This is a genomic window from Haloplanus sp. GDY1 (genome assembly GCF_023703775.1).
Classification (GTDB): Archaea; Halobacteriota; Halobacteria; order Halobacteriales; family Haloferacaceae; genus Haloplanus; species Haloplanus halophilus.
The window spans coordinates 1,704,898-1,758,697 of the sequence record NZ_CP098514.1 but is presented as its reverse complement, the minus strand read 5'-3'; the positions used below and the strand labels follow the sequence as shown (position 1 = coordinate 1,758,697).

The window sequence follows — 53,800 nt, the reverse complement described above, 5'->3', positions numbered from 1 at the left end:
GTGTCGACGACGGTCCCCGCGACGGGCGAGAGCCCGCGGTTCGACTCGGGGTAGCAGTCGATCGCACATCCGCGGTCGTGGGCGGCGTACGGGGAGTTGAACAGGGAGAACCGCCGGAAGTGCGACAGCGTCGCGGCCGGGACCGTGACCATACCGGGGGGTTCGTGCGGGTCGGCTTATAGACCCCGGCGTCGGGCGTCAGATGTCGACGGCCGGGGCGACGCCGAACGTGCGCCCCGAGCGCTCCTCGGGAACCAGCCGATAGAGGTCGAACTCGAGCGCGTCGGGGTCGGCGTCCAGGCTCACGTCGACCGTCGGGATGTCGGCGTTGGCCGCGATGGCCCGCATCGCGACGTCCGCGTCCTCGTCCCCAACCGGCTGGAGTCGGCCGCGGACGATCACGCTCCGCGCCGGCCGTTCGGTGAAGACGGTGAGCGTCGCGATATCGGTCGTCTCGACGAACGCCATCTTGTCGCTGTCCGCGCCGTACACGAACTGGAAGTAGACGTGTTCCCCGTCGTAGCCGAAGGCTTCGGGGACGGCGTACGTCTCCGCCCCGTCCGTCAGCGACAGCACGCCCGCTCCGGCCGCCCGGAGCGCGTCGTCGACTTCGGCTCGACTCATCGCGTCGGCGGTCATGTCCCGAACGGCGTTCGGCAACGGATATATAATTTACATTACTGGACGGCGGGAGAAGCCCCCGAAAGCTAAGTGAGCGATCGGTCACGCGGCGGGATTATGTACCTGCACTTCCAGGATTCCGCATGCGCGTCCTCAGGGGTCGGGCGGCGACGGTCGACGCCGACCGCGAGCGAACCGGCGCGATGCTGACCCGGACGGGGGAGACGGGCGAGCCCGCGGTGCGGGTGTGGACGCCCCACAGGCAGGTCGCCTTCGGCCGCCGCGACGCCGTCGAGCCGGGGTACGACCGCGCCCGCGCCGCCGCCCGAGAGCGGGGATTCGAGCCGGTCGAGCGCCGCGTCGGCGGCCGCGCCGCCGCCTACACCGGGTCGACCCTCGCCTTCGCCCACGCGGTTCCCGTCGACGACGCCCGCACCGGCCTGCACGACCGCTACGAGGCGGCGACCGAGCGGGTCCGGCGGGCGCTTGCCGACTTCGGCATCGACGCGACGCCCGGCGAACCGGCGGCGTCGTTCTGTCCCGGCACCCACTCGCTGCAGGCGGCCGGCAAGGTGGCGGGCATCGCCCAGCGGGTGCGGGCGGACGCGGCGCTCGTCGCCGGCTGCGTCGTCGTCGCCGACCGCGACGAACTGGCGTCGGTCCTCGCGGCGGTGTACGACGCCCTCGACCAGCCGTTCGATCCGGGGAGCGTCGGGAGCGTCGCGGCCGCGGGCGGGCCGGCCGACGCCGGACAGGTCCGGGACGCGGTCGAACGGGCACTCGTCGGCGACGACCCGACGACCGTCGAGCGCGTCGGGGCGGCGTGAGCGGGACACTTACGGCGGCCGGGTGACAGGTGGGGGGTATGCTCGTCAGGAACGCACGGCTGGCCGACGGCCGCGTCCGCGACGTTCGGATCGAGGGGGAGCGGATCGCCGCCGTCGGGGCCGGTCTCGACGCCGAGTCCGAGGGGGAGGTCGTCGACGCCCGGGAGCGACTCCTCCTCCCCGGCGCCGTCGACGCCCACGTCCACTTCCGGGAGCCCGGCGCACCACACAAGGAGACGTGGCGCACCGGGTCCCGAAGCGCCGCCGCGGGCGGCGTCACGACCGTCGTCGACCAGCCGAACACCGACCCGCCGACGACCACCGGCGCCGCGTACGATCGGAAGGAGCTGTGTGCCGGCGACTCGCTCGTCGACTACGGCATCAACGGCGGCGTCACGGCTGACTGGGACCCCGAGACGCTGTTCGACCGCCCCCTGTTCGCCCTCGGCGAGGTCTTCCTCGCCGACTCCACCGGCGACATGGGCATCAACGGCGACCTGTTCGAGGACGCGGTCCACCGCGCCACCGAGGCCGGCGTCCCCGTGACCGTCCACGCGGAGGACGCGACGCTGTTCGACGAGGCGGCCCGTGACGCCGCCGGCGACGGGGTTGGGGTCGACGCCGACGCCGACGCGTGGAGCGCTTACCGGACCGCCGAGGCCGAAATCGCGGCCGTCGAGCGCGCCGTCGAGATCGGCGCCGACGCCGGCGCGCGCCTCCACGTCGCCCACACCAGCACGCCGGAGGCGGTCGACCTCGTCGCCGACGCGCCGGAGCGGGTGACCTGCGAGGTGACCCCGCACCACTGCCTGCTCTCGCGGGCGGATCTGGACGACCTCGGCACCTACGGGCGGATGAACCCCCCGCTCCGGAGCGAGAAGCGGCGGGCCGCCCTCTACGACCGGGTGGTCGACGGCCGGGTCGACCTGCTGGCCACGGACCACGCGCCCCACACCCGCGCGGAGAAGGAGGCGCCGCTGCTGGACGCGCCGAGCGGCGTCCCCGGCGTCGAGACGATGGTGCCGCTCCTGCTGGCCGAGACGCTGGACGGCCCGCTCTCCGTCGAGCGGGTCCGCGACCTGACGGCGGCGGCGCCGGCGTCGACGTTCGGACTGGCGCGGAAGGGGCGGATCGAGCCGGGGATGGACGCCGATCTGGCGCTGTACGACCTCGGCGGGACGCGACCGATCGCGGGCGAGCGACTCCACTCGAAGTGCGGGTGGACGCCGTTCGAGGGGGAGCCGGGCGTCTTCCCCGAGTGGACGCTGGTGTGCGGCCGCCGCGTCTACGACGCCGCGACGGGCACCGCCGGGACGGCGGCGGGCGGGAACGTTCGCTAATCCAGGTCGTCCCGCAGCTCCTCGCTGGACTCCCGGACCTCGCGCATCACCTCGGAGATGCGATCCTCGGCGTCGAGTTCCTCGGCGACCGAGAGGTCGACGCCCTCCACCTCCAGCAGGAACTTCGCGATCTCGGTCACCTCGTACATCATCTCGTCGAGTTCTTCGGCGGTGAAGAAGCCGGACATGGCGCCGTAGAGGAAGGTCGCGCCGGCCTTCTGGACCTTGTCCTCGAACGACGATCGGGCCTGGTTGACCGCCTGTGGCGTGTAGGTGTCGGTCATGAAGGGGACGAGGTCGGGCAGGTTCTCGCCGATCTTCGTCATCTCGACCCCGGTCTCGGTGCGGAAGTCGACACAGAGGCGGGCGATGGCCCACTCGCGGGCCGTGATGTACGTCCGGTCGCGGAGGAAGGAGTTGACGCGGTCGTACTGGGCGCCGTCCATCTTCTTGAAGCGCTCGTACTTGCGCACGTCGTCGGGGACCGAGTCGTCGGCCGACGACGACCCGGCGGCGCCGTCCGCGTCGCCGGACGCCCCCCGGTCGTTCGCGGGGTCGCGCTCCACGCCCTCGCCGGCCGTCGGCGCGTCGTCGCTCATGCGCCGGGGTTCCGCGCGCCGACGCAAAAGGGTTCCGTCGCCGTCTGCCGGCCGTCTGACGGCGGGGCGCGTACCTTTTTCACTCGCCGTGCCGAGGGAGCGCACATGAAGCTACTGCTGGGCATCGGCGGGAGCGACGACTCGCTGCGTGCGCTGGAGCGCACCGTCGCCCGCGTCGCCGAGACGGGCGACGACCTGACGGTCGCCATCCTCCGAAACCCGGCGACTGAGGCGGATCCGGAGGGGATCGAACGCCGCGCGCGGGACGTCCTCGACGACGCGGGCGTGGCGGCGTCGATCCGCCATCTCGACGGGGATCCGGGGAGCCGGCTGGTCGAACTGGCGGAGGGGGAGGGGTTCGATCGGATCGTCCTCGGCGGCGGCGAGACCAGTCCGATGGGGAAGATCAAACTGGGCAGCATCGCGGAGTTCGTCCTGCTGAACTCCCACGTCTCGGTGACGCTGGTCCGATGACCGACGACAACGAGGTGGCGGGTCCGTTCCCCGAACCGCCGCGGACGTTCGAGGACCGCGAGGGGCGATCGATCACCGTCCGGGACTACGACCCCGACGACCGGCCGGCGCTGACGGCGATGTACGAGGCGTTCGACCCCGCGGACCGCGCACAGGGCATCCCGCCGACGAGCGAGGAGCGCATCGCGAACTGGCTGGACACCATCACTGGCGACGGGACGGTGAACGTCGTCGCGGCCCACGGCGACGACGTCGTCGGCCACGCGACGCTCGTCCCCGACGACCCCGAGGGGACCGCCGAACTCGCCATCTTCGTCCTGCAGGCCTACCAGCACGCGGGCATCGGCACCCGGCTCCTGGAGACGCTCCTCGGCGCCGGCGCGGCGGCCGGCTTCGACCGCGTGTGGCTCTCCGTCGAGCGCTGGAACGACCCCGCCATCAGCCTCTACGAGAAGGTGGGCTTCCGCGCCAGCGACACCGAGAGCTTCGAACACGAGATGACGCTGCGCCTGGCCTAGACGGAGAGGACCGGCTGGCTGGCGTAGAGCAGGACGTACTCGGCGGCCTTCGCCAGCACCTCGTCGCTGTCGCCCGAGACGGGGTGACGGGGGACGACCACGAAGTCGGCGCCCAGTTCCTCCGCGGTGTCGAGGACGACGCTCCCGGGATGCTGGGTGAGGCGGGCCGTCGAGAAGCCGGCGGCCATCGAGGTAGACAGCGGGACGCCCGCGTCGTCGACGACGTCGATCACCGCCTCCAGGAACGCCTGGCTGTCGGCCGCCAGTGCCGCGTCGTCGACGGTGCCCGCGTCGAACGCGCGCGACACTTCGTCGTCGACGACGTACAGCGCGTGGACCGTCGCGTCGTACTCCTCGGCGATGGCCGCGGCGTACTCGACGGCCACGAGCGACTCCTCGCTCCCGTCCACGGGCACGAGGACGAGCGACGGCGAGAGCGGATCGGTCATGGACGGGCGTGCGCGGGCCACGGGCAAAAACGCTCCCCCCTGTCCGACGGGACACCGGGTTTATGTCCCGACCGACCGAAGCCGTCGCCATGTTCGACACCATCGTCATCGCGACGGACGGGTCGGAGAGCGTCCGCCGGGCCGTCAGCGTCGCCCTCGACCTGGCCGAGCGGTTCGACGCGACGGTCCACGCGCTGTACGTCGTCGACGAGGGGGAAGTCGAGAGCTCCCCCGAACGGGTGCGCGAGGAGATGCGCGCCGCCCTCGACGACTCCGGCGAGGAGGCCCTCTCGGCGGTGGCGGAAGCCGCGGACCGGCCGGTGACGACCGCCGTCCGCGAGGGGCGGCCGGCGACCGAGATTCGGGAGTACGCGACCGACCGCGGCGCCGACGTGGTGGCGATGGGGACCCGCGGCCGCCACGGCGAGAACCGATTCCTCATCGGCAGCGTCGCCGAGCGGGTGGTGCGGACCTGCCCGGTGCCCGTGTTGACGGTGCGACAGCTGGACGACCGGGAGCGCGACGACGCCGACGGCGTCGGCGACGCGGCCGCGAGCGCCTGAAACTACTGTAACTGGTCACCGGCCCGTCTCGGTACTGACGTACGAGACACCGTACGAGAGCGACGCGACCGGCGGAACCGCGGGATACTTCGGGCCGGCCCCCATCCGGCCGGTATGGACGACGCCCTGATCGACGACGACGGACGCTCCCTCTCGCGGAAGTCGCGGCTGCCCGGTGCGGGCTTTTTCTACCCGGACTCGCTCGACGAGGAGTACGCCGACCGGCGCGCCCGGGAGGCCATCGAGGGCGCCGAGGCGGTCGTGGTCGCCGACGGCGACGCCGACGGCCTCGCCTGCGTCGCCCTCCTCCGGGAACTGTACGACGCCGCCCTCGACGTGGCGCCGTTCGAGGAGTCGCTCGCGGCGCGAACCGATCCGAACCTGGCGGACGACGCGGACGAGGACGCGGACGGGGAGCCCGAGGACTCCCCCGTCGGCCTCGTCACCGCGAGCCCTCACTCCCTGCCCGAGGCCCTCGAACGCGTCGCGGAGTACGCCGACCCCGGCGTCGACGTCTACGTCTGTGACCTCTGCCCGGACGACGAATCGATCGTCGAGACGGTCGAGTCGGTCGTCGACCGCGCCGAACTGGTCCGCTGGTTCGACCACCACCAGTGGGACGACGCGGTGGCCGCGGCCGTCCGCGAGGCGGGGGTCGACCTGGTCGTCGGCGAGAGCGACGAGGAGTGTACGGCGGACGTGACGCGTCGCTCCCTCGCGTACGACTTCCCCGACCACCTCGTCGACCTCGCGGCGGTCACCCGGGATCACGACCTCTGGATCAAGGAGGACCCCCGGAGCGACGACCTGGCGGACTACGCCCACTGGGCGAGTCCCGAGGAGTACGTGACCGTCGTGGGTCGGTACGGACCCGCCCTGCCGGAGCCGGTCGTCGACTACCTGGAGCACCGGCGCGTCGAGAAAGAGCAGTTGATCGAGGCGGCAGTCGACCGGGCCGAACTGCGCTCGGTGGGACCGTGGACCGTCGGCGTCACCTACGGCCGGTGTTCGCAGAACGAGGTGGCCGAACGGCTGCGCGAACGGGGCGCGGACGCCGCCGTGATCGTCAAGCCCGCGGGCAGCGCCAGCATCCGCGGCAGCGAGGGGTTCGAGCGGTGTCACGAGGTGGCCGGACAGGTGAACGGCGGCGGCCATCCCCGGGCCGCGGGCTGCAAGCCCGACGTCTACGACGACATGCTGGATTACGCCCACCACTGGACGACGGAGGGCTACGCGGCCCGGCAGGTGATCCTCGCGGCGTTCGAGCGACTGGCCGAGGAGGCGGACGCGGCGGCCGACGCCGAGGCGTGACCTACGCGTCGGCGTCGCCGACGACCCAGCGATCCGAGAAGGCGGTGCCGGCCGGACAGGCGGCGTAGGCGTGGATCACGTCGCCCTCGGCGTAGATGCCGCCGACCTCCTCGTTTTGCGCCTCGGCGAACGCCAGGACGAACGCGGCGCCCTCGCCGCAGTCGGGACAGACCCCCCCGGTCAGGCCGGGATCGATGTCGCCCTCGGCGTCCATCGCCTCCTTCGCGAAGGCCATGGCGTCCATGCCGGTGCCGGCGGAGAACAGCCGTCGCCCCTTCTCGCCCGGGACGACGAGGACGACGCCGCCGTCGACGGGCGCGCCGTGGTCCGCGAGGGCGCCCTCGTCGTCGAGGTAGTCGTCGGTCAGAAAGAGGGCGACGTGGTCGAGACGCTCGCCCGCGAGGAAGGCGTCGAGTTCGGGGTCGCTCATACCGCCCCCAGACCGCCGAGGCCTAAAGAAGGGTCGCTTCGGGACGCGAGACGGGGGGACGGGGTTTTTGGTCCGGCGAGCCGTCGTCCCGGTCGTGTCCGGACGAGGACTCACGCGGACGGCCTACGCCCTGTTCGGCGCCGGCCTCCTGGCCGAGGGGGTCGTCGCCTCGCGCGCGTCGGAACCGGCCTTCGCCGCGCTGTTGATCGCGTGCGGGCTCGGCGTCCTCGTCGGGTGCCTGCTCGACGCCGTCCGGCCGGAGGCGACCGTCCTCGGGATGCGGGTCGGCGTCGGCGAGCAACCGGCGTGGGCCGTGCTGTCGCTCGCGCTGGGCGGCTGTCTGCTGCTCGCGGGGGCGGCGCTCCGGATCTAGCGGTCGTCGAGCCCCTCGGCGATCGAGGAGAGCGAGGAGTCGGGCCGTCGGGTGACCGAGTACACCGCCCGCCGGCCGGGGACGCGAACGCCGTAGAGGTAGCCCGGCGTCACCTCGTCGACGTCGACGCTCCGGCCGACCTCGAGGTCGACCCCGCGGACCCACTCGACGAGGCGGTTCGTCCCCTCGCCGTCGGTTCGCGCGAGTCGGCGGTTGTCGTAGGCGCCGCGGATCACGGCGCCCTTCGCGTCGGACTCGATCCGGGCGTGGTACTCGTCGCCGTCGAGGACGAGACGGATCAGGTCGCCCGCGTCCGGCGCGACGTCCTCGGGGAGGCGCAGACAGGGCCGACGGGTGCCGCCGCTCCGGGCGAGTTCGGCGCGGTACGTCGTCACCGCATCCCCGTCGCTGGCGACGCGGTCGGACACGTTACTCGTCGGTCTCGTCGTCCTCGTCGGCGTCGAAGCCGGCGTCGCCGTCGACGACCTTCGCGTTGACCTGGACGACGGCCTCGCTGATCTCCCGGCCGCGGACGGTCACGCGCTTTCGCTCGCCGTCGCGCGACGGGGCGAAGCCGACGCCGCCTTCCAGCAGGACCTCCTTCAGCGCCGGGCCAGCAACGTCCGAACGCAGGGGACGGCCGGCGTCGTCGGACCCGCCGGTCAGTTCGAGCGTGGTGCCGTCGAGGCCGACGGCGCCGCCGTCGACCTCGTCGCCGAGTTCGCGCCCGAGAAACCGGTTCGCGTCCTGTCCGTCGACCTCGAACTGCTCCGTTCGGCCCGTGTCCGGGTCCGAAACGACGACCTTGAAGTCTGCCATGCCCGGATTCAGACGGTCGCCGATAAAAAGCACGTCGAAACCGAGCGTCGCCGGTCAGCCGGTGGCACGTGACGCTGCACCGCCGCTCGCCCCGCTGATTATTAAGATAGCTCTAATACATTATCAATATTTTTGTCTCAAACCCCTATTTTTGGCAGGAGGATTAATAGGGAATCGGCGGCTAGGGCCGCCCGATGAGCGACGAGTGTGACGCCGACGGGGGTGGCGGCGACCGCGGACCGGCGACGACGGCCGGCGACGATCCGGCGGGCGACGCGACCCTGCGTCTGTCGGTGCCGGCGATGGACTGCGCCTCGTGTGCGGGCAAGGTCGAGCGGAGCGTCCGGACGCTCCCGGGCGTGCGGTCGGTCGACGCCCGTCCGGCGTCCGGGACGCTGGTCGTCGGCTACGGCCCGGAGACGACGGTCGAGGCGATCCGGGAGCGCGTCGAGGCGGCGGGCTACGCCGTCGCGGAGGCGGAGACGGAGACGTTCGCGGTGCCCTCGATGGACTGTGCGTCGTGTGCGGGCACGGTCGAGTCGGCGCTGTCGGCGCTCGACGGCGTCGTCGAGTACGACACCCGGCCGGCGTCGGGCCGGGTCGAGGTGACCTACGACCCCGGCCGGGCGAGTCGGGGGGACGTGGTGGCGGCGATCGAGAACGCGGGCTACGAGGTGGCCGACGGCGAGGCCGAGGGCGACTCCGTCTGGCGGAGTCGGCGGGCGCTGAAGACCGGCGTCGGCGCCGTGGCCCTCCTCCTCGGCGTCGCCTTCGAGTACGCCCTCACAGGCGCGAACGCGACCCTGGCGACGGCGCTCGGGCGGACGATCACCGTCGACTGGGTGTGCTACGTCCTCGCCGCGGCGGTGGCGGGTCAGGCCATCCTGCGGAACGGGTGGTACTCGGCGCGCACCCGCAGCCTCGACATCGACTTCCTGATGAGCGCGGGGGTGGTGGGCGCCATCGCGGTCGACCTGCCCTTCGAGGCGGCGACGCTCGCGGTGCTGTTCTCGGTGTCGGAACTCCTCGAGCGCTACTCGATGGACCGCGCCCGGTCGTCGATGTCGGAGTTGATGGACCTCTCGCCCGACACGGCGACGGTGCGACGCGGGGGGACGGACGCCGCCGGGGGCGAGGAGGAGACGGTCCCCGTCGACGAGGTGGCCGTCGGCGACGTGGTGGTGGTCCGCCCCGGCGATCGGGTGCCCGTCGACGGCGTCGTCCGCGAGGGGTCGAGCGCCGTCGACGAGTCGCCGATCACGGGCGAGAGCGTCCCCGTCGACGTCGCGGCGGGCGACGAGGTGTACGCCGGCAGCATCGTCGAGGAGGGGTATCTGGAGGTCGAGGCGACGGCGCCGGCCGGCGAGTCCACGCTGGCGACGGTCATCGAACTCGTCGAGGACGCCGAACGCGACAAGTCCGAGCGGGAGCGGTTCGTCGACCGGTTCGCGTCCTACTACACGCCGGCGGTGGTGGCGCTGGCGGTCGCGACGACGCTCGGCCCGCCCCTCCTCGTCGGCGCCCCCTTCGAGACGTGGTTCACGCGCGGCCTGACGCTCCTGGTCGTCGCCTGCCCCTGTGCGTTCGTCATCAGCACGCCCGTGAGCGTCGTCTCGGGCATCACGAGCGCCGCGCGCAACGGCGTCCTCATCAAGGGCGGCGACCGACTGGAGGCGATGGGCGAGGTGGACACCGTCGCCCTCGACAAGACGGGGACGATCACGACGGGCGAACTCGGCGTCACGGACGTGGTGACGCTGAACGGCACGAGCGAGGCGGACGTCCTCCGGTGTGCGGCGTCGCTGGAGCGGCGGAGCGAACACCCCATCGCGACGGCCATCGTCGACCACGCCGACGAGCGGGGGGTGACGGATCGAGCGGTCGACGACTTCGCGTCCATCACCGGCGAGGGCGTCCGCGCGGACCTCGACGGCGTCACCCACTACGCGGGCAAGCCGGCGCTGTTCGAGGACCTCGGGTTCGACCTCGAACACGCCCACGTCGAGACCGACGGCGGGATGGCCGTCGGCGAGGACGTCGACCCCGAGCCCTGCGACCACGGGACCTACCTCGACCTGGTGAACGACGTGGTGCCCCGCCTGCAGGCCGAGGGCAAGACCGTCGTCCTCGTGGGGACCGACGAGCGACTGGAGGGGATCGTCGCCGTCGCTGACACCGTCCGCCCGGAGGCCGCGCGGACCGTCGACCGCCTGCACGACCTGGGGATCCAGCGGGTCGTCATGCTGACCGGCGACAACGAGCGGACGGCCCGCGCCATCGCCGACCAGGTGGGGATCGACGAGGTGCGCGCGGACCTCCTGCCCGACGAGAAGGTGGCGGCGATCCGCGAGTTCGCCGCGGACTCCGAGGCGGCGGCCGCCGAAGCCGACGTGCGCCTCCCCTGGAACCGGACGACCGGCGGCGTGGCGATGGTGGGCGACGGCGTCAACGACGCCCCGGCGCTCGCGGCCGCGACGGTGGGGGTCGCCATGGGCGCCGCGGGCACCGACACCGCCATCGAGACGGCCGACGTGGCGCTGATGGGCGACGACCTGAAGCGCCTCCCCTACCTCGTCGCCCTCTCCCGGAAGGCCAACGGCGTCATCAGGACGAACATCTGGTCGTCGCTGGGCGTGAAACTCGTCCTCGCCGCCGGCGCGCCCCTCGGCCTCGTGAGCGTCATCCACGCCGTCGTCGTCGGCGACATGGGGATGAGCCTCGCGGTGACGGGCAACGCGATGCGGCTGGCGAACGTCGACCCCGAGGAGTGACACCCGTCGGGCCGCCGGCGAGTCGACGACACCACTTTTTTAGTATCGGAACTGCTGAGCGGCGGACATGTCGGAGACGCAATCGGGGGACAGCAGCGTGGTATATCTTGATAGGCTTCTATCATCGCCGAGCGGGGGCGCGCCCCGATGACCGGTGGGAGGCGGACGCGCCTGACGGCGGTGGCGATGGCCCTCCTGCTCGTCGTCGGCGCCATCGGGGCGTTCGGGGGGACCGCCGCCGCCAGTTCCGGCGGCAACCCGGCGCCGACGGCCGATCCCGGAACGCTCAGCGTCTCGCTGACCGACGGCGACGGCACCGCGAACGCGACGTATCGGGTCAACGCCACCTCGGGGACGATCAACGCCTCCTACGCCGGGAGCAAGCCCGACGTCAACGTCTCGTACACCGACAGCGCGACGGCCATTCAGTTCGCGCTGGACAACGCGACGGCGACGTACGACACCGTCGTCCTCGGCGGCGGGACGTTCGACGGGAGCGTCGACATCGGATCGAGGACGGGTCTCACACTCGACGGCGGGTACAGTCGGCTCGACGGGGATGCCGGCAGGGGAGACACCGTCGACGTGACGAGCGACGGGGCGACGGTCACCGACCTGACCGTCGTCGACTCCCCGGGTACCGGAATCGACAGCCTGAACGCCGACGACGTGACGCTCCGCAACGTCGAGTCGCTCGACAGCGCGAGCAACGGGGTCGACTTCGCCAACGGAACGATACGGAACGTGACGATCCGGGGCGGGAACGTCGGTCTCTCGCAGGGGACATCGAACGGCTCGACCATCGCCGACGTGACGATCCGGCAAGCCCAGTACACCGGCCTCGAGATCAACAGCGCGAACCACACGATCCGGGACGTGACGGTGAACGACACCACGAGCGGCGAGGGGATCCTCGAAGCCGGCCGGAACAACACCTACGAGAACGTCACGGTCACGAACAGCAGCACCGAAGGGTTCGAGGTCGGGGAGTCGGAGGTGTCCAGTACGGACGCGACGCTGCGGAACGTGACCGTGGAAGACAACGCGGCGGACGGGATCATCGCCGACGAGGGTGACGGCGTCCTGCTGTCGAACGTCACCGCCGTCGACAACGGCGAACACGGCGTCCGGCTGGAAATCCCGGAGACGGTCCGGCACCTCACCGCCACCGACAACGACGGGGACGGCATCAAGGTCACGGCCGACGCCGACGGCGCGACGATCACCGACGTCACCGCGAAGCGGAACGGCGACGGGCTAGAGATCAGGGCGGCCAACACGACCGTTCGGGACGCGGTCGTCACGAACAACGACGACTACGGAGTGAGCGCGACGGGGTACGTGAACAACACGTTCGACAACGTGACGATCACCCGGCACGGTCGCACCGGGATCAGACTCGGCGAAGGGGGGACGCTGGTCGACAGCATCGTCCGGGACAACGCGAAGGACACCTTCGTCGGTTCGGGAATCTTCGTGAAAGGAAAGAACGCCACCGTCCGGAACGTGACGGTTCGGGGCAACGGTCTCGACGTCGAGGCGGCGAACGTCGTCGTCCGGAATCTCACCCAGAAGGGAAGTAGCGGTACCGGTTTGGCGGTCGACGCCAGCAACGTGACCGTCGACGACGTGAGCGTCCGGAACAACCTCGACTACGGCCTGCACGACCAGAGTGGGGACAACGCCCTCTCGAACGTCACCGCCGCCGACAACGGTGACTCGGGAATCTTCGTCTCGAAGGGAACGGTCCTGACGGACAGCCGTGCGTCGAACAACGGCGACGGCTCCGAGTCCGGCGTCAGGGTGGACGAACGGAACATCACGCTCCGGAACGTGACGGCGACGGGGAGCCCCGAGGGATTCAACGTGCGGAACCCGAACGCGACCCTCACCGACGTCGTCGCCCGGAACAACAGTCAGATCGGATTCAGGGTCAAGGATCGAAACGCCACCCTGACCGACGTCGTCGCCCGGGACAACGCCGACGGGATCAGGATCGTCAACGACGGGTTCGACGCGACCCTGCGGAACGCCACGGTCGCGAACAACTCGGACGACGGCGTGTACCTCGAGGACCGAAGCGCCAGGGGGCTCCTGATCGCCAACGCGACGGTACGGGACAACGGGGACGCCGGCATCGACATCAGCCCGCAGACCGGGTCGCGGATCGTCGACACGACGCTGACCGCGAACGGCGGGTCGGAGCTGAACGTGCAGCCGACCACCGACGACTTCGAGGTGTCGCCGGCGCCGCTCGACGCCTCGAACGTCACCGTGGGAGCGACGACGTTCGATGCCATCGAGGCGAAAAACGTCTCGTTCGAGGGGACGGCTACGCCCCCGTCCCCGGGTGACGGGTGGAAGCGGGCCAGGACTGTCGGGAAACTGACTCGGTTGGACGCCGGCGCGTTCGCCAACGTGACCGTCGAGTACGCCGCCACCGACACGCTCGGACTGCGGGAGTCGAGTCTCGCGCTGGCCCGTTACGACGCGGGGTCCGGGTCGTACGAGACGGCCACGAGCACGCTCGATTCGACGGACGATACCGTCGGGGCCAACCTCACGACCTTCGGGCCGGTGGCGATCCTCGGCGACCCCGAGAGCGGCGAGGGCGGGACGACCGTCGACGGCACCTCGACCGGCACGCTCGACGTCGGCGGGACGGACGTCGTCGACGCGAGCATCGACTACGCGGCGAGTCGAAGCGGCACGGCGACGGTCAGCGACCTGTCGTCGAAGCCGTCGAGCGTACCGAACGCGACGGACGCCGGCGGCGTGGACGTGAACCGCGTGGCGTCGTACGTCGAGATCACGGCCCCCGAGCCGACTGGCGGCGCGAACGCGACGGTCGAACTCGTCGTCGACCGGGAGTCGGTCGTCGACCCGAACGACACGCGGGTGTGGCGGTACGCGGGCGACGGGGGCGGCTACCGGCCGCTCGCGACGCAGGTTCGGAGCGTGACCGGGAGCAGCGTGCGGCTGACCTTCGAGACGCCGGGGTTCTCCGTCTTCGTGATCGGTGACGCCCCCGCCGCCGCCGGCGACGACGGCGACGACGGGGGCGGCGGCGGGGGTGGCGTCGGGAGCACCATCCTCGCCGGCGAGCGCTCCGTGAGCCAGACGCTGTACGGGGGTACCGCACGCCGGGTGACCGTGGCGTTCGACCGGCCGACGACCGGAACCGTGGCGGTCGAGCCGGTGGGCGGCCTCCCCGACGTGGCCCCCGAACCGGACGGGCGGACCCTCGCGGCCGTCGACGTGACCGTCCCGGACGAGGCGGCGAGCCGTCCCGCGACCGTCGAGATAGCCGTCCCGAGCGCCGCGGTCGAGGACGCGAACGTCGATCCGGCGGCGCTCCGCGTCGTCGCGTTCGACCGCGGCGACGACGGCCTCCGGCGACTCGACACGGACGTGGTCAGCGCCGACGGCGGGACGGTCGTCCTCGCGGCCGAGACGCCCGGGTTCTCCACGTTCGCGGTGATCGCCCCGGCGGATCGAACGGCCCGAACGACGGCGGGGCCGACGGCGACGCCGGGGACGGCGACGCCCCGACGGTCACCGGACGCGACCGGTACGGCCACGCCGAGCGCGCCGGGAACCGACGCGTCGGGGGCGACGCCGACCCCCGAACCGACCGAGGGGAGCGGCGCCGGCTTCGGATCGCTGGTCGCCGTCGTCGCCCTGCTGGCCGTGGCGACGCGGCGGACCTGACGCCGGAGTCGGCGACGGAGCCTCCCGTCCCGAGGGGAAACGGTTTTTGACCGCCCGTCTCCGAGTGAGTGGTATGGCGGCCCGAACGCTGGTTCTCGTCGGCCTGTTGCTCCTCGCGGGGTGTACGACGCCGTTCGATCCGGCGGCCGCGCCGACCGACACGCCGGTTCCGGCGGCCTCCGACCCGACGGCGACGCCGGGCGCGACGGCCACGGCGACGGCACCGGCGGCGACGGCCACCCCGAGCGCGAACCCCTGGGGGAGCGATCCCATCGTCGTCGCCGTCCGCAACGGGGGCGAACCCGGCCGGGACGTCGACTCGCTGGTTCGCGAGGCGACGGCCTTCTGGGAGGCGAACGACGGGGCGTATCTCGGCTTCGAGGTGCGGTACGAGGTACGCCCCGACGCCGAGGACCCGGACCTCGTAGTCGCGTTCACCGACACCCTCCCCGACTGCGGCGGCGTGGCGGACGCGGTGGGGTGTGCCCCGAAACTCACCGACGCCCGGATGGTCGACCGCCCGGAGACGGTGTGGGTGAAGACCGGTCTCTCCGACGACTCGACGACGCTCGTGACGAAACACGAACTCGGGCACACGCTCGGCCTCGACCACGACGACGCCCCCCGGGACGTGATGCGGGCGCGGTCGGTCATCTACACCGAACCCCAGCCGAACGCGACCGAACGGGCCTTCCCGTGGGCCGACGGCGAGTTCACCGTCCGCGTCGACGCCGAGAACGCCTCCGACCCGGCGGGCGTCGACCGACAGGTCGGCCACGCGCTGTCGTACTACGAGGCGGGCGCCCCGGGGATGCCCGACGACCTCTCCTTCGAGCGGACGGGCGCCGCGGACGCGGAGATCAGGGTTCGCTTCGGCGAGACGGCGACCTGCCGGGCGTCGAGCGGGTCCTGCGTCAGCACGTACGGCACCGATCCCGACGGCGACGGCGCCATCGAGACGTACACGCGGGTCGAGATCACCCTCGTCGGCCTCGACACCGACGCGGTGGGGTGGCACGTCGGCTACTGGCTGGCCCACGCCTTCGGCGCGGAGGCCGACGGGGAGAAGCCCCCGCCCTTCCGGGACGCGAGCTACCGGGAGCGCCGGAGCGCGTGGTGGGAGTAGCGTGGACCCCGAGCGCCTCGACGCCGAACTCGCCGCCGCGTTCGACGCCGACGCGGGGGAGCGCCGGGCGGTGGTCCGCTGTGCCCGCGACCTGGCCGACTCCGGACGGCTGGCCGCCGACCGGGGGTCGCCGCTCACCGTCGAGACGGTCCGCGCGGAACTCGCCGACGCGCCCGAGGGGTCGTCGCTCGCCGAGCGGTGGAACTGGTGGCTCGGCGCGCTCGAACTCGCCTACGGCGGCGGCTACGACGCGTTCCGGGTGCGGCGCTACGAGGGCTGACAGGCGTCGAGGAAGGCGTCGACCGCCCCGCTCTCGGCGTGGACGTGACAGTACGTCCCGAGCGTGCGGTGGACGGTGAGGCCGTCGCGACCGCCCTCGATCCCCGTGCCGCGCTCGACGTCGAAGGCGAAGCGGGCGTCGGCGTCGACGTCGGCCGACGAGTAGTGGAACTCGTGGCCTCTGAGTCGGTCGCCCGCCGAGGCGGTGAGCGTCCCCCGTCGCGCCCTGAGTTCGACGTGATCAAGCGCCCGGTGGCGGTCGTGCATCCGCACGTCCGCGGGGAGGACGCCGGCCATCGCGTGCGTCTCGCCCGCGGCCGTCGTCAGCGACCGCGAGAGCGCCATCAGCCCGCCGCACTCGCCGAGGACGGGGAGCCCCTCGCTCGCCCGGTCCGCGAGCGCCGCGAGCGCCGGACTCGCGGCCAGGTCGGCGGCGTGGAGTTCGGGATAGCCGCCGGGGAGGTAGACGCCGTCACAGGCCGGCAGGTCGTCGCCCGCGGCCGGCGCGAACGCCGTCACCGTCGCCCGCTCCCGGAGGCGGTCGAGCGTCGCCGGGTAGCAAAACCGGAAGGCGTCGCCGCGGGCGACGGCGACGCGCGCGCCGGTCGGGTCCCCGGCGTCGACCGGGTCGGGACGGGGCGGCGCGCGGGCGAGGGCACGGAGCCGGTCGGTTCGCACCGCCTCCGCGGCGGTATCGAGGGCGTCGCCGTCCAGCGGCGCCTCGTCACCCATGTGGAGGCCGAGGTGGCGGTCCGGGATCGTCAGGTCCTCCGCGGGCGGGATCCGGCCGAGGTAGTCGAGGCCCTCGGGCAGGGCACTCCGGATCCCGTCGGCGTGGCGCCCGCCGTGGGCCCGCTGGGCGAGGACGCCCACCACGTCGACGTCGCGGTCCGCGGCGGCGGCGTAGCGTTCGAACCCCAGCGCCGTCGCGGCGACGCTCTCCATCCCCGCCGACGCGTCGACGACGAGGACGACCGGCAGGTCGAGCGCCTCGGCGACGGCGGCGGTGCTGGAGACGTCGCCGTCGTACAGCCCCATCATCCCCTCGACGACGCAGACGTCGCCCTCGCCCCGGTGGTAGTTGCGGCGGACGCCCTCGACGCCCTCGAGCCACACGTCGAGCGTGCGGGAGGGGCGGCCGGCGACGGCCGCGTGGTGGCTCGGATCGACGAAGTCGGGGCCGGCCTTGGCGGGCTGGACGGTCAGGCCCTCGGCGGCGAGCGCCCGGAGCGTCGCGAGGGTGGCGACGGTCTTGCCGACGCCCGAGCGCGTGCCCGCGAGGACGACCCCCTTCACGCCCGCGCTCCCCCGGCGGTCGACCGCGGTCGGACGCGACTGGTGAGCGACATACGGGGCCGTCGACGCGGACGCATCTACGTCTTGCGGTGGGGGCCACCGTCCCTCGAACCCCCTCAGGTGCGGTGACGGCGAGACGGGCGGCACCCGACCGCCGGACGCGAATCAAATCTGAGAACGCCCGTCCAACGTTTATATGCGATGCCGCGACACCTCGCCCCATGCCGACAGGGTCGCGCTCCGGCCGTCCGTCCGGCGATTCCGCCCGCTCGGTGGGGGGAGTCGCGTGAGCCGGGAGCGACGCTCTGCCGGCGCCGACGCGTCCGCGCCGGCGCCGGACGGGGGCGAGGCGACGGCAGCGACGGCCACGCCGCCGGCGTCGGCCCGGCCGACCGGCTACGCCTCCACCCTCGACCGCGTCCTCTATGCCCTCTTCGCGCGACACGCCGACGACCGACGGCACGTCCGGGACCGCAAGCGCTACCGGGGAACCGACCTCCGACTCAGCTTCGACGTGTATCTCGCCCGGGTGTACGGGCTGTCCTGGGCCGCCGCGCTCGCGGCGACCCTCCCGACGCTCGTGGTCGGCGTCGCGTTCGGCGACGCCCTGCCGACCGCGGTGTCGGCGGCCGTCGACGACGCGCTGCCGCTCGCTCGCGTGAGCCTCCCGGTTCCGCCCGTGACGGCCCTCGCGGTCGCCGTCGGCCTCGTCGCCGGCGGCCTCGCCAAGGCCGCGACCGTCCGCCTCGGCGGGTGGTATCTCCGCTGGCTGGCGAGCGCGCGCCGGAACGACATCGAGCGCACCCTCCCCGGCGCCGTCCGGTACCTGCACGTCCTCTCCTCCGGCGGCGACGGCCACCGCGCGATGCTCCGGAAGGTGGCAGCCACCGACCCCTACGGCGAGACGGCGGTGTCGATCCGCAAGGTGCTGAACACCGCCTCCTTGACCGGCAGCCTCCACGAGGGGCTCCGACGGATCGCCCGCGATACGCCGTCCCGGGAGCTGCTCGCCCCCTTCCTCCTGAAGTTCAGCGAACACGCCCAGCAGGGCGAGGCCGAACTCGCGAACTACCTCCGGATGGAGAGCCGGATGCTCGCCCACCGGCAGGACCGCGCCCGCCAGCGCGCCGCCGGCCTGCTCGAACTCCTCTCGGAGGTGTTCATGGTGTTGCTCGTCCTCCCGACGCTTCTGGTCATCGTCCTCACCGTCCTCGCCATCATCTCGCCCGGGCTCTCCGAGCCCTTCTCGACCCCGCTCGGGACGACCACGCCCCGGGCCGTCGTCGTCTACACCAGCGCCGCGTTCGTCCTCGTCCTCGGCGTCGGCGCGAGCATCGTCGTCGGCGGGCTCCGACCGCCGGGCCAGACCGTCCACTACCGCCGTCCGTCCGGCGTCCTCGCGACGCTCGCGTCCGCTCCCCTGAACCCCGCGAGCGCCGCCGTCGTCGCCGCCGTTCCGGCCCTCGGCGCCCTCGCGGCCCTCCACACCGTGGGCTACCCGCCCGCCGACGTCGTCCTGCTCGGGTACGCCGCGTACGCCCTCCCGGTCGGCGTCGTCGGCGTCAGGCGCGCCCGCCTCGACGACGCCAAGGATCGCGAGATCAAGGACTTCGTCCACGCCGTCTCCGGCCACGTCAACCTCGGCCGACCGTTCCCAGAGGCGGTCGAACTCGTCGCCCGGGACGTCGACTTCGGCCCGCTGGATCCCGACGTGGCCGACCTGGCGCTCAACCTGAGTTTCACCTCGCCGGAGACGGGGCTCGACGAGAACGTCCGCACCGCGGCGCTCGATCGGTTCGTCGACGGCGTCGGCACGCCGCTGGCCGAACAGACCGTCGGGCTCGTCACGGGCGCTCTCGACGCCGGCAGCGACGCGGGGACCGTCTTCGATACGCTCCAGACCGAGATCGGTCGCCTCTATCACGAGAAGCGGGAACTCCGTGCCAACCTGCTCGCGTACGTCGCCGTCGGGTGGACGACGGCCCTGCTCGTCGTCGGCATCGCCGTCGCCGTCGGCATCCACGTCTTCGACGGCTTCGAACAGCTCGCCTCCGTTCGCGGGGCCGGCGGCTACGTCATCGAGGGCTCGGCCATCGACCTCGAACGGGAGCGCTACCGCCTCTACGTCGTCACGCAGGCGACGATGCTCGCCTCGGGCTGGTTCGCGGGCACCGCCAGCCGCGGGCGCTACGAGGCGTTGCTTCACTCCGGCGCCCTCGTCACCGTCTGTCATCTCGTCTTCGCCGGGGTGGGGATGATATGACCGACCGCGCCCAGTCGGCCACCATCGGCGTGGCCGTCCTCCTGGCGATCACCGTGGTGAGCGTCGCGGCGCTGACCGTCACCGTCGGCTCCGTCGTCGACGAGAGCGCGAGCGCCGCCGAGGCACGGAGCGTCGCGACGGCGATGGACGACGCCCTCGACCCCGAGCGGAGCGGCCCACACGAAACCCGCCTCACCCTCCAGGAGGGACGACTCCGAACGGTCGACCGGTCGGTCCGACTCCTCGACGGACTCGACCCCGCGACCGAGTACGCCGTCGGCGGCCTGGTCTACGCCGCCGGCGACCGACGGGTCCGGTACGTCGCCGGTGCGACCGTCCTCGACACCGGGACCGGCGTCCGCGTCCACGCCCCGCCGCCGGTGTCGCTCCGCGACCGGACGCTGTTCGTCTCTCTCCCCCGCCTCGGTGCCGGCGACGTCGCCGTCGACGGGACGGGGACGGTGGCGCTGCGGACGGACGTCACCCACAGTCGCCGGCACCTGTCGGGGAGCGGCTTCGGCCTCGCGGTCGAGACCCGGACGCCCGGGGTCTGGGAGCGATACTTCGAGGACATGGGCGCGACAACGATCCGGCGCTCGTACGACGACGACGGCGTGCCGAGCGTCGTCGTGCGCTTCCCCGACGTTCGCGAGGTGTACGTCTTCGTCCACGACCTGGATCTGGAGGTGGGTCGGTGACGGACCGCGGCTTCGCGCCCGTCGTCGGCAAAGGACTGGAGGCCGTGATCGTCGTCCTCTATATCACCTCGCTGGTGACCGTCCTCCACGGCGGCGTCCTCCCCGAGTACCGCACCGCGACGGCGGCCGAGGTGAGCGACCGGACGCTCGCCTCGACCGCCGCGCACATCGAGGCGTCGATCCCCCCGCCAAGCAGCGGGGTCGACGTGACCCGAACCGTCGACCTGCCGGGTGCCATCGACCGCGCGGCCTACCGACTCCGGGTCGAGAACCGCTCGCTCGTCCTCGATCACCCCGACCCCGCCCTCTCCGGGCGCCTCCGCCTCGCGGTACCCCCGCGGGTCGTCGCCGTCGAGGGCTCCTGGCGGAGCGACGACCGGGCCGTCCTCCGGATCCGCGGCGACGACGGCCGACTCCGGGTGATCCTCGCGTGAGGGGGCAGACCAACCTGCTCGCCCTCGCCGTCGCCCTCGTCCTGCTGACGGGGGCGACGGTCGTCGGCGTGAGCCTCGCCGACTCGGCGCTCGCCGGCGCCGACCGGGACCCCGTCGAGCGCCACGCCGCGGCCGCGGTCGCCGACCGCCTGACCGCCGCCGACTCGCCGATCACGGTGCGGGCGAACGCGCTCAACGACTCGCGCGTCGAGACCCTGAACGCGAGCCGACTGGCCGAACTCGCGCCCCCCGCGACCGAGGGGGACGTGCGGGTCGCGCTCGGCGGTCGGACCCTCGTCTCCCGCGGGTCGCCGGGCGGCGGCTGGACGGTTCGACGCTCGGTCGTCGTCGTCGATCGATCGGGGGTCGTCGTGACGCCGGCCAACCTCACCCGGCGGTCGACCGTCCGGATCCCGCGGGGCGTCGGCCGCGCGAACGTCACGCTCGATCCCGGCCCGAACACCACCGTCCGGTCCGTCAGCGCGGACGGTCGCGTCGTCCTGTACGACGGGGCGGGGCTGAACACCACGGCGACCGTCCGGCTCTCGCGGTACGAGCCGACCACGCTCCGCGTCGGCACCGGAGCGAACGCCACCGGACGGATCGAGGTGACCTACCGGCGCCCCGTCGTCGACGAGCGGATCCTCACGGTGACCGTCGATGCCTAGGGCACAGCTCTCGCTGTCGGTCGTCGAGGCCGCCATCGGGGTCGTCCTCGTCGTCGGTATCGCCGCCGGATTCACCGTCGGCGTGGCCGACCACCCCTCGGCGGAGCCGCGACTCGACGCCCTGGCCCGTGACACCGCGACGGTCCTCGGTTCGGAGCCGACCCCGAACGGCAGGGACTCGCGGCTCGTCGCGCTCGCCCGCTCGCCCGAGTCGTTCGAGCGCGCGCGTCCCGACACCAGGGAGCGCATCGTGGATCTCCTGCCCGCGGACGTCGCCTTCCGGGTCCACACGCCCCACGGGACGCTCGGCTACCCCCGACCGCCGCGGGCGACCGCCGAATCGACGACGGTGCCGACGCGCCACGGCTCCGTCACCGTCTGGGTGTGGTACGGATGACCCGCCGGCGCGGTCAGCTCGTCCTGCTCGCGGCCACCGTCGTCGTCACCGCGCTCGTCCCGATGCTTCTGGCGTACGCCCAACTCGGCTACGCGGGCGACGTGGCCGCCACCGCCGACGAGCGGACGACGCTGACCGAGAGCAAGCGCGTCCTCGAACGGTCGGTGGCCGAGACGACCGGTGCGGTGTCGAACGGGACCGCGGCCGACGAACACCGACTGGCGGTCGAGGTCGCCACCGACCGACTCGATCCGGCCGTCGCCGCCGTCGAATCCGCCGGGACGGAGCGGGGCGTGGCCGTCGAGGTGACCCGCAACGCCAGCGCGGCGCGTCGATGGGCCGCCGAGCACTGCCCGCGCGGCCCCCACCGCGCGTTCGGCGCCTGTCTCACCACGGACGGAGTCGTCACCCAGACCCGCGCGAACACCACCGCCCTCGTCGCCGTCGCCGTCGACGTGCGCGTCGGCGGCCCCGACGGCGCGGCGCGCGCGACGTTCGTCGTCCGGGGCGTCCGCGGGGCCGTGGCCGACCGCCGACCGGCCCCTGCGTCCCCCTCGGATCGGTGAAGTGGAAACCGAACGTCCGAAAATACGAGCGATTCGACCACGATACGAACGCCGAACCGACGTATAGCGACGAATCTATTAGGAATATTATCACTAGTAACGTGTATGTCCACCAAGGTTTTATGCCGTCGATCGGTATCGTGTCGCACGGATGATCCGAACGACCGTCGACGCCGTCGGCCTCCGCGAACCGCCCACGATTTCGCCCGGGACGTCCGCGTCCGCGGCGGCGGCGTACCTCCGTCGAGCGACGGTGTCGGCCCTCCCGGTCCTCGCGGACGGGGACGTCGTCGGCGTCGTCACCGACTCCGATCTGGTGGCGATGGTCGCGGAGACGGCCGACCGGCCGGCCGTTCGGGCGATCATGTCGGCGCCGGTGACGACGATTTCGCCGGACTCGACGGTGTGTGAGGCCGCCGAGCGCATGCGGACCGCGGGCGTGAAGCACCTGCCGGTCGTGACCGACGAGGGCTACCGGGGCGTCGTGTCGGCGGCCGACCTGGCTCCCTACCTCCCCCGCTACAGCCTCGACATCGAGTGGCAGGACGACCCGCTCTCCGTCGGCACCGACGGTGGTCGGAAGTTTCCGGCCGGCGACTGACGGCGGCGCCGTCGCGACGATGCTATTGTGCTCCAGCACTTCCCGTCACGCATGGAGTTCAGCCTACCGGTCGCGCTCGGTGCAGTCCTCGGAATCGTCGTCCTCGGCGTCGCCGGCCTCGTCGGTGGCGGCATGATGGGAACTGGGACGGTACTGACGATGGTCGCGCCGTCGATGCTCGTGTTCGGCCTGCTCGCGTTCGGCATCGGCGTGAAACACGGTGAGTTCCGGGCGGCGTAGGCGGGGCCGCTTCGGGCCGGCTCGTCCCGAACCCGCCGGTCGGGCAGTCGTCGCCGCGACCGACCCGTTTCGACCGCTCCCGCGGGGGCCGCGGACGTCGCCTCGGCACGCCGGGCGGTGAGCGGAGCCGAAATTCACATCGGAGAGGGCGGAGAACCGGGGCACATGAACCCCTACGTGTTGCTCGCCGCTGCGATCCTCTCCGAGGTTCTCGGAACGACCGCCCTGAAGCTCTCCCAGGGATTCTCGCGCCCGATCCCGAGTCTGGGCGTTCTCGTCGGGTACGCGGCTGCCTTCTACTGTCTCTCGCTGGCGCTAGAGGAGCTCCCGGTCGGCGTCGTCTACGGAACGTGGGCCGCGGTCGGCATCGTCGCCATCGCGGCCATCGGCGTCGTGGCGTTCGACGAGCAGGTCGACGCCGCGGGGGCCGTCGGTATCGCCCTCGTCGTCGCCGGCGTCTACTGTCTCAACGTCGTCTCCGACATGTCCGCCCACTGATCGGGCGGGGCCGACGCGCTATCGGGTCCGTGGTCGGTCGGTCCGTCGCCCGGGTGAGGGACCGGCGCCGTGGTCGCGGGGCCGGCGGGCGAGCGACGGGCGGTCAGTCCAGCGGGAGTCAGGGATCCGGGCTCACGGCCGCCGCGTCCGGGTCCGCCGCGGGGAGCGCGACGGTGACGACGGCCCCGCCCTCGGCGTGGTTGGCGACCGTCACGTCGCCGTCGAAGGAGTCGACGATCCAGCGGACCAGCCAGAGCCCGATGCCGTCGCTGTGCTGGAGCGCCGTCTCGGTCGCGCCGGTGTGGACCGCGAGTTCGGTCTCCGAGAAGCCCGGGCCGTCGTCGCGGACCCGCAGTTCGACGACCCCCGTCCGCCCCTCGGCGGACCGGACGCTCACGGCCAGCCACGGGTGGCCGTCGGCTTCCGACTCCTCCTCCGTGGCCCCGTGTTCCACGGCGTTCCGAAGCAGGTTGTCCACGACCGACGCCAGCAGGTCGTTGGCCCACACGTACGTCCCGGGTCGTACGTTTGTCTCGACGGTCACGCGATCCTCGGTCCGCCGGAGGTCGTCGACCCGCTCCTCGACGAGTCGGCCGAGGTCGATCGGCTCCGTCTCGGTCATCGATTCGAGCTCTTCGAGGCGGTGTGCGGCGTCGCTCAGGCGCTCGACGTGGTCGATCTGTTCGTGGATCACCTCGATCGGCTCCTCGGCGTCGACGTCGAGCCGGTCGACGTGTCCGCGGAGGAGGTTGATGCTGGTGCGGATGTCGTGACGGAACAGCCGCAGGAAGACCGTGTTGCGCTGGTTCAGCGCCCGGGTGCGCTCGTGCTCGGCACGGAGTTCGAACAGCGAGCCGACGAGCACGCCGACGACGCCGCCGGCCGCGACGTTGACCATGACGACGCTCCGCCAGTCGATGCCGTGGAGCAACGACGGATACCACAGGGGCAGGAGGAGGGCGATCCCGGTCGGGACGCCCAGTCCCAGCGTCGACCAGGCGGCCACGCGCCACACCCGCTCGTCGTCGAGTTGGCTGTTGGCCAGCCCGATGCCCGTCAGGCTGAACCCGGCGGCGACCATCAACCCCATGGTGAGCCCGAGAAGCGACGTCGACGTGTGTTCGACCACGCCCGACGGCATCGCCACGCCGATGCCGAGCGTGCCGGAGAGGACGATGCCGACGCCGATGAGGTAGCTCACCCCCAGTTCCCCCTTCGAAACCATGCTACCGGCTCATGTCTCACCGATCGTATAAATGAGGTGACCCGGTTATCAGCCCTGATTCCGGCGGACGGACGCGGTAGCGGCGTGTCAGGCGTCGAGCGCCGCCCACAGTCCGGGGAGGTCGTCCAGTCGCTCCCAGCCGGCCGCGGGGTCGACGTCCGGGTCGACGACCCGTATCTCGGTGAAGTAGTCGTCGAGGACCGCCGCCCGCTCCTGGGCCAGCGGCGGCGAGCAGTAGTCCTCCTCGACCCACGCCGCCTCGCCGGTCGCCGGGTCGTACCGTGCCCGCTCCAGCGCCGCCGTCAGCGCGCTCCCGAAGGGGCGCATCGTCGCTATCTCGCCGTCGTCGAGCCGTCGGCGGAGTTCGGGGAGGCGGTCCCGGTCCGGGGTCGCGCGGACGAATCGGTGGGCCATGTGCCCGCTACGCGGCCGGGACGGATAACTCGCGCCCCGGTCGGTCCGCGACGAACGGCGTCGGCTGGCCCCCGCGGCGCCCCTGCCGATCCCTCGGGTGCCGGGACCGCCTGCGTCGCCGTCCAGTCCGCCACGCACCGGCAGTGACGCGGCGCCCCCGTCGGCGACACGGTTTTGCCGACACGTTCCCTTCCCAACACGAGATGCCCAGTTCACGACTCGTTCCCGTCCTCGTCGCCGCGCTGGTGCTCCTGAGCGGCTGTTCGGGAGTCCTCTCGGGTGAGGACACGCCGACGGCGACCCCCACCGACCAGCCCGATCCCACGCCGACGCCCGTCCCCGAGCCGACGGCGACCGCCGAGGCGTCCTACACCCAGACGCCCCACACGGGCTGTCAGCCCGGTGCCATCGAGAAGAACGGCACCTGCCAGGCGGTCACGAGCGGCGGCAACGCCGACGTCTTCGACGCCGAGAACCTCTCGGCCATCACGAGCACCCGGACGACCATCGACGGCACGCCGGGCTACCTCGCCCGACCCGCCGACGACGGCACCTACCCCGCCGTCGTCGTGATCCACGAGTGGTGGGGGCTCAACGGGAACGTCGAGCACATGGCCGACGTCCTCGCCGGCCACGGCTACGTCGTCTTCGCGGTGGATCTCTACGGCGGCGAGGTGGCGACGAACGCCTCCCGGGCGGCCGAACTCTCCGGGCAGGTGCGCGAGAACCCCGACGTCGCCGTCTCGAAGATGAGCCGGGCCGTCTCGGGGCTTCGCGACCGCCCCGACACCACCGATCGGGTCGCCAGCCTCGGCTGGTGTTTCGGCGGCGGGCAGAGCCTCCAGTTGAGCCTGAGCGACGCCGATCTGAACGCGACGGTCATCTACTACGGCACGCTGACGACGAACGCGTCGACGCTGCGGCGCATCGACGGCCCCGTCCTCGGGATCTTCGGCTCCGAGGACCGGGTGGTCGGGATCGAGACCGTCCGCGAGTTCGACCGGACGCTGGGCGACCTGGGGGTCGAACGCGAGATCCACGTCTACGAGGGGGCGGGCCACGCCTTCGCCAACCCGAGCGGCGAGAGCTTCCGCCCGAACGACACGCGAGACGCGTGGAACAGGACGCTGCGCTTCCTCGACGAGAACCTGCGGGAAGACGAGTCCGCGGCGTCGCGGGAGCGGTAGGCTCCGCCGCGTCGCCGTCTCACTCCGCCACGAGCGCCGACAGCATCGACGTCACGCGGTCGCGCTCGTCGGCGTTGACGGTGTGGCCCATCCCCTCGTAGAGCCGCGTCGTCACGTCGCCGTCCAAGCGCTCGAAGACGGCGGCCGTCTCGTGGACGCGCTCCGCGGGGATGTGGGGGTCGACGTCGCTACAGCCGAGAAAGACCGGCGTCCCGTCGAGGTCGCCCGCGTAGTCCGCGGGGTCGATCCGCTCGCCGATGAGGCCGCCGCTGAGTGCCGCTAGCCCGCCGTACCGCCGGGGGTTGCGGGCGACGAACTCGCTGGCGAGGCAGGCCCCCTGCGAGAATCCCAGCAGGAGGACCCGCTCGGTCGGGACTCCCGCGTCGGCGGCCTCCTCGACGGCGGACGCGACGGCCGCCAGCCCCGACGAGCGTCCGGGCTCGTTCGACGCCACGGGCGCGGTGAACGGGTTCGGATACCAGGTGTTGCCGGCGGCCTGCGGGGCGAGGTAGGCGACGCCCTCGACGCCGAACGCCTCGCCCATCCCGAGGATGCTCCGTGCCGACGCCCCCCGGCCGTGGACGAGGACGGCGGCGGCCGTCGCCTCCGCCAGGGGCGTTCCGGCCGTCAGGAGCGGCTGGCTCCCGTGTGGCTCCATCGTCAGGTCGCCCCCGTGTCGATCGCGTCCGGTCGGTCTGGTAGTTCGCTCCGCATTGGCTCGCCGGACGTATGGTCGGCGCGGATATAGGCGTTCCCCGTCGCCGACGTCACCGGGTTGTGTCGGTGTCACCGGGACTGCGCCGCCGGTCGCCGGACTGAAACCCGTCCGGCCGGAACGGACCGTATGACCGACGACTACGCCGACCGCCTGCGCGAGAAGCGCGCCGAGAAGGACCGGGCGTTCGCGGAGGACCGGACGTCGCCCCTCCCGCCCGAGGAGCGCGACGACTTCGACGGCCTCGACTACTTCGACCCCGCCCCCGACTACCGCGTCGAGGCGACGGTGACGGTCCACGACGACCCCGAGCCAGTCGACATGGAGACGAGCGACGACCGCACCGTCCGCTACCTGCGGGTCGCCACCCTGACGTTCGACCTGGACGGCGACACCCACACCCTGCACGCCTACCGGCAGGAGAGCGCCGCCGGCGACGAGCTGTTCGTCCCCTTCCGGGACAAGACGACCGGTCAGCAGACGTACCGCGGTGGCCGCTACATGGAACTCGCCCCCGACCGGGACCTGACCGACGGCGATCGGGTGCCGCTCGATTTCAACCTGGCGTACACGCCGTTCTGTGCGTTCAGCGACGCCTTCTCCTGTCCGCTCCCGCCCGAGGAGAACTGGCTGGAGACGACGGTTCCCGCCGGCGAGCGGGCGCCCTAGGCCGCCAGCCCCCGGTTCAGCGCGACCGTCCCGTCGGCGGCGACGACGGCGTCGAGCTGGTTGAACGGCTCCGTGGCCCGGAACTCCCTGGCGATCCGGGCCTCGCCGTCGACGCGCACCGTCACCCGGTAGCGGCCGCGCCGCCACGGCGCCTCCCCCACTTCGGCAACGTCGCCGGCCGCCACGGTCACCGCGTTCGCCACGACGAGGCGGTCGTCGCGGGCGATCCAGACGGTCACGCGGTGGTCCGTGTCGTCCCGGTTGACGGCGAGGCTGGTGATCGGATCGCCCGGCCCGCCCGTACAGCCGGCGACCGGGAGCGCCCCGGCCAGCGCGGCGAGCAGTCGACGGCGTCTCACCGGCGTCGGTTCGCACCCGTCGCGGAAAAATCCCGCCCGTCACTCGGCGACAGGCAACTCGACGGTGAAGACGGTCCCCTTCGGGTCGTTGTCCGCGACCCGGATGTCGCCGTCGTACCGGTCGACGAGCGTCGCGACCAGATACAGCCCCAGTCCCGTCCCCTCGCTGTCGAGGTCCTTCTCCCCCTCCTCGAAGATGGCCCCCTTTCGCTCGTCGCGGATGCCGGGGCCGTTGTCGGCCACGCGGACGGTCACCGCGTCGTCGACGCTCGCGGAGACGGTCACCTCGGGCACCGGTTCGTCGTTGTGCTCGATGGCGTTGGTGAGCAGGTTCCGGAACACCGACCCCAGCATGTCGTCGGCGCGGACCTCGACGTCGGGAATCGCGCCGTCGGTCGTCAGGACCGCGTCCTGGTAGGCCGATCTGACCTCGCCGATCCGGTCGTTGAGGACGTATCTGAGCCCGACCGGCTTCGTCTCGGTGTCGGCCGTGAGCATCACCTCGGCAACGTCGCCGGCCGTCTCGGTGATCTCGACGGCGTCGCGGGCGCTCGTGACCACCCGCTCGACGTGGTCGTTTCGCTCGTCGTCGACGGCCTCTCGGAGCGACTCCGCGTACCCCAGGACGACCTGCAGGTCGTTGCGGATGTCGTGTCGGACCACCTGATTGAGGATTTCGAGGTTGTCGCGCTGGCGTTCCAGCCGGCGCTCGTACCGCCGGCGCTCGGTGGCGTCGCGGACGACACAGATGTACCGCCCGTCGGCCAGCGGACTCAGCGAGAGCTCCTGCGGGAACGAACTCCCGTCGGCCCGCACGCCCGTGGCCTCGCCGCGCCACTCCTCGCCGTCGGCGACCAGCGGCAACACGGTCGACTCGAACCGCTCGATCTCCTCCGCCTCGTAGTTCATCCGCCAGGTGTTGCCGAGGAAGACCTCGGGGTCGTCGTAGCCGTAGATGTCCGCGTGGGCCTGGTTGGCGTAGCGGTACTCGCCGTCCTCGGTGAGGATCGCCATCCCGTCCATCGACGCCTCCATCGCCTCCGCCCGGTCGATCACTTCCTTCGCCCGCCTGCGCTCGGTCATGTCGACGTAGAGCGCGTGCGTGCCGACGATGTCCCCGTTCGAGTCCCGCCGCGGCGTCGCCTGCAACAGCGTCTCCAGCCGAACGCCGTCGCGCGTGCGGAGCGTCCGTTCCGCGGTGACGAACTCGCCGGCGAGCGCCCGTTCGTACCCGCCGTCGGCGAGTTTCGCCGCCGCCTCCGCCGTGTACACGTCGGTCAGCGGCCGACCGCGGAGTTCCTCGCGCGAGTAGCCGAGTTTGGCGGCGAACCGCCGGTTGCAGTCCTCGACGATCGGGCCGCCGTCCGCGTCGTCCGTCAGCGCGACCATCACCGGCGCCTCCTCGAACAGTTCGCGGTACTGGGACTCGTACTGCTCCTGTATCCGGATCCGGTGGAACGCGTGTGCGATCGTCGCTCCCAGCTCCCGCAACAGGTCGTTCTCCGCCTCGTCGAACGCCCCCGTTCGGTCGGCGTAGACGTTCAACACGCCGTAGAGCCGATCCTCGTGGACGAGCGGCACGGCGGCGCTGGATCGGTACGTCCGCTCCACGGCGTCCGCCCGCCAGGGTTCGTACGTCGGCTCCGCCGGGATGTTCTGGACGGTTTCGAGCGTCCGCTCCCTGACGGCCGTCCCGGTCGGCCCCTGGCCGAGCGACCCCTCGTCGGCCGTGATCTCGATGGCTTCGAGATACCCCGCCTCGAAGCCCGCCGAGGCCCGCGGCACCACCCGCCCGTCGTCGCGGTCGTACTCGCCGACCCACGCGAAGGCGTAGGGCTCCGTGTCGACGATGGCCTCGCAGACGCCGCGGTCGATCTCCTCGGTCGTCCGCGCCCGGACGAGACGCGCCTGGATCGTCCGGACGAGGTCGGCGACGCGTGCCGCCCCCCGCTCCCGTCGCCCGCCCGCCGTCCCGTCGAGCGCGGCGGTCACGGCGTCGACGATCCCGTCGTCGGTCGCCTCCGACACGTAGTCGGTGGCGTCCGCCCCGACCGCCGCGCTCGCGAGCCGCTCGGAGCCCTCCGCGGGATGGAGGACGAAGGGGAGGCCGGGCTCGCGTTCCCGGAGCCGCGAGAGCAGGTCGAGGCCGTCGGCGTCGGGGAGCCGATACGCCGACACGACGCAGTCGACCGATCCCTCCGCGACCCGTTCGAGCGCTCCCTCGGCCGTCGTCGCCTCGCGGACCTCGGCCCCCTCGACGGCGTCCGCGAGACGATCGACGGCCGTTCGCTCGTCGCCGCCGACGTACAACACGCGCCCCCCGTTGGACATATCGGTCGAAGCGGGCCGTTCTCCATTGAATCTGTCGCTCGATGCGCCCAACGGGTCACGCCCAACGGGTCACCCACCGAACTCGCGTTCGAAGCGCGTGGTCGCCTCGTCGGTGCCGGCGATGATCACCTCGTCGTCGGGCGCGACGGTGAACGAGGCGGGGTCGACCTCCGTGATCGTCTCCCCGTCCCTGACGACGGCGACGACGGTACAGCCGGTCACCGCCCGCACGTCCGCCCCCGCGAGGGTCCGCCCCGCCAGGTCGCCGGCGGGGAGGCGGACGACGCTCACCTGCTTGTCGTAGGCCAGCACCTCCTCGTCCTCGAACACCGTCGAGGCCAGCATGCGCCCGCTGACCGTCGCGAGCGACTGGACGTAGTCGCCGCCCGCCCGGTAGAGCTTCTGGACGTCCGCCTCCTCGTTCGCCCGCACGACGATGTGAAGGTCCGGGTTCGACTCGCGGGCGATGAGCGTCGCGAAGATGGCGGTCGTGTCGTCGCCGACGGTGACGATCAGCGCCGCGGCGTCCTCGATCCCCGCCGCGGCGAGGACGTCCGGGTCGCGGGCGTCGCCGACGACGTCGACCGCCGGTTCGTCCTCGACGTCGAGGACGGTCAGGGCCGATCCGGACCCCGCGAGCGCCTCGGCCGCCGCCCGCCCGGAGTCGCCGTACCCCGCGAGGACGACCCGCCGGGGGCCGAACTCGCGGACGGTCGTCGCCGTCGCCTCCGCCAGCCGCGTCACCCGCTCCGGTTCGCCGGTGACGAGGAGTCGCGTGCCGGCCGCGAGGGTCGTCGACGGCGACACGGGCGTCTCGAAGTCGCCCTCGACCCACGCGCCGATCACGTTGACGCCGAAGCCCTCGCGCAATCGCACCTCGCCGAACGGCCGCCCGGCGAGGTCGCTCTCCGACGCGACCGTCAGTTCGACGAGTTCGAAGTCGTCGCCGATGGGGATGCCGTCGTCCACGTCGGTCGTGACGGGCGTGGGGGCGCGCTCGGCCAGGCTCCGGCCCAGCAACTGCCGGGGGGAGAGCACCTCGTCCGCGCCGGCCGCCCGGTGGTAGCGCGCGAGCGACGCGTCGTCGACGAGCGTGATCACGCGCACCTCGGGGGCCGTCTCCCGCGCCGAGAGGACGATGCTCGCGTTCGTGTCGTCGGCCGCGTCGGCGACGAGCGCCCGCGCCGCGTCGAGACGCGCGCCCTCGAGGGTCGCCGTCGCCTCCGGGTCGCCGTGGACGACCCGGTAGCCCGCCTCGTGGAGGTCGCCCGCCGTCTCCTCGTCGGCCTCGACCAGGACGTACGCCCGGTCGCGGGCGTCGAGTTCCGTGATGAACGCCTCGGTCCGGGGGGTGTGCTCGCAGACGACGACGTGATCCGACACCCCGGACACCGACTCGGGCGCGGTGGGCGCGAGCGTCCCGCGGAGCCACGGCACCGCGAACACGTCGACGGCGGTGAGGATGAGGCCGATCCCCGCCAGTTGCATCGTGATCGCGAGGAGGTTCATCTGTGGCGTCCGCCAGGGGGCGTCCTCGCCGTAGCCGGTCGTGGTGAAGCTCTGCACGACGACTTCGAGGGACCGATACAGGGGCTGGGGGCGCCCCTCCCACACCGCCATCCCGACGTTGTAGGTGACGGTGAAGAGGGCCGTCGTGACGACGACGAGCACGAGATAGTAGACGGTGCGCCGGCTTCGGATCGCCATGCCGGTGCCTACACCACACCCGTATTTAGGGGCACGGGACGGGGGTGATTCGGGCTCGGCGCCCCGACGCCGCCTCACGTCACGGTCCGGAGGAGGAGGACCGCCCCGACGCCGCCGAGCAGCGAGAGGAGGACGTTTCCGGTGCGCCACATCACGGCCACGACGACGGCGCCCGCGCCCCACTCCGGCGGGCCGGCGTCGACCAGTTCCGGCCCGACGATCGAGACGATGATCGCGCCGGGCAGCAGTTCCAGCCCCGTCTCGACCCGCTCCGGCACCTCGACGCGCCCGAGGACCCACAGCCCACCCGCCTTCGTCGCGTAGGTGACGGCGGCCATCCCCACCACCACCGCGACGACGACCGGATCGAGCGACAATCCCGTGACCGGAGCGAACGGGACGTCGGCGAGTCCGTGACCGAGCGGACGTAGTGAGTGAAGCTGTGGGCTCGCCAGGGGGTCACTCGCCAACGCGAGCCACCCCCACGAGACACCCGGCGACGCCGCCCAGGAGGATGTACCACCGGCCGGGGAGGTACCGCGCGGACAGGACGGCGACGACGAGGGCGGTCAGCCACGGCAGCAGGGTCGACCGCCCCTCCCAGAGGCCGACGGCGATGGCGAGGAAGACCGCCGTGAGGACGAAATCGAGGCCGTACCGCGCCGGATCGCCGATCAGGCCGCCGGCGACGGCGCCGACGACGGTGGCGAGCACCCAGGCCGCCCAGACGGCGAGGCCGCTGCCGAGGAGGTACGCGCCCTGCCGGCTCCCCGACGTGAGTTCCCCCATCGTGAGCGCCCAGTTCTCGTCCGCGATGAAGAAGACGCTCCCGTAGGCCTTCGCGGGCGAGAGGCCCTCGAACCACGGCCGGAGCGCCGCCCCCATCAGCACGTACCGGAGGTTGACGACGAGGGTCGTGCCGATGACCGCCACGACCGGGAGCGGCGTCTCCCAGAGTTCGATTGCGAGCAACTGCGCCGCGCCGGCGAGGACCGTCGCGCTCATGAGCGCCGCTTCGGCGACGCGCAGCCCGGCCCGCCGGGCCAGCATGCCGAAGACGATGCCGTACCCGGCGACGCCGAACGCGACCGGCACGCACTCGACGAACCCGTCGCGGACGCCCTCGGCCGAGAAGCGCACGGCGGACCCCTCCGACGCCGCCGGGGACCGCGGCGAGTCGGCGGCGTCGGCCGTCATCCGTTCTCCATCCCGTGGTTGATCGAACCCAGCATCCTCACGGCCGACTCGACGGTCGGCCCCGGCCTAAACCCTCGGAGAACGCGAGTTCTCCGCGTCGAGGAGCGCCCCGTCGGCGAGGAGGCTCCCCACGACGCGCTCCCCCCGCGCCGTCAGGGCGTAGGCCCCGTCGGCGGTCCGCACGAGGCGGTCCAACCGTCGGAGGTGGTAGTTGAACCGCCCCTTGTCCTCGACCCCTGCCGCCTCCCGGAGCGCCGTGTACGACATCGGTGCCGACCGGCCGTGGAGGACGGCGAGGATCGACGCCCGCGTCGGATCCGAGAGCACCTCGAACACGTCGGTGGCGTCCGTCAGCGCCGACGGGTCGAGCGCGTCGTCGGCAGGGGGGCGGTCGTCCGGCGATCCGTCGCCGTACAGCCAGGTCGGAATGGCCATCGTCGGCCGAGCGTACGCCCCGCCGCGTGATATACCACGGGGGCTCGACGACGGCGCGTGGCCGGACTAGGGGTGCTGGCCCCCCTCCTCGTAGGGCTGGACGACGACGAACCCCGTCGACCCGGTGAACTGCATCTGGATCCCCTCGCCCGAGGTCTGCCCGATCTCGAACGCCTTGTTCGTCGCGAACGACGGCGAGAGGTCGGTACTCCACGCGACGGTCGCGTCCGGATCGGTGACGACCGGCGGCGTCATCACCACCGGGTCGCCGTGCGTCGAGAGGGCGACCTGCCCGGGGCCGGTGAGGTAGACGTTCGTCAGGCCGCCGGCCGCCACCTCGGAGATGTCCCCGATGGTGTCGATCTCGTAGTCGACGTCCGACTCGAACGCGAGGACGTCGGTGCCGTTGACCGAAATCGACTCGTCGGCGTCGAGGTCGAGGATCCGGACCTTCTTGCCCTGGTCGGCGACGTAGAGGCGACCGCTCCCCTCCGCCTCCATGACCGGCGTCCCCTCGCTCGTGACGGCGTCCTTGACGAACCCCGTGAGGCCGCCCTCGGCGGAGGACTTGCCCGTGAAGGTCATCTCGCCGGTGTAGGCGATCATCGACCCGGCCTTGATCGTCACCGTCCCGTCGACCGGCACGCTCAGCAGGCGGTTGTTCTCCGTCCGGAACCCCTCGCCACCCTCCGTGGGGGCGTTGGAGCGCGTGAACTCGGATAGTTCCATGCGTCCGACACGTTCTCGGACGAGGCGTATAGTCCTCCTGATGGCTCGAATCGGCGTTCGGGGGGGCGCCCGTTTTAGGGATCCGGCCGCCCTATCGGACGACGATGCCCGCGCCCGCCGTCTACGATCACGTGTCACTCGCCGGCACCGCCCATCCGCCCGGGACCTACCGCGTCGTCGGCGTGACCGGGGGGACGGTGACCCTGCTCCGGGTCGCCGACGCCGACGGTCACCGCGTCCACGGCGGCGAGACGATCACCGTCGACCGCGACGCGTTCGACGCCTTCGACCCGGCCGCGAACCCGGACGGCGACCGCTCCCTCGGCTCGGTCGTCGAGGTTGGCTACTGGTCGCTCCGGGCGTTCGCTCGGGAACTGCGCGCTCATCCGCTGCCGACCGCCGCCGCCCTGTCGCTCGTCGCCGTCGGCGTCGTCGGCGACGCGCTGGGTCGGCTCCCCGACCCCGCGTTCGGCGCCCTGATCCTCGCCGGGAGTCTGGCGCTGGCGTACGTGGGCAGCGGGCGGCTGTGACGCCTCACTCGACCAGGCGCGCGGCCAGGTCGTCGACGACTTCGACCGTCGTCGCCGATCCCCCGATGTCGGCCGTCCGCGGGGCCGACGGGTCGGCCAACTGGTCGGCGACCGCGCCGTGGAGCGCTTCCGCGATAGCCTCCTCCCCGAGGTGGTCGAACAGGAGTTCGACCGACAGGACGGTCCCCAGCGGGTTGGCGATCCCCTCCCCCATGATGTCGAAGGCGCTGCCGTGGACGGGTTCGAACATCGAGGGGTAGGTGCCCTCGGGGTCGATGTTCGCCGACGGCGCGAGGCCGAGCGATCCGGAGATGCCGCCGCCGATGTCGGTGAGGATGTCGCCGAAGAGGTTGGAGGCGACCACCACGTCGAACTCGTCGGGGCGGCGGATCAGGTCCATGCTCGCGGCGTCGACCAGCAACCGTTCGACCGCCACGTCGGGGTACTCCTCGCTCACCTCCGCGACGACGTCGTCCCAGAACACCATCCCGTGGGCCTGCGCGTTCGACTTGGTGACGTTCGTCAGGTGGCCCGCGCGCTCGCTGGCCGCCTCGAAGGCCGGCCGGACGACCGCCTCGGTGGCCTCGCGGGTGAACACCGACGCCTGCACCGCCACCTCGTTCTCGAAGCCGCGGTGTTCGCGCCCGCCCACGTCCGCGTACTCCCCCTCGGTGTTCTGGCGGTAGACCACGAAGTCGATGTCGCCGCCCTCGTACCCCCGGAGCGGGCTGTCGACGCCCTCGAACAGGTAGGTGGGGCGCTTGCAGACGTGCTGGTCGAACCCCTTGGTGATGGGGAGACGGAGACCCCGTAGGGTGACGTGATCCGGGACCTCGGGGTGGCCGACGGCCCCCAGCAGGATGGCGTCGAAGGCCGCCAGCCGGTCGAGGGCGTCCTCGGGCATCATCGCGCCCGCCGACAGGTAGCGCTCGCTCCCCCAGTCGAACCACGTCGTCGCCACCTCGACGCCGCGGGTCGCCGCGGTGTCGACCAGCAGCGGTTCGACCGCCTCCACCACCTCGGTCCCGATGCCGTCGCCGGGAATGACCGCGATGTCGTAGGACATGGGCGTGGGTGACCGGGCGCGGTGATAAAGGGTGCGGGGCCGTCACCCGGCGGCGCAGTTGTTCGGCCCGAGTTCGAGTTCGAACGCCTCGTCGTCGTCGACGGCCTCCCGGCCGCGGTTGATGGCGACGATGCGTGCGGCGTTCGCCGGGTCCGCGCCGGCGCGCGTGGCGTGGTCGACGAACGCCGTCTCGTCCATCCCGAAGACGGCGAGGCGGTCGCGCAGGTCGCCGAGGCGGGCGACGGCCGGCCCCTCGTCGACGCCGGCGTCGACGTGGCCGGGCGCGACGAGGGTGTCGTCCGGGACCCGCGCGAGGCGGTCGGTGAGCGTCGCGTGCAGGTCCCGGGCCTGGGCCTCGGGGTCGGCGCCCTCCTGCAGGTCGGGGCGGGCGACGCCGGTGAGAAAGAGGCTGTCGCCGGTGAGGAGGACGCCCGCGTCCTCGACCCGGAACCCGGTCATTCCCGTCGTGTGTCCCGGGAGGGCGACGGCCTCGACGACCACCCCGCCGACGTCGAGGGCGTCGCCGTCGGCCACCGTCTCGAAGGCCGCGGCGTCGTCGACGCCGCGCTCCACCGCGCCCCGCGGCAGGACGGGCGTGGCCCCCGTCGCCGACGCGAGCGCCCGCACGCCGCTCACGTGGTCGGCGTGGAGGTGCGTGTCGACGGCGTAGGCCAGGTCGGCGCCGAGGGCGGCGGCGTCGCTCCGGTAGCGGTCGACGAACGCCCGCAGCGGGTCGACGACGGCCATCTCGCCGCCGGCGACGACGGCGTAGCCGAGACACCCGCTCGCGGGGCGGCGGTACTGGTAGACCGTCGCGTCGCCCTCCGCGACGGCCGTCCGGTCGTAGAGCCGCGCCCAGCCCTCCATCCCGCCGGCGAGGTTCTCGGCGTCGATGCCGGCCGCGACGAGCTGGTCGGCAACCTCGGCGCTCGCCTCGCCGTGCGGGCAGACGACCACCACCGGCTCCCGTATCCCGGCCGGCAGGAGGTCGGTCACGTCGCCGCTCACGCCCGCCGCCAGGAACTTCATGTAGGGCACGTGGACGCGGGTGAGCGACGGCGCCTCGATGCGCCAGCGTTCGACCTCCTCGCGGTTCCGCACGTCCAGCAGCGTCACCGGGTCGCCGGCGGCGAGGCGCCCCCGGAGCGCCGCCGGCGCGAGTTCCCCGGCGCCCGCCCCGCTCCCGTCGGTGTCGGCTGTCATCGCCCTCCCTACGCGCCCGACGGCGTTAAGCGTGGGGTCAGGGTAATGCCCCCCGCCGCCCTACGGCCGGGCATGGACGGCGACACGCTGGTCGACACCCTGACCGAGAACCGAGCGACCGAACTCGACCGACTGGGCTCCGAGAAGGCGCTGGTGGCGTCGACGGCGGCCCGACTGGACCGGGCGTCGGTGCTCGCGGCGGCGACGGCCGCCGAGCGTCGCGCCGCCGAGACGTTCGAGCGGTGGGCGGCCGACGAGTCCACCGACGCGGCGCGGGCGGCGTTCGAACGCGTCGCCGCCCGGGAGCGCGACCACGCCGAGCGGGTGGCGGAGCTACTGGACGACCCGGAGGCGGACCCCGACCCCGACCCCGACGACCTCCACGCCCACCTCCGGGACCTCGACTCCACCCCCGAGCGCGTCGCCGCGGGCCTGGTCGCCCGCCCCCTGGTGAGCGAGCGGTCGCTGTTGCAGGTGGTGAACTTCTTCGTCAACGAGGCCGACGAGGCGGCGGCCGACGTGGTCCGCGACCTGCGCGCCGAGACGCGCGCCCTCGTCGACGACGGGGCCGCCCTCCTCGACGACTGCTGTGGGGACGACGACTGGGACCGCGCGCTCGACGCCGCCGACCGGACCGTCGCCGTCGCCTACGCCGAGTACGAGGAGCGCCTGGAGGCGATGGGCGTCGACCCGAAGCCGGTCTGCTGACGCCGCCCGCTCGACCGCCGCGCTCGCGGCTCCGATCTCCTTCCACAACTGTCGAAGGGAAATAAGACGATAGTTTAATATAGATATTTGGTAACAGTATGCACGCCTCCGAACCGATGAGTCTCCCTCGCCTCGACGGGGCGACGACCCCCGAACTCGCCACGACGATCCGGAACGCCGGCGTCGCGGGAGCGGGCGGTAGCGGCTTCCCGACGTACGCGAAGTGGCGGCGACTGGACGACGCGGATCACCTCCTGGTCAACCACCAGGAGAGCGAACCGGTCTACTACATGGACAAGTGGCTCGGCCGCGAGCGGGCGGCCGAGTTCGCGACCCTGTTCGACGCGCTGCTGGAGTCGGCCTTCGAAACCGTCGTCGTCGCCCCCAAACTGACGGATCGGGACTGGCTTCGCCCGCTCGAAGCCGCGGCGGACGCGACGGTCTACCTGCCGGAGGACCTCCCGCTCGACGCCGACGCGGAGTCGGGCGTCGTCTTCGCGTACACCGGGGACCGGTACGAGTACGGCATGGAGAGCGTCCTCCTCCGGGTCGTCGACGGTACCGTCCTCGCGGGCGAGGACCTCCCCATGGATCACGGCTGGATCGTCCAGAACGTCGAGACGCTGGCGAACCTCCACCGGGCGCTCGATTCGGGGACGCCCGTGACCCGGAAGTACGTCCACGTCGCCGGCGACGTCCCCCGTCACCGCTTTCTCGACGTGCCCGTCGGCACCCCCGCGGGGCGACTGCTCGACGCCGCCGGCCTCCCGGTGGAGGCCGTCCCCGACGACCAGTTGCTCCTGGAGGGCGGTCCGGGCTGGTGTTTCCGGGTGGACGGCCCGCCCGAGACGCTCCGCGTCACGAAGCGCACGAACGGCGTCCTGGTCGTGGACCGGGAGACGGCCGCGGGACACACGCTGGGCGCGGACCGGATCGACGTCCTCGACGCGCGCGACTGGGCGGGCGATCACGAGTCGACGCCCTCGGGGCTCGACCCCGACACCGTCCACGTTCCGCTGGTCTCCAACCCCTCGCTCGGTCCCGTCTCCGCGGCCGACCCCATCGTCTCGCCCGGCGACCGGGTCGCCCGCGGCGAGATGATCGCCACGCCGGGCGACGGCATCAGCAACGCCCACCACGCCACGCTCGACGGCGTCGTCACGGCCGTCGACGAGGCCCACGTCACGATCCGAGCGGGCGCGGCTAGGGATCGAGCGTGACGACCGTGTCGGATCGGATCCACGCCCGGGCGTCCCGCCGGTCACAGACGACGCGCTCGTCGCCGTCGTCGTAGCCGGCGTACCGGTCGAGGTCGGGGGGGTCGGGCTCGCGAGCCGTCCGGACCGACCGGGGTCGGTTCTCCATCCCCCGTAGCTCGGCCCACCGCCACCTTCAGTCACGTGGTTTCCGGTCAGCCCGACAGCCGCGAGCGGGCGGCCGCCGCGAGCGCCCGCAGTTTCGACGGCCGCCGGATCCGCTCCATCTCCGCCTCCGTCAGTTCGAAGTCGAACACGTCGAGGTTCGCCCGGAGGTGGTCGCGGCCCGTCGCCTTCGGAATCGCCCGGACGCCCTCGTGCTGGACGACCCACCGGATCGCCACCTGTGCCGCGGTCTTGCCGTACGTCCGGCCGACCGCCGCGAGCACCTCGTCGTCGAGGACGCCCCCGTGACACAGGGGGCTGTAGGCGGTCAGGAGGACGTCGTGCCGGCGACAGTACGACAGGAGGTTCCGCCGCTCCAGATAGGGGTTGAACCCCACCTGGTTCGCGAAGATGGGCACGTCCGAGAGCGACCGCGCCTCGTCGAGGCCGCGGACTCCGACGTTCGAGACGCCGATCCGGCGGACCCGGCCGTCGGCGACCAGGTCGGCCATCGCCGCGAGCGTCTCCGAAAGTGGGGTGGCGCCGGGCAGGCGAACCGGCGAGAACGGCGGTCTGCCGTTCGGCCAGTGGATCAGGAGGAGGTCGAGGTAGTCGGTGTCGAGTCGGTCGAGGCTCCGGTCGACCGAGCGGTGGACGGCCTCGCGGCTCCGGTTGCCCCCGTCGAGTTTCGTCGTCAGGAAGACGTCCTCGCGGTCGACCGAACTCCCCTCGATCGCGGTGCCGACCTGTCGTTCGTTGTCGTACGCCTGCGCGGTGTCGACGTGTCGGTACCCCAGTTCGAGCGCCGTCTCCACGGCCCGACGGCAGTCGTCGCCGCGCAGGCGCCACGTGCCGAGTCCGACCGCGGGCACGTCGACGTCGCCGACGGTCACGGCTTCGCGCGTCATACCGTCACGCGGGGCTGCGGGGGCCTAATACTGCCGGCCGTGAGTCGGTGCCGTCGACCGCCGCTCGGGCGACCGGCCGGAACGGGTCCGCCCGCCGATCACTCCGCGTCGGTCGGCGCGTAGACACGGACCGCCTCGCCGGTGATCGTCACGGGGTGGTCGTAGAGCACGAGCGTGGTCCGGATCGGCGTCGGGTGGGGTCCCCGGTGGAGGTCCCGGAGGGCGTCCACGTCGACCATCTCGTGGAAGGGGACGTCTCGCTCCATCACGTCGATGCCGGCCCGCCGGAACGCCCTCGCGATGGCCATCTCGAGCGTTTCGTCTCCCTCGCGTTCGTACGTCGCGAGCACGTCTCTCTCGGCGAGGTTCGGCGACTGACTGCGCACTAGCGGGGTCTCCGTTGTCGGATGACGTGTCCGTGAACGTATGAAAGTCTCGATTCGTCACCCGGCTCGACGGATCGAGCATTTATGCCGACCCGTTCCCACCGCCCCGTATGCGCCTCCACTGGCACCGGACGGACCTCCGCCCCTCGGACAACCTGGCCCTGGTGACGGGCGACGACGATCCCATCCTTCCGGTGTACGTGTTCGACCCGCGGATCCTGACTCACGCCGCGCCGCCCCGGGTGGCCTTCGTCCGCGACAGCCTCGCCGCCCTCCGGGAGTGGTACCGCGCCCGCGAGAGCGACCTGGTGGTGGTCCGCGGCGAGGCGCCGGCCGAACTCGCCCGTCTCGCCGACGAGCACGGCGCCGACGCGGCGTCGTGGGCGCAGGCCTACTCCGGGCTCGGCCGCCGGCGCGACGACCGGGTCGCGGACCGCCTCGCCGACGCGGGGGTCGAGACCCGGGTCGTCCAGGACCACCTCCACCACGAACCCGGCTCCATCACCACCAACGACGGCGACCCCTACTCGGTCTACAGTTACTTCTGGAAGAAGTGGCGCGACCGGGAGAAGTCCCCCTCGGTGTCGGCGCCGGGCGCGGACCGCCTCGCCGACGTCGACGCCGAGACGCCCATCCCCACGCTCGCCGACCTGGGCTTCGACGACCCCGAGGCGACGGTTCCCCCGGGCGGGTACGAGGAAGCCCGCCACCGCCTCAACGACTTCTGTTCGGGGCCCATCTACCGGTACGAGGCGGCGCGGGACCGCCCGGCCGCGGACGCCACCTCGCGGCTCTCGCCGCACCTGACCCACGGCACCGTGGGCGTCCGGACGGTCCACGACCGGGTGGTGCGCGCCCGCGAGACGGCGCCCGACGAGGACGCCCGCGAGGCCGTCGAGACGTTCCGCGGCGAACTCGCCTGGCGGGAGTTCTACCACCACGTCCTCTACTTCGACCCCCAGGTGGTGACGGAGAACTACCGCGAGTACGAGAACCCCATCGAGTGGCGCGAGGACCCCGAGGCCCTGCGGGCGTGGACGGACGGCGAGACGGGCTACCCCATCGTCGACGCCGGGATGCGCCAGTTGCGCGCGGAGGCGTGGATGCACAACCGCGTGCGGATGATCGTCGCCTCCTTCCTGACGAAGGACCTCCTGATCGACTGGCGGGAGGGGTACGACTGGTTCCGGCGGAAGCTCGTCGACCACAACCCCGCGAACGACAACGGCGGCTGGCAGTGGGCCGCCTCCACGGGGACGGACGCCCAGCCCTACTTCCGCATCTTCAACCCCATGACGCAGGGGGAGCGCCACGACCCCGACGCCGAGTACATCCGGGAGTACGTCCCCGAACTCCGGGGCGTCGATCCGGAGCTGATCCACGACTGGCACGACCTGTCGCCGGCGCGGCGCCGGGAGGCGGCGCCCGACTACCCGGCACCGATCGTCGACCACGGCGAGCGACGGGAGCGGGCGCTCGCGATGTTCGAACGGGCGCGCGGCGAGGACGGGGACTGAGACGGTCCGCTGGCGCCGTTTCGACCCGTCGCCGGCGACGCCCCCGACGATCCGTAGCGCCGTCGTCCCCCGTCCTTTTCACTCCGGGGTGCGAGGGGACGCATCGATGACCGACGACGATCCGACGGTGCCGATCATCTGCTCGGCGTGTGAGACGACGACTCGGGTGTCGCTGTCGGCGGTGGCCGACGCGGTCGAGCGACACAACGAGAGCGTCCACGACGGCGAGGCGGTCGCGGAGGTCGACCCCGCCGTCGCCGACCGCCTCGCGGACCTCGTCGCCGACGACATGGGACTGCTCGACGACGAGGAGTGACGGCGGCCCCCGTTCCCAGCGTCCGGTAACCGACCCGAACCCGTTCGCCCGAACCCTCGCGTCCGACCGACGCGATGAACGACGCGGGACGATGTCCGAACCCGAACGGCTCACGCGTCGGTCGGTCGTACTGTCGACGAGCGCGCTCGCCCTCGGCGGCCTCACCGCCCTGGCCGGGTGTAGCGGCGGGAGCGGCGGTGGCGGTGGCGGTGGCAGTGGCGACGAGGGCGGCGGGAGCGGCGGTGGCGGTGGCGACGAGGGCGGCGGGAGCGACGACGGGAGCAGCGACGGCGGTGGCGGCACCGCCACCGACACCGCCGGGGCCGGCAGCGGCGACGCCCCCGCGGGTTTCGACGGCTGGTTCTCGAACGTCGGCAACTACGACGGGGTCGTCGACGAGACGGGGAGCGGCGAGGTGACCGTCGCCGTCGGCGCCCAGGGCAACGGCGGCGCCTACGCGTTCGACCCGCCGGCGATCCGGATCTCGACGGGGACGACGGTCGTCTGGGAGTGGACCGGGAAGGGCGCCCAGCACGACGTCGCCGCCGAAGGCGGCGCCTTCGAGAGCGACCGCTCCACCGAGGAGGGGTTCACCTTCGAACACACCTTCTCGTCGGCTGGCACCTACCGGTACGTCTGTACGCCCCACCGGGCGCTGGGGATGAAGGGGGCCGTCGTCGTCGAGTGACGGCTCGGCCCCCTGCCGGGGTCGTGCGCCCACGCGTCACAGCCGGGTCGCACTCTTGTACCCGGCGCCGGTAGGGTGGCCATGAGCGACACGCAGGCCCGCGAGCGCATCACGGTCTACTCCGACTACGTCTGCCCGTTCTGTTACCTCGGCCGGCAGTCCCTCGCCCGGTATCAGGCCGAGCGCGAGGACCCCCTGGAGATCGACTGGCGACCCTTCGACCTCCGCGCGGGGAAGCGCGGCCCCGACGGCGATATCGACCACTCGGCCGACGACGGGAAAGACGAGGCGTACTACGAGCAGGCCCGGGAGAACGTCCGCCGCCTGAGCGAGAAATACGACGTCGACCTGGCCCAGGAGATCGCGACCGACGTGGACTCCCGGCCGGCACAGGCCGCCTCCTACCGCGTGCGGGAGGTCGAACCCTACGAGACGTGGCTGGCGTTCGACGAGGCGGTCTTCGAGGCGCTGTGGATCGACGGCCGGGACGTCGGCGACGCCGCGGTCCTCGCGGACTGCGCCGAGGCCGCGGGCCTCGATCCGGCGGTCGTCCGCGAGGCCCTCGACGACGAGTCGCTGTTCGCACGGGTCGACGACCTGTTCCGGACGGCCCAGCAGCGGGGCGTCACCGGGGTGCCGACGTTCGCGTACGACGGCCACGCGGCGCGGGGTGCGGTCCCGCCCGAGCAGTTGCGGCGGCTGGTCGAGGGGTGACGACCCAAACCTACTTTCCGCCGTGCCCCCCAGGGTCGGTGATGGTCGACTCGGACACGAGCAGACGGCGGTTCCTCCGGGCGGGCGGCCTCGCGCTGGCCGCGGGCGTCGCGGGCTGTGGGGCGTCGCCGCCGACGGCCGCGGACGACGCGTCGTCGGTCAGCCCGTACACTCGGGTCTACCGCGACGCCATCGACTCGGTCCTCCTGGTCCGGACGGACGCGGGGAGCGGCACGGGGTTCGTCTACGACCGGCGCCACGTCGTCACGAACGCCCACGTCGTCGGCGAGGCGTCGGCCGTGGATCTCCGGACGAGCGAGGGGCGGTGGCACGAGGGCGACGTCGTCGGCACGGACCCGAACAGCGACCTGGCGGTCGTCGCCGTCGACGACCTGCCCGAGGCGTCCTCGCCGCTCGACCTGGCCGAGGACCCCGCGGTCGTCGGGCAGGAGGTGGTCGCCATCGGCAACCCCTTCGACCTCGACGGCTCGGTCACGACCGGAATCGTCAGCGGCGTCGACCGCTCGATTCCGGCCCCGACCGGCTACAGCATCCCGGACGCCATCCAGACGGACGCGGCGGTCAACCCGGGCAACAGCGGCGGGCCGCTGGCGGCCCTCGACGGCCGGGTCGTCGCCGTCATCAACTCCGGCGGCGGCGAGGACATCGCCTTCGGCATCTCGGCGGCCCTCGCCCGGCGGGTGCTCCCCGCGCTGATCGAAACCGGCTCGTTCGAACACGCCTTCCTCGGCGTCGCGCTGACGCCAGTGACGCCGCGGCTCGCGGCGGCGAACGACCTCGACGAACCGCGGGGGTTGCTGGTCGTCGACGTGGCGCCGGGCGGCCCCGCCGCGGGTGCGCTCCGGTCCAGCGACCCGGAACTGATCGACGGCGAGGGCGTCCCCGTCGGCGGCGACGTGGTGCTGGCCATCGACGGGAGGGCCACGGACACGACGGAGGCGCTCGGGAGCCACCTCGCCCTCCGGACCCGTCCGGGCGATGCCGTCTCGCTGACGGTCCTCCGCGACGGGAGCGAGCGGACCGTCGAGGTGGAACTCGGCGCGCGCCCGACGCCGGGGTCGTCCGACTCCACGCGCTGATAATTGGGCCACACCACTCATAACCCGTCCCGTCCACGTGTCCGACCGAGGGTCCCCCCATGAGGAACGCAGTCGTCGTCGCCGCCGTACTGGTCGTCGCCGGAGTCGCGTCGCTCGGGCCGGTCGCCGCCCAGTCCCAGGCCGAGTCGCCGCCGTCGGTGACCGTCACCGTCGACGGGGCGCCGCTCGCCCTCGGCGAGGTCCATCACACGTCCGCCGACCCGTGGCTGAGCGTGTCGGCGACGGCCCCGGAGGGCGAGACGATCCGACTGGTGGAGATACGGGTGGACGGCGAGACGCGACACGTCTTCGAGCCGTCGACCCGGACCGTCGAGCGCAACCTCGTCCTCGACCTGCGAAACGGGGACCACCGGATCACGGTGGTCGCCAGGGCCGGCGACGTCACGACCTACTCCGCCACCGTCGTCCGCGACGACCGCGCGCCCTCGGTCACGTTCGCCCCGCCGCTCCGTGGCGGGCCGGTCGGCTACGACACCGAGACGCTCGACCGACTCGACGGCCGGACGCCGCTGTTCGTCGTCGACGAGACGCCGACGTCCACGGCCACGGACGCGGTGCCGGAACTGACAGTCGCCAACTCCACGCTGACCGTGGCGGGCACCATCGACGACCACTCGGCGATCCGGGCCGTCCGGATCGACCACGCCTACGAGTACGCCCCCGTCGGCGGGCGGTCCGCGGACGACGACGAGGAGTTCGCCTACGACCCCGTCGACACGGCGCCGATCCATCCCGCGCTGTCGATTCCGACCGACGGCGTCGACGACGACGCCGATCCCGAACGGCTCGACCGGCACCTCCTCCCCTCACCCGGCGACTCGTTCAACGAGACGGTGACGCTCGCGCTCGGGTCCAACTACCTCCGCGTCGCCGTCGAGGACGTCCTCGGGAACGTCGCCGTCTACCACGTCGTCGTCACCGTCGACGACGGGACGCCCCCGACGGTGAACGTGACCGACGTTCGCTACGTGTCGCCGACGCGGCTCCACGTCGAGGGCACGGTCAGCGATTCGGTCCAGGTCCACGACGTCTGGGTCGACGAGACGGTCCTGACGCTCGACGAGGTGGCGACCGACGTCGACATCGAGAGCCTCGACGGGAGGAACCTCTGTGCGGCGACCACCGAACTCGAGATCGACGACGAGGAGGAGCTCTGTTCGGTGTACGACGAGGCGACCGTCCAGGTCCGCGAGGACGAGAACGAACTCGTCGTCCGTCACCGCGTGGTGTACCGGCAGCCGACGGTGCCCGACGCCGACCGGAAGCGCGTCGGCTTCGACACGACGGTCTATCACCCGGCCGGCGCCGACAGCGTCACCGTCGGCGCGAACGACACCGCGCTCAACGAACGGCTCCGGACTTACGCGCTCTCGACGTTTCTCGCCCCGAACATCACCATCGGCGACCGCGGGACCGGCTACGTCGAGGGGCGGACCGTCTCGGTCACCGGCCGCATCGCTGGCGGACAGGTCGCCGGCGCGAGCGTCGAGACGCTGGACCCCGACACCGGGCGGATCGTCGACATCCGACCGGTCGACGTCGGGGCCGACGGGTCCTTCGGCACCCGACTCGAGGGCGCCCGCGACGAGACGCGCGTCAGGGTCCGGGTCCGCGACGCGAGCGGGGAGGAGTATCTGAACGAGACGACCGTGACCGCCCCCGCGGAGGACCCGGCGCCGACGGCGAGCGAGGCCGACCCGCGGCCGACGCCCCTCCCCGCCCCCGGCGACGGCGACGGCGACGCCGACGTGCCCGACGACGAGGCCCCGGCGGGCTTCCGGATCCCGATTCTGGGCGTCGTCGTCCCGATCCCCGACCCCCTGGGCGCCAGCGTCTCGGTGCCGGTGCCGGTCGTGGGGCCCTTCGACGTCCCGCTCGTTCCGGTGGGCGGCCTGGCCCTGCTCGCCGCCGTCGTCGCCGTTCGCCGCCGGTGATCAGTTCCGGGGGAAGCGAACCAGCCCGACGGCGAGCAGACACGTCGCGAACAGCGATCCGCCGGCGGCGGTCACCTGTAGCGGGAGCGCGGAGACGACGCCGACGGCGATGCCGCCGAAGAGCGCGACGCCCATCGCCGCGAGCAGGTAGTCGACGCCCCGAGGGACCACCGGCGTCGACCGAACTGTCGGATCGGCCATGCTGGTAATTACATCTAATTAGGTCCCGTTGTATCTTTCGTCTCGGGGACGCCCCGGGCCGCCCGGCTACCGCTTCGGGAGTTTCGCCACGAACTCGTTCGGGCCGCGGCGTTCGGTGTGGTAGTTCTCGGCGTCGAACGCGTCGCGTTCGGCCTCGAACTCGTAGAACAGCGGCTTCGGATCGTGGTCGTTGACGATGGTCAGCGTCTCGCCCGACTCGAGGTCGTCGAAGGCGTCGTGGATCTTGGGGTGGCGCTCGCTCGGGGGCATCTCGCGCAGGTCGAGTTTGCGGTCCATACCCCTCCCACGGCCGCGCCGCTGGTGTCGGTTGGCCCGAACACGTTCGGGCCGAACGCGCTCGGCCGAAGGGTTAAGCCCGTGGTCTGCCTGCACGCGCCCATGTCGCATTCGGACCCGCCGGCCGACGCCGATCCGGACCGCTGGCCCGTGACCGTCGACGGCGCCGTCGACGACCCGCTGTCGACCACGGCCGCCGCCCTCCCGACCGACGCGTCGATGGCGTCCTCGACGGCCTGTGCGGGGGAGACGGCGCCGGACCGGTCGTGGCGCGGCGTCCGCGTCGGGACGGTCCTCGACCGGGCCGGCCCCGCGGCCGACGCGACCCACGGCCTGGTTCACACGACCGATCCCGAGTACGCCTGCGGGTTCGCCCTCGACCGCCTCCGGTCGGCGCTGCTCGCGACCAGGCTGGCGGGGGATCCGATCCCGACGGAGCGTGGCGGCCCCGTCCGTCTGCTGGTCCCCGACGCGGACTGCTGGGAGCGGGTGAAGTGGGTCACCGGAATCGACGTGCTGGTGGGGCCGCCCGGCGACGCCGACACGGCCCGGGAGCGCGTGCCGGCCGACGGCTGACGACCGCCAGCCACTTGCCCGCGACCCGCCTTCCGCCGGTATGGTCCGGTCGCGAACCGCGACGGCCGCCGTCGGTCTGGTCGCGAGCATCGCCGTGAGCGTCGCCGCGTGGTACTACTTCGACACGCTCCTGGTCTTCCTCCTCCTGCCGTTCGTCCCGGTGTTGTTCCGTCGGGGCGACGACCGCCCGCCCGTCGAGGAGTGTCCGGTCTGTGACTTTTCCACCCGGGATCCGTCGGTGAACTACTGCCCGCGCGACGGGACGGCACTCGACCGACGGGACGACGCCTGACCACCGGCGTCTACCGCATCTTTATACTCCCCTCGTGACAATAGGAAGTCGACAGCGCTATGGGGGGAGTGAACGGTGGTTCGTCGAGCGACGGGAGCCCCGCCGAGCGGTCGGCGGCGACGCTGCTGCTGGGGGACGCCGACGGGGGCGACGCAGTCGACCGACTGGACGCGACGCCCGACTCGGCCGAGGCGCTCGTGGTCTCCGGCGAGCGGTCGGTGGTGGACGTCGTCGACGACTGGCGGGCGAACTGCGGGGCGCTGCCGGCGGCGTTCGGCCTGGTCACGTTCGCGGAGTTCGGCCGCTCCGCGGCCGCTCGGACCGGGACCGACGACGAGCCGTCGCGGCGGTCCCTCCCCGGATCGGACATCACGGTGACCGCGATGTCCGATCCGGGCAACCTGCAGCGACTCGGAACGGCAGTCACGCTCTATCTCGACGACTGGGCCGACACCGGCCGGGAGACGCTCGTCTACGTCGACGCGCTCGACCCGTTCGTCGAGGCGGGCGGCCTGGAGTCGACGTTCCAGTTTCTCCACCTCCTGGAACAGACCGTCGCGGGGACGGACGCCACGCTGGTCGTCCGCGCCGACCCGTCGACGGCCGACGAGCGGACGATCGACACGCTCCGGCCGCTGTTCGACGCGGTGGTCGACGGCGACGACTCGACGCCGCCGGCGCTCGACGCCGACGCGCTCCGCGAACTGCTCCGCAACCCCCGCCGTCGGTTCGTGCTTCGCTCGCTGTTCGAGGACGGCGGGACGGCCCTGGATCGGCTGGCGTCGGCGCTCGCGGCCCGGGAGAGCGCCGCCGAGGAGCCCACGGACGCGGAACGGCGACGGGCGTTCACCGCGCTGGCGTCGGTCCACGTCCCGCGACTGGCGGAGGCGGGGCTGGTGGTGTTCGACCGCTCCGAGGAACGCGTCCAGCTCTCCGCGGCCGCGCGGGCCGCCGACTGCCTCGACGGCTACCTGAACGAGTCGCTCGAGTGACTACGGGTCCGGGTCCACGCGGATCTCGCCGTCGCCGGTCACCGTCACCTCACAGCCCGCGAACGCGAACGTGAGCGTCCCGCCGCTGCGGGGCGTCCCGTCGTGTTTGTCCCCGAAGAGGCGATTCAGCGCGTCCGGCTGGATGGCGTCGTTGAGGTTCACCTCCGTCGGCTCCTTTCCCGTCGCTTCGAGCACCGCGTGAACGACGGTGACGCTCAGTTCGATGTCGCTCGTCTCGCTGTAGTCGACGGTGTACGTCCCGGTGGCCGGATCGTACGTCGTCACGTCGGACTCAGTGTGTGAATTTTCCTGCATGGTGATGCGGCCGTCGCTACCCGACATTATGGTCAGCCAATAATAAAGATGTGTGTGTCTCTGGCACCCCGCCCCGGCCGGAGACGACGACAATAGATTGACATTTGGTCCGGTCAGTCGTCGAGAGCGTCGGTCAGTCCCCACTCCTCGGCGCGGGCGCGGGCCTCCTCGCGGGCCTGTTCGCGGATGGCCTCGATCCCCGCCTCGTCGTCCAGGAACGCTTCGACGGCCTCAGTACCCTCGTTGCCGAGGCGTTCGTCGGGGGCAGCCTCCCGCGTTCGCGTCACGAGGTCGCGGTCCTCGGTCAGTCGCTCCGCCGGCAGGCCGGGCGGGACCCGGAGGTCCTCGTCCTCGTGGGCGTCGGCCAGATCCGCCGGCGCGAGTTCGTAGAGGTCGACGCTGTAGGGTCCCGGCCCGGCCACGTCGTCGAGGGCGTCCGCGCCGCCCCGGTCGGTGTCGGTGCAGTACGCGAGGGTCGGCACCCCGTCCTCGAAGGTGACGACGGCCCGGGTTTCGTCGTCGAGCAGGAGGGCGTCCTGTGGTTCGAAGACCGCGTAGCCGGTGAGGCGGCGGTCGAGCGCCGTCGACAGCGTCGTCCCGGGATCGTCGACGACGCGCGACCGGAGCAGGTCGCCGCGGGGGATCCTCATACCTCGTCCGGGACGACCGCGCTCCGGAAGCGGTCGGCGACGTCGCCGCTCGCCCCGTCGCGCACGTCGAGTCGACTCGCCGCCTCGCGGAAGGCCCGCGACGCGGGCGCGTCCGGTGCGTGTGCCAGCAGGGGTTCGCCCGCCTGCCGGGCCGAGCGGGCGGCGTCGCTCTCCGGGATCACCCCCAGCGTCTCGCCGCCGAAGTACTCCTCGGCCCGCTCGGCCACCCGTTCGATCCCCTCGTCGTCGCGGACGCGGTTGAACAGCGTCCCCGCCGTCTCGGTGCCGTAGGACCGCGCGTACTCCTGGACCTTCAGACCGTCAGAGAGCGCCGGAATCGTCGGCTGGAGGACGATCACCGTCCGGTCCGCGAGGACGACGGGCAGGACGGCGCTCTTCGATCCCAGCGCCGCCGGCGAGTCCAGCAGGAGCACGTCGGTGTCCGCGGCCAGTTCCGCCACCACGGCCCGCAGGCGTTCGGGGTCGGCCGCCTCGAACGCCGCCAGACTCGTCCCGCAGGGCACCACCTCCATCCCGAAGCGCTCGTAGACGGCGTCGGACACCTCGGCCGCCGTCCCCTCGATCAGCAGGTCGTGGAGCGTCACCGGCGCGTCGTCGAGGCCGGCGTGAAAGAGCAGGTTCGCCATCCCCGTGTCGGCGTCGACGACGGTCACGTCGTGGTCCGCGGCGAGCGCCATGCCGAGGGCGAGCGTGCTGGTCGTCTTTCCCGTCCCGCCCTTGCCGCTCGCCACGGCGAACGCCTCGACCATCGGCGTGGGGTTGCGCATCTCCCGGGTTAAACGTTCGGTCGCCGCCCCGATCAGGCGTCGCCCACCCCGACGGCCCCGAGGTCGATCCGGTCGACCAGCGCAGCCGCGCGGTCGTAGGGCGACGACCGCTCGGCCGTGCTCGCGGGGCGCTCCCGCCCGCACCCGGCGTAGGCGGCGTCGACGAACGCCTCCCGGGCCGCCGGGTTCGCGAACAGGCCGTGGAGGTAGGTGCCGAGGACCGCCCCCCGCGCCGCCCCGAGTTCGGCGCCCGCCCGGCCGTCCGGCGCCGAGAAGGGCGTGCGCACCGCGCCGGCGGCCCGCGTCTCGCCCGCGTGAATCTCGTAGCCCTCGACCCGCCCCGCGGCGCCGGCCAGCGGCCCGCACCCCTCGACGCGCCACGTCGCCGGTTCGACCCGCTTCTCGGGCGAGAAGCGCGTGACGACCGGCAGGAGGCCGAGCCCCGGCACCGTCTCCCGGTCGCCGGTCCCCTCGATCCCGGCTCCCTCGATCCGCTCGCCGAGGAACTGGTAGCCGCCACAGAGGCCGACCACGGGGGCGTCGAGGGCGCGGAGTCGCTCGCCGAGCCCCGCCGCCCGGGCCGCCAGCAGGTCGTCGACCGTGTTCTTCGTCCCCGGGAGGACCGCGGCGTCGGCCGGGCGACCCCGGGGGCCGACCGCCGAGAGGTCGGCGTCCAGCGGCGTGTACGCCACCCGGACGCCCGGCACCCGCGCCAGCGGTTCGAGGTCGGTCGCGTTCGAGAGGTGGGGGAGACGCGGGACCGCGACCGTGACGCGCCGGTCCGCGCCGACCCCGTCGCCCCCGCCGGCGACGCCCCGCTCCCCTCGCGCCGGCAGGCTCACGCTGTCCTCCGCCGGGAGGCCGGGATCGTCGTGGGGGAGGACCGCGAGGACGGGCACGCCCGTCCGCTCCTCGACCGTTTCGACCCCGTCCGCGAGCAGCGACCGGTCGCCACGGAACTTCGTGATCACGACCCCTCGCACCCGCTCCCGGAGGTCGTCGGGCAGGAGGTCGAGGGTGCCGACGACCGCGGCGAAGACGCCCCCGCGCTCCACGTCCGCCACCAGCAGGATCTCGGCGTCGGCGACCCGCGCCGTCTCGACGTTCGCCAGGTCGCGGTCGTGGAGGTTGATCTCAGCGATGGAGCCCGCCCCCTCCGCGACCACCACGTCGGCGTCGGCCGCCAGTCGTCCGTGGGCGTCGACGACCGCCTCCCGCGCCCGTCCCCACCACCCGTCGTAGTAGTCGCCGGGGGGTACGTCGGCGACGGCCTCGCCGTCGATCACCAGCTGTGACTCGCCGTCACCGCGTGGCTTCAGCAGCACCGGATTGTGGTCGGTCGTCGGCCGGACGCCCGCGGCGCGGGCCTGGACGTACTGCGAGACGCCGATTTCGCCGAACCCCTCGCCGTCCGCACGCGGCACCGCGCGGGCGTTGTTCGACATGTTCTGTGCCTTGAACGGCGCGACGTCGTAGCCGGCGTCGGTCAGGCGGCGACAGAGCCCCGCCGCCACCGTCGACTTGCCGACGTGGCTCGCGGTGCCGGCGACGAGGAGGGTCCGGGCGGTCATTCGCCCCCCGCGACGGCCGCCGCCTCGGTTCGGGTCGGCGCCGTCGGCCGCCGCCGCGCGGTGGCGTTCGCCGACGTCGCGTTCGCCGGCGCCCACGCCGGCCGCGTCACCGTCACCGGGCCGGGCCGGACGCGGACGGTGACCTCGATCCGTACCGCCGGCGCCGACGACGGTGTGTACTCGCGGTGCAGTTCCCGGACCAGGCCGCTCCCGTCGACGCGGGCCCACCCGGTCACGTTCCGCGACTCCCGCCACGGGTCGTCCGCGAAGGCGATCCGGTAGGTCGTCGTCCCGTCGCGCTCCGTCCGGCCCACGATCCGGGAATCGTCGACGCTGAGATACCACCGTACGATCCGTTCGGTCCGGTCGACGAACCCGACGGTTTCGGCCGACTGCAGGCCGATGGCCGGCCGACCCTCCCTCCGTTGCCGGACGCCCTCGTCCGTCCGGACGTAGCCGACCGTCCCGTTCGCGTACATCGATCCGCTCGCGACCACCTGCGATTCGTGGTTCACCGTCCCCAGTCGGCCCACGCGCGACCGGTAGTGATCCGGCGACGCGACGACCGCACGCTCGTGGGCGACGCCCCGCAGTTCCCCGTCGGCGAACTCGCGGTAGGTGACCCGGAGGCGATAGGAGCGGTTCGACAGGACGGCCTCGTGGGCGTCGGCCAGCGCTGACGCGTCCGTGATGCCGGTTTCGTCGACGCCCGGCGGATACGCCGTCGCGTTCGTCGCCGTCGCGTTCGGTCCCGTCGCGTTCGGTCCCGTCGCGTTCGTCGCCGTCCCGTCGCCGCCCGCCCCGTTCCCGCCGAGGACGGCCGCCG

At 72.5% G+C, this 53,800-nt stretch carries 64 protein-coding genes (2 of these 64 running past the window's edge); 34 read left to right on the top strand and 30 right to left on the bottom strand.

Going from position 1 to position 53,800, the window contains the following annotated elements:
* Both NBT67_RS09365 and NBT67_RS09360 read right to left on the bottom strand, forming a co-directional pair.
* A protein-coding gene (locus NBT67_RS09365) for a DUF8155 domain-containing protein (RefSeq protein WP_251341455.1) crosses the window boundary here: on the bottom strand, window positions 1-152 show its beginning. The gene continues 667 nt to the left of window position 1, outside the view; the window shows 152 of its 819 coding nt (coding positions 1-152); it begins with the start codon at window positions 150-152; its stop codon lies beyond the left edge, outside the window.
* A 46-nt stretch (window positions 153-198) separates the two neighbouring features.
* On the bottom strand, window positions 199-639 hold the full coding sequence (locus tag NBT67_RS09360) for a pyridoxamine 5'-phosphate oxidase family protein (RefSeq protein ID WP_251341454.1): 441 nt from the start codon (window positions 637-639) through the stop codon (window positions 199-201).
* Window positions 640-764: 125 nt separating this feature from the next.
* On the opposite strand from NBT67_RS09360, the gene NBT67_RS09355 reads away from it, so the two are divergent.
* On the top strand, window positions 765-1,448 hold the full coding sequence (locus tag NBT67_RS09355; protein WP_251341453.1) for a lipoate--protein ligase family protein: 684 nt from the start codon (window positions 765-767) through the stop codon (window positions 1,446-1,448).
* Between the two features lie 38 nt (window positions 1,449-1,486).
* The gene (locus tag NBT67_RS09350) at window positions 1,487-2,788 is read left to right on the top strand and encodes a dihydroorotase (protein WP_251341452.1); all 1,302 of its coding nucleotides are present in this window, start codon (window positions 1,487-1,489) and stop codon (window positions 2,786-2,788) included.
* On the opposite strand, the gene NBT67_RS09345 is transcribed toward NBT67_RS09350, so the two are convergent.
* Window positions 2,785-3,414, bottom strand: a complete 630-nt coding sequence (locus NBT67_RS09345; protein WP_425498836.1) for a DUF5806 family protein — start codon at window positions 3,412-3,414, stop codon at window positions 2,785-2,787. The two genes, NBT67_RS09350 and NBT67_RS09345, sit on opposite strands and share 4 nt — an antisense overlap.
* Window positions 3,415-3,492: 78 nt before the next feature.
* On the opposite strand from NBT67_RS09345, the gene NBT67_RS09340 reads away from it, so the two are divergent.
* Window positions 3,493-3,861: a universal stress protein gene (locus NBT67_RS09340; RefSeq protein ID WP_251341450.1), complete on the top strand. Its 369-nt coding sequence runs from the start codon at window positions 3,493-3,495 to the stop codon at window positions 3,859-3,861.
* Window positions 3,858-4,379 carry a GNAT family N-acetyltransferase gene (locus NBT67_RS09335; protein WP_251341449.1) on the top strand — a complete coding sequence of 174 codons (522 nt, stop codon included), beginning with the start codon at window positions 3,858-3,860 and terminating at the stop codon, window positions 4,377-4,379. Before NBT67_RS09340 ends, NBT67_RS09335 begins: the two co-directional genes overlap by 4 nt.
* Here the strand turns inward: NBT67_RS09335 and NBT67_RS09330 are convergent.
* Entirely contained in the window at window positions 4,376-4,828 is a 453-nt protein-coding gene (locus NBT67_RS09330; protein ID WP_251341448.1) for a universal stress protein, read from the bottom strand. The two genes, NBT67_RS09335 and NBT67_RS09330, sit on opposite strands and share 4 nt — an antisense overlap.
* A gap of 89 nt (window positions 4,829-4,917) precedes the next feature.
* Between NBT67_RS09330 and NBT67_RS09325 the strand changes: the two genes are divergently transcribed.
* Both NBT67_RS09325 and NBT67_RS09320 read left to right on the top strand, forming a co-directional pair.
* Window positions 4,918-5,391, top strand: coding sequence for a universal stress protein (locus NBT67_RS09325; protein ID WP_251341447.1), 474 nt, complete (start codon window positions 4,918-4,920; stop codon window positions 5,389-5,391).
* Between the two features lie 114 nt (window positions 5,392-5,505).
* A complete protein-coding gene (locus NBT67_RS09320) occupies window positions 5,506-6,702 on the top strand; it encodes a DHH family phosphoesterase (protein WP_251341446.1) in 1,197 nt (398 codons plus the stop codon).
* A gap of 1 nt (window position 6,703) precedes the next feature.
* On the opposite strand, the gene NBT67_RS09315 is transcribed toward NBT67_RS09320, so the two are convergent.
* Window positions 6,704-7,132 (bottom strand): DUF5807 family protein, encoded by a 429-nt coding sequence (locus NBT67_RS09315; RefSeq protein WP_251341445.1) that lies wholly within the window; start codon window positions 7,130-7,132, stop codon window positions 6,704-6,706.
* Window positions 7,133-7,226: 94 nt separating this feature from the next.
* On the opposite strand from NBT67_RS09315, the gene NBT67_RS09310 reads away from it, so the two are divergent.
* Window positions 7,227-7,505: a hypothetical protein gene (locus NBT67_RS09310; RefSeq protein ID WP_251341444.1), complete on the top strand. Its 279-nt coding sequence runs from the start codon at window positions 7,227-7,229 to the stop codon at window positions 7,503-7,505.
* Here NBT67_RS09310 and NBT67_RS09305 read toward each other — a convergent pair.
* Window positions 7,502-7,933 carry a DUF7112 family protein gene (locus NBT67_RS09305; RefSeq protein WP_251341443.1) on the bottom strand — a complete coding sequence of 144 codons (432 nt, stop codon included), beginning with the start codon at window positions 7,931-7,933 and terminating at the stop codon, window positions 7,502-7,504. The genes NBT67_RS09310 and NBT67_RS09305 overlap by 4 nt on opposite strands.
* 1 nt (window position 7,934) lies before the next feature.
* Complete coding sequence (locus NBT67_RS09300; protein ID WP_251341442.1) at window positions 7,935-8,324, bottom strand: 30S ribosomal protein S6e; 390 nt, start codon at window positions 8,322-8,324, stop codon at window positions 7,935-7,937.
* Between the two features lie 194 nt (window positions 8,325-8,518).
* Here NBT67_RS09300 and NBT67_RS09295 point away from each other — a divergent pair, with 194 nt between their 5' ends.
* From NBT67_RS09295 to NBT67_RS09280, 4 genes are all read left to right on the top strand, one after another.
* Window positions 8,519-11,095: a heavy metal translocating P-type ATPase gene (locus tag NBT67_RS09295; RefSeq protein WP_251341441.1), complete on the top strand. Its 2,577-nt coding sequence runs from the start codon at window positions 8,519-8,521 to the stop codon at window positions 11,093-11,095.
* A 147-nt stretch (window positions 11,096-11,242) separates the two neighbouring features.
* Window positions 11,243-14,806 (top strand): right-handed parallel beta-helix repeat-containing protein, encoded by a 3,564-nt coding sequence (locus NBT67_RS09290; RefSeq protein ID WP_251341440.1) that lies wholly within the window; start codon window positions 11,243-11,245, stop codon window positions 14,804-14,806.
* A gap of 73 nt (window positions 14,807-14,879) precedes the next feature.
* Window positions 14,880-15,932, top strand: a complete 1,053-nt coding sequence (locus tag NBT67_RS09285; RefSeq protein WP_251341439.1) for a M12 family metallo-peptidase — start codon at window positions 14,880-14,882, stop codon at window positions 15,930-15,932.
* Between the two features lies 1 nt (window position 15,933).
* A complete protein-coding gene (locus NBT67_RS09280; RefSeq protein ID WP_251341438.1) occupies window positions 15,934-16,212 on the top strand; it encodes a WNWW family protein in 279 nt (92 codons plus the stop codon).
* Here the strand turns inward: NBT67_RS09280 and NBT67_RS09275 are convergent.
* The gene (locus tag NBT67_RS09275; RefSeq protein ID WP_251341437.1) at window positions 16,200-17,507 is read right to left on the bottom strand and encodes a cobyrinic acid a,c-diamide synthase; all 1,308 of its coding nucleotides are present in this window, start codon (window positions 17,505-17,507) and stop codon (window positions 16,200-16,202) included. The two genes, NBT67_RS09280 and NBT67_RS09275, sit on opposite strands and share 13 nt — an antisense overlap.
* 286 nt (window positions 17,508-17,793) lie before the next feature.
* Here NBT67_RS09275 and NBT67_RS09270 point away from each other — a divergent pair, with 286 nt between their 5' ends.
* The 9 genes from NBT67_RS09270 to NBT67_RS09230 all read left to right on the top strand — a co-directional run bounded on the left by NBT67_RS09270 (window position 17,794) and on the right by NBT67_RS09230 (window position 23,872).
* Window positions 17,794-19,770, top strand: coding sequence for a type II secretion system F family protein (locus tag NBT67_RS09270; protein ID WP_251341436.1), 1,977 nt, complete (start codon window positions 17,794-17,796; stop codon window positions 19,768-19,770).
* On the top strand, window positions 19,767-20,468 hold the full coding sequence (locus NBT67_RS09265; RefSeq protein WP_251341435.1) for a DUF7289 family protein: 702 nt from the start codon (window positions 19,767-19,769) through the stop codon (window positions 20,466-20,468). Before NBT67_RS09270 ends, NBT67_RS09265 begins: the two co-directional genes overlap by 4 nt.
* Window positions 20,465-20,902 (top strand): DUF7266 family protein, encoded by a 438-nt coding sequence (locus tag NBT67_RS09260; protein WP_251341434.1) that lies wholly within the window; start codon window positions 20,465-20,467, stop codon window positions 20,900-20,902. Before NBT67_RS09265 ends, NBT67_RS09260 begins: the two co-directional genes overlap by 4 nt.
* Window positions 20,899-21,570, top strand: a complete 672-nt coding sequence (locus NBT67_RS09255; protein WP_251341433.1) for a DUF7263 family protein — start codon at window positions 20,899-20,901, stop codon at window positions 21,568-21,570. Before NBT67_RS09260 ends, NBT67_RS09255 begins: the two co-directional genes overlap by 4 nt.
* On the top strand, window positions 21,563-21,967 hold the full coding sequence (locus NBT67_RS09250; protein WP_251341432.1) for a DUF7262 family protein: 405 nt from the start codon (window positions 21,563-21,565) through the stop codon (window positions 21,965-21,967). The genes NBT67_RS09255 and NBT67_RS09250 overlap by 8 nt, the downstream gene beginning before the upstream one ends.
* Window positions 21,964-22,533 (top strand): DUF7261 family protein, encoded by a 570-nt coding sequence (locus NBT67_RS09245; protein WP_251341431.1) that lies wholly within the window; start codon window positions 21,964-21,966, stop codon window positions 22,531-22,533. Before NBT67_RS09250 ends, NBT67_RS09245 begins: the two co-directional genes overlap by 4 nt.
* A gap of 151 nt (window positions 22,534-22,684) precedes the next feature.
* Window positions 22,685-23,134: a CBS domain-containing protein gene (locus tag NBT67_RS09240; protein ID WP_251341430.1), complete on the top strand. Its 450-nt coding sequence runs from the start codon at window positions 22,685-22,687 to the stop codon at window positions 23,132-23,134.
* A 51-nt stretch (window positions 23,135-23,185) separates the two neighbouring features.
* Window positions 23,186-23,374: a DUF7333 family protein gene (locus NBT67_RS09235; protein WP_251341429.1), complete on the top strand. Its 189-nt coding sequence runs from the start codon at window positions 23,186-23,188 to the stop codon at window positions 23,372-23,374.
* A gap of 165 nt (window positions 23,375-23,539) precedes the next feature.
* Window positions 23,540-23,872: a DMT family transporter gene (locus NBT67_RS09230; protein WP_251341428.1), complete on the top strand. Its 333-nt coding sequence runs from the start codon at window positions 23,540-23,542 to the stop codon at window positions 23,870-23,872.
* A 118-nt stretch (window positions 23,873-23,990) separates the two neighbouring features.
* On the opposite strand, the gene NBT67_RS09225 is transcribed toward NBT67_RS09230, so the two are convergent.
* Together NBT67_RS09225 and NBT67_RS09220 are read right to left on the bottom strand one after the other, a co-directional pair.
* Window positions 23,991-25,097, bottom strand: coding sequence for a sensor histidine kinase (locus NBT67_RS09225; RefSeq protein WP_251341427.1), 1,107 nt, complete (start codon window positions 25,095-25,097; stop codon window positions 23,991-23,993).
* Between the two features lie 87 nt (window positions 25,098-25,184).
* Window positions 25,185-25,511, bottom strand: a complete 327-nt coding sequence (locus NBT67_RS09220; protein WP_251341426.1) for a hypothetical protein — start codon at window positions 25,509-25,511, stop codon at window positions 25,185-25,187.
* A gap of 203 nt (window positions 25,512-25,714) precedes the next feature.
* Between NBT67_RS09220 and NBT67_RS09215 the strand changes: the two genes are divergently transcribed.
* Window positions 25,715-26,698, top strand: coding sequence for a dienelactone hydrolase family protein (locus tag NBT67_RS09215; protein WP_251341425.1), 984 nt, complete (start codon window positions 25,715-25,717; stop codon window positions 26,696-26,698).
* A 19-nt stretch (window positions 26,699-26,717) separates the two neighbouring features.
* Here NBT67_RS09215 and NBT67_RS09210 read toward each other — a convergent pair whose 3' ends face one another.
* Window positions 26,718-27,356 (bottom strand): alpha/beta hydrolase, encoded by a 639-nt coding sequence (locus NBT67_RS09210; protein WP_251341424.1) that lies wholly within the window; start codon window positions 27,354-27,356, stop codon window positions 26,718-26,720.
* 186 nt (window positions 27,357-27,542) lie between these two features.
* Here NBT67_RS09210 and NBT67_RS09205 point away from each other — a divergent pair, with 186 nt between their 5' ends.
* Window positions 27,543-28,082: a DUF1684 domain-containing protein gene (locus NBT67_RS09205; RefSeq protein ID WP_251341423.1), complete on the top strand. Its 540-nt coding sequence runs from the start codon at window positions 27,543-27,545 to the stop codon at window positions 28,080-28,082.
* Here NBT67_RS09205 and NBT67_RS09200 read toward each other — a convergent pair.
* From NBT67_RS09200 to NBT67_RS09170, 7 genes are all read right to left on the bottom strand, one after another.
* Window positions 28,079-28,441 carry an Ig-like domain-containing protein gene (locus NBT67_RS09200; RefSeq protein WP_251341422.1) on the bottom strand — a complete coding sequence of 121 codons (363 nt, stop codon included), beginning with the start codon at window positions 28,439-28,441 and terminating at the stop codon, window positions 28,079-28,081. The two genes, NBT67_RS09205 and NBT67_RS09200, sit on opposite strands and share 4 nt — an antisense overlap.
* A gap of 39 nt (window positions 28,442-28,480) precedes the next feature.
* Window positions 28,481-30,772, bottom strand: coding sequence for a PAS domain S-box protein (locus tag NBT67_RS09195; protein WP_251341421.1), 2,292 nt, complete (start codon window positions 30,770-30,772; stop codon window positions 28,481-28,483).
* A gap of 69 nt (window positions 30,773-30,841) precedes the next feature.
* Window positions 30,842-32,479 carry a potassium channel family protein gene (locus NBT67_RS09190; RefSeq protein ID WP_251341420.1) on the bottom strand — a complete coding sequence of 546 codons (1,638 nt, stop codon included), beginning with the start codon at window positions 32,477-32,479 and terminating at the stop codon, window positions 30,842-30,844.
* 74 nt (window positions 32,480-32,553) lie between these two features.
* Window positions 32,554-32,856 (bottom strand): AzlD family protein, encoded by a 303-nt coding sequence (locus NBT67_RS09185; protein ID WP_251341419.1) that lies wholly within the window; start codon window positions 32,854-32,856, stop codon window positions 32,554-32,556.
* Window positions 32,857-32,938: 82 nt separating this feature from the next.
* The gene (locus tag NBT67_RS09180) at window positions 32,939-33,676 is read right to left on the bottom strand and encodes an AzlC family ABC transporter permease (RefSeq protein WP_251341418.1); all 738 of its coding nucleotides are present in this window, start codon (window positions 33,674-33,676) and stop codon (window positions 32,939-32,941) included.
* Between the two features lie 66 nt (window positions 33,677-33,742).
* Entirely contained in the window at window positions 33,743-34,111 is a 369-nt protein-coding gene (locus tag NBT67_RS09175; RefSeq protein WP_251341417.1) for a winged helix-turn-helix domain-containing protein, read from the bottom strand.
* 66 nt (window positions 34,112-34,177) lie between these two features.
* On the bottom strand, window positions 34,178-34,840 hold the full coding sequence (locus NBT67_RS09170) for an AIM24 family protein (RefSeq protein ID WP_251341416.1): 663 nt from the start codon (window positions 34,838-34,840) through the stop codon (window positions 34,178-34,180).
* 104 nt (window positions 34,841-34,944) lie between these two features.
* Between NBT67_RS09170 and NBT67_RS09165 the strand changes: the two genes are divergently transcribed.
* Window positions 34,945-35,370 carry a hypothetical protein gene (locus NBT67_RS09165; protein WP_251341415.1) on the top strand — a complete coding sequence of 142 codons (426 nt, stop codon included), beginning with the start codon at window positions 34,945-34,947 and terminating at the stop codon, window positions 35,368-35,370.
* A 4-nt stretch (window positions 35,371-35,374) separates the two neighbouring features.
* Here the strand turns inward: NBT67_RS09165 and NBT67_RS09160 are convergent, their stop codons facing one another.
* Window positions 35,375-36,436, bottom strand: a complete 1,062-nt coding sequence (locus NBT67_RS09160) for an isocitrate/isopropylmalate dehydrogenase family protein (RefSeq protein ID WP_251341414.1) — start codon at window positions 36,434-36,436, stop codon at window positions 35,375-35,377.
* Window positions 36,437-36,478: 42 nt separating this feature from the next.
* Entirely contained in the window at window positions 36,479-37,639 is a 1,161-nt protein-coding gene (locus NBT67_RS09155; RefSeq protein WP_251341413.1) for an MBL fold metallo-hydrolase, read from the bottom strand.
* Window positions 37,640-37,711: 72 nt separating this feature from the next.
* On the opposite strand from NBT67_RS09155, the gene NBT67_RS09150 reads away from it, so the two are divergent.
* Window positions 37,712-38,347: a hypothetical protein gene (locus tag NBT67_RS09150; protein ID WP_251341412.1), complete on the top strand. Its 636-nt coding sequence runs from the start codon at window positions 37,712-37,714 to the stop codon at window positions 38,345-38,347.
* Between the two features lie 116 nt (window positions 38,348-38,463).
* Entirely contained in the window at window positions 38,464-39,567 is a 1,104-nt protein-coding gene (locus tag NBT67_RS09145) for an NADH dehydrogenase subunit (protein WP_251341411.1), read from the top strand.
* Here the strand turns inward: NBT67_RS09145 and NBT67_RS09140 are convergent.
* The 3 genes from NBT67_RS09140 to NBT67_RS09130 all read right to left on the bottom strand — a co-directional run bounded on the left by NBT67_RS09140 (window position 39,551) and on the right by NBT67_RS09130 (window position 41,002).
* Entirely contained in the window at window positions 39,551-39,712 is a 162-nt protein-coding gene (locus tag NBT67_RS09140; protein ID WP_251341410.1) for a DUF7331 family protein, read from the bottom strand. The two genes, NBT67_RS09145 and NBT67_RS09140, sit on opposite strands and share 17 nt — an antisense overlap.
* Window positions 39,713-39,758: 46 nt before the next feature.
* Window positions 39,759-40,616 carry an aldo/keto reductase gene (locus NBT67_RS09135; RefSeq protein WP_251341409.1) on the bottom strand — a complete coding sequence of 286 codons (858 nt, stop codon included), beginning with the start codon at window positions 40,614-40,616 and terminating at the stop codon, window positions 39,759-39,761.
* A 98-nt stretch (window positions 40,617-40,714) separates the two neighbouring features.
* Entirely contained in the window at window positions 40,715-41,002 is a 288-nt protein-coding gene (locus NBT67_RS09130; RefSeq protein ID WP_251341408.1) for a hypothetical protein, read from the bottom strand.
* Between the two features lie 110 nt (window positions 41,003-41,112).
* Between NBT67_RS09130 and NBT67_RS09125 the strand changes: the two genes are divergently transcribed.
* From NBT67_RS09125 to NBT67_RS09100, 6 genes are all read left to right on the top strand, one after another.
* Complete coding sequence (locus tag NBT67_RS09125) at window positions 41,113-42,519, top strand: cryptochrome/photolyase family protein (RefSeq protein WP_251341407.1); 1,407 nt, start codon at window positions 41,113-41,115, stop codon at window positions 42,517-42,519.
* A gap of 106 nt (window positions 42,520-42,625) precedes the next feature.
* Window positions 42,626-42,835 (top strand): DUF8149 family protein, encoded by a 210-nt coding sequence (locus NBT67_RS09120; RefSeq protein ID WP_251341406.1) that lies wholly within the window; start codon window positions 42,626-42,628, stop codon window positions 42,833-42,835.
* 91 nt (window positions 42,836-42,926) lie between these two features.
* On the top strand, window positions 42,927-43,523 hold the full coding sequence (locus NBT67_RS09115; protein WP_251341405.1) for a halocyanin domain-containing protein: 597 nt from the start codon (window positions 42,927-42,929) through the stop codon (window positions 43,521-43,523).
* A gap of 81 nt (window positions 43,524-43,604) precedes the next feature.
* Entirely contained in the window at window positions 43,605-44,237 is a 633-nt protein-coding gene (locus NBT67_RS09110; protein WP_251341404.1) for a DsbA family oxidoreductase, read from the top strand.
* Window positions 44,238-44,278: 41 nt separating this feature from the next.
* Window positions 44,279-45,337 (top strand): S1C family serine protease, encoded by a 1,059-nt coding sequence (locus NBT67_RS09105; protein WP_251341403.1) that lies wholly within the window; start codon window positions 44,279-44,281, stop codon window positions 45,335-45,337.
* 59 nt (window positions 45,338-45,396) lie between these two features.
* A complete protein-coding gene (locus tag NBT67_RS09100) occupies window positions 45,397-47,292 on the top strand; it encodes a hypothetical protein (protein WP_251341402.1) in 1,896 nt (631 codons plus the stop codon).
* Here the strand turns inward: NBT67_RS09100 and NBT67_RS09095 are convergent, their stop codons facing one another.
* Together NBT67_RS09095 and NBT67_RS09090 are read right to left on the bottom strand one after the other, a co-directional pair.
* On the bottom strand, window positions 47,293-47,493 hold the full coding sequence (locus tag NBT67_RS09095) for a DUF8015 family protein (RefSeq protein ID WP_251341401.1): 201 nt from the start codon (window positions 47,491-47,493) through the stop codon (window positions 47,293-47,295). It abuts the gene before it with no gap.
* 66 nt (window positions 47,494-47,559) lie between these two features.
* On the bottom strand, window positions 47,560-47,790 hold the full coding sequence (locus tag NBT67_RS09090) for a DUF2249 domain-containing protein (RefSeq protein ID WP_251341400.1): 231 nt from the start codon (window positions 47,788-47,790) through the stop codon (window positions 47,560-47,562).
* 102 nt (window positions 47,791-47,892) lie between these two features.
* On the opposite strand from NBT67_RS09090, the gene NBT67_RS09085 reads away from it, so the two are divergent.
* The 3 genes from NBT67_RS09085 to NBT67_RS09075 are packed head-to-tail and all read left to right on the top strand — an operon-like array spanning window position 47,893 to window position 49,650.
* Entirely contained in the window at window positions 47,893-48,366 is a 474-nt protein-coding gene (locus tag NBT67_RS09085) for a molybdopterin-dependent oxidoreductase (RefSeq protein ID WP_251341399.1), read from the top strand.
* Window positions 48,367-48,406: 40 nt separating this feature from the next.
* A complete protein-coding gene (locus tag NBT67_RS09080) occupies window positions 48,407-48,658 on the top strand; it encodes a hypothetical protein (RefSeq protein ID WP_251341398.1) in 252 nt (83 codons plus the stop codon).
* A 59-nt stretch (window positions 48,659-48,717) separates the two neighbouring features.
* Entirely contained in the window at window positions 48,718-49,650 is a 933-nt protein-coding gene (locus tag NBT67_RS09075) for a DUF7504 family protein (RefSeq protein WP_251341397.1), read from the top strand.
* On the opposite strand, the gene NBT67_RS09070 is transcribed toward NBT67_RS09075, so the two are convergent.
* From NBT67_RS09070 to NBT67_RS09050, 5 genes are all read right to left on the bottom strand, one after another.
* The gene (locus NBT67_RS09070) at window positions 49,651-49,965 is read right to left on the bottom strand and encodes a HalOD1 output domain-containing protein (RefSeq protein WP_251341396.1); all 315 of its coding nucleotides are present in this window, start codon (window positions 49,963-49,965) and stop codon (window positions 49,651-49,653) included.
* Between the two features lie 113 nt (window positions 49,966-50,078).
* Window positions 50,079-50,615, bottom strand: coding sequence for a DUF8054 family protein (locus NBT67_RS09065; RefSeq protein ID WP_251341395.1), 537 nt, complete (start codon window positions 50,613-50,615; stop codon window positions 50,079-50,081).
* Window positions 50,612-51,385 carry a nucleotide-binding protein gene (locus NBT67_RS09060; protein ID WP_251341394.1) on the bottom strand — a complete coding sequence of 258 codons (774 nt, stop codon included), beginning with the start codon at window positions 51,383-51,385 and terminating at the stop codon, window positions 50,612-50,614. Before NBT67_RS09060 ends, NBT67_RS09065 begins: the two co-directional genes overlap by 4 nt.
* Before the next feature lie 50 nt (window positions 51,386-51,435).
* Entirely contained in the window at window positions 51,436-52,974 is a 1,539-nt protein-coding gene (locus NBT67_RS09055; RefSeq protein WP_251341393.1) for a cobyric acid synthase, read from the bottom strand.
* Window positions 52,971-53,800, bottom strand: the 3' portion of a protein-coding gene (locus NBT67_RS09050; protein ID WP_251341392.1) for a hypothetical protein. 664 nt of this gene lie beyond the right edge of the window; only the last 830 of its 1,494 coding nucleotides appear in the window; its start codon lies beyond the right edge, outside the window; it ends in the stop codon at window positions 52,971-52,973. The genes NBT67_RS09055 and NBT67_RS09050 overlap by 4 nt, the downstream gene beginning before the upstream one ends.

Coding starts and splice junctions, on each gene's coding strand:
- NBT67_RS09065 (WP_251341395.1), bottom strand. CDS start 50,615: ATGAGGATCCCCCGCGGCGACCTGCTCCGGTCGCGCGTCGTCGACGAT.
- NBT67_RS09220 (WP_251341426.1), bottom strand. CDS start 25,511: ATGGCCCACCGATTCGTCCGCGCGACCCCGGACCGGGACCGCCTCCCC.
- NBT67_RS09075 (WP_251341397.1), top strand. CDS start 48,718: ATGGGGGGAGTGAACGGTGGTTCGTCGAGCGACGGGAGCCCCGCCGAG.
- NBT67_RS09160 (WP_251341414.1), bottom strand. CDS start 36,436: ATGTCCTACGACATCGCGGTCATTCCCGGCGACGGCATCGGGACCGAG.
- NBT67_RS09095 (WP_251341401.1), bottom strand. CDS start 47,493: ATGGCCGATCCGACAGTTCGGTCGACGCCGGTGGTCCCTCGGGGCGTC.
- NBT67_RS09330 (WP_251341448.1), bottom strand. CDS start 4,828: ATGACCGATCCGCTCTCGCCGTCGCTCGTCCTCGTGCCCGTGGACGGG.
- NBT67_RS09315 (WP_251341445.1), bottom strand. CDS start 7,132: ATGAGCGACCCCGAACTCGACGCCTTCCTCGCGGGCGAGCGTCTCGAC.
- NBT67_RS09235 (WP_251341429.1), top strand. CDS start 23,186: ATGGAGTTCAGCCTACCGGTCGCGCTCGGTGCAGTCCTCGGAATCGTC.
- NBT67_RS09295 (WP_251341441.1), top strand. CDS start 8,519: ATGAGCGACGAGTGTGACGCCGACGGGGGTGGCGGCGACCGCGGACCG.
- NBT67_RS09350 (WP_251341452.1), top strand. CDS start 1,487: ATGCTCGTCAGGAACGCACGGCTGGCCGACGGCCGCGTCCGCGACGTT.
- NBT67_RS09060 (WP_251341394.1), bottom strand. CDS start 51,385: ATGGTCGAGGCGTTCGCCGTGGCGAGCGGCAAGGGCGGGACGGGAAAG.
- NBT67_RS09355 (WP_251341453.1), top strand. CDS start 765: ATGCGCGTCCTCAGGGGTCGGGCGGCGACGGTCGACGCCGACCGCGAG.
- NBT67_RS09115 (WP_251341405.1), top strand. CDS start 42,927: ATGTCCGAACCCGAACGGCTCACGCGTCGGTCGGTCGTACTGTCGACG.
- NBT67_RS09070 (WP_251341396.1), bottom strand. CDS start 49,965: ATGCAGGAAAATTCACACACTGAGTCCGACGTGACGACGTACGATCCG.
- NBT67_RS09230 (WP_251341428.1), top strand. CDS start 23,540: ATGAACCCCTACGTGTTGCTCGCCGCTGCGATCCTCTCCGAGGTTCTC.
- NBT67_RS09340 (WP_251341450.1), top strand. CDS start 3,493: ATGAAGCTACTGCTGGGCATCGGCGGGAGCGACGACTCGCTGCGTGCG.
- NBT67_RS09290 (WP_251341440.1), top strand. CDS start 11,243: ATGACCGGTGGGAGGCGGACGCGCCTGACGGCGGTGGCGATGGCCCTC.
- NBT67_RS09145 (WP_251341411.1), top strand. CDS start 38,464: ATGAGTCTCCCTCGCCTCGACGGGGCGACGACCCCCGAACTCGCCACG.
- NBT67_RS09335 (WP_251341449.1), top strand. CDS start 3,858: ATGACCGACGACAACGAGGTGGCGGGTCCGTTCCCCGAACCGCCGCGG.
- NBT67_RS09120 (WP_251341406.1), top strand. CDS start 42,626: ATGACCGACGACGATCCGACGGTGCCGATCATCTGCTCGGCGTGTGAG.
- NBT67_RS09110 (WP_251341404.1), top strand. CDS start 43,605: ATGAGCGACACGCAGGCCCGCGAGCGCATCACGGTCTACTCCGACTAC.
- NBT67_RS09240 (WP_251341430.1), top strand. CDS start 22,685: ATGATCCGAACGACCGTCGACGCCGTCGGCCTCCGCGAACCGCCCACG.
- NBT67_RS09325 (WP_251341447.1), top strand. CDS start 4,918: ATGTTCGACACCATCGTCATCGCGACGGACGGGTCGGAGAGCGTCCGC.
- NBT67_RS09165 (WP_251341415.1), top strand. CDS start 34,945: ATGCCCGCGCCCGCCGTCTACGATCACGTGTCACTCGCCGGCACCGCC.
- NBT67_RS09180 (WP_251341418.1), bottom strand. CDS start 33,676: ATGACGGCCGACGCCGCCGACTCGCCGCGGTCCCCGGCGGCGTCGGAG.
- NBT67_RS09140 (WP_251341410.1), bottom strand. CDS start 39,712: ATGGAGAACCGACCCCGGTCGGTCCGGACGGCTCGCGAGCCCGACCCC.
- NBT67_RS09265 (WP_251341435.1), top strand. CDS start 19,767: ATGACCGACCGCGCCCAGTCGGCCACCATCGGCGTGGCCGTCCTCCTG.
- NBT67_RS09210 (WP_251341424.1), bottom strand. CDS start 27,356: ATGGAGCCACACGGGAGCCAGCCGCTCCTGACGGCCGGAACGCCCCTG.
- NBT67_RS09080 (WP_251341398.1), top strand. CDS start 48,407: ATGGTCCGGTCGCGAACCGCGACGGCCGCCGTCGGTCTGGTCGCGAGC.
- NBT67_RS09105 (WP_251341403.1), top strand. CDS start 44,279: ATGGTCGACTCGGACACGAGCAGACGGCGGTTCCTCCGGGCGGGCGGC.
- NBT67_RS09100 (WP_251341402.1), top strand. CDS start 45,397: ATGAGGAACGCAGTCGTCGTCGCCGCCGTACTGGTCGTCGCCGGAGTC.
- NBT67_RS09285 (WP_251341439.1), top strand. CDS start 14,880: ATGGCGGCCCGAACGCTGGTTCTCGTCGGCCTGTTGCTCCTCGCGGGG.
- NBT67_RS09125 (WP_251341407.1), top strand. CDS start 41,113: ATGCGCCTCCACTGGCACCGGACGGACCTCCGCCCCTCGGACAACCTG.
- NBT67_RS09055 (WP_251341393.1), bottom strand. CDS start 52,974: ATGACCGCCCGGACCCTCCTCGTCGCCGGCACCGCGAGCCACGTCGGC.
- NBT67_RS09170 (WP_251341416.1), bottom strand. CDS start 34,840: ATGGAACTATCCGAGTTCACGCGCTCCAACGCCCCCACGGAGGGTGGC.
- NBT67_RS09195 (WP_251341421.1), bottom strand. CDS start 30,772: ATGTCCAACGGGGGGCGCGTGTTGTACGTCGGCGGCGACGAGCGAACG.
- NBT67_RS09245 (WP_251341431.1), top strand. CDS start 21,964: ATGACCCGCCGGCGCGGTCAGCTCGTCCTGCTCGCGGCCACCGTCGTC.
- NBT67_RS09085 (WP_251341399.1), top strand. CDS start 47,893: ATGTCGCATTCGGACCCGCCGGCCGACGCCGATCCGGACCGCTGGCCC.
- NBT67_RS09205 (WP_251341423.1), top strand. CDS start 27,543: ATGACCGACGACTACGCCGACCGCCTGCGCGAGAAGCGCGCCGAGAAG.
- NBT67_RS09150 (WP_251341412.1), top strand. CDS start 37,712: ATGGACGGCGACACGCTGGTCGACACCCTGACCGAGAACCGAGCGACC.
- NBT67_RS09320 (WP_251341446.1), top strand. CDS start 5,506: ATGGACGACGCCCTGATCGACGACGACGGACGCTCCCTCTCGCGGAAG.
- NBT67_RS09190 (WP_251341420.1), bottom strand. CDS start 32,479: ATGGCGATCCGAAGCCGGCGCACCGTCTACTATCTCGTGCTCGTCGTC.
- NBT67_RS09225 (WP_251341427.1), bottom strand. CDS start 25,097: ATGGTTTCGAAGGGGGAACTGGGGGTGAGCTACCTCATCGGCGTCGGC.
- NBT67_RS09175 (WP_251341417.1), bottom strand. CDS start 34,111: ATGGCCATTCCGACCTGGCTGTACGGCGACGGATCGCCGGACGACCGC.
- NBT67_RS09135 (WP_251341409.1), bottom strand. CDS start 40,616: ATGACGCGCGAAGCCGTGACCGTCGGCGACGTCGACGTGCCCGCGGTC.
- NBT67_RS09215 (WP_251341425.1), top strand. CDS start 25,715: ATGCCCAGTTCACGACTCGTTCCCGTCCTCGTCGCCGCGCTGGTGCTC.
- NBT67_RS09300 (WP_251341442.1), bottom strand. CDS start 8,324: ATGGCAGACTTCAAGGTCGTCGTTTCGGACCCGGACACGGGCCGAACG.
- NBT67_RS09090 (WP_251341400.1), bottom strand. CDS start 47,790: ATGGACCGCAAACTCGACCTGCGCGAGATGCCCCCGAGCGAGCGCCAC.
- NBT67_RS09360 (WP_251341454.1), bottom strand. CDS start 639: ATGACCGCCGACGCGATGAGTCGAGCCGAAGTCGACGACGCGCTCCGG.
- NBT67_RS09250 (WP_251341432.1), top strand. CDS start 21,563: ATGCCTAGGGCACAGCTCTCGCTGTCGGTCGTCGAGGCCGCCATCGGG.
- NBT67_RS09155 (WP_251341413.1), bottom strand. CDS start 37,639: ATGACAGCCGACACCGACGGGAGCGGGGCGGGCGCCGGGGAACTCGCG.